49 protein-coding genes and 2 tRNA genes (2 of these 51 running past the window's edge) are annotated in these 57671 nt (G+C 71.7%); 25 read left to right on the forward strand and 26 right to left on the reverse strand.

Annotated elements, in window-relative coordinates; all coding sequences use genetic code 11:
* Window positions 1–3261, forward strand: partial view of a PAS domain-containing protein gene (locus tag ACIRF9_RS30785; protein WP_403828614.1) — the 3' portion only. The gene continues 1131 nt to the left of window position 1, outside the view; 3261 of the gene's 4392 nt are visible here — the last part of the coding sequence; its start codon lies beyond the left edge, outside the window; it ends in the stop codon at window positions 3259–3261.
* A 185-nt stretch (window positions 3262–3446) separates the two neighbouring features.
* On the opposite strand, the gene ACIRF9_RS30790 is transcribed toward ACIRF9_RS30785, so the two are convergent.
* From ACIRF9_RS30790 to ACIRF9_RS30815, 6 genes are all read right to left on the reverse strand, one after another.
* Window positions 3447–5126, reverse strand: a complete 1680-nt coding sequence (locus ACIRF9_RS30790) for a long-chain fatty acid--CoA ligase (RefSeq protein WP_403828616.1) — start codon at window positions 5124–5126, stop codon at window positions 3447–3449.
* Window positions 5127–5244: 118 nt separating this feature from the next.
* Entirely contained in the window at window positions 5245–5793 is a 549-nt protein-coding gene (locus tag ACIRF9_RS30795) for a SigE family RNA polymerase sigma factor (protein WP_403828618.1), read from the reverse strand.
* A 248-nt stretch (window positions 5794–6041) separates the two neighbouring features.
* A complete protein-coding gene (locus ACIRF9_RS30800) occupies window positions 6042–7211 on the reverse strand; it encodes a lipid-transfer protein (RefSeq protein ID WP_403828620.1) in 1170 nt (389 codons plus the stop codon).
* Window positions 7208–7609: a MaoC family dehydratase gene (locus ACIRF9_RS30805; protein WP_403828622.1), complete on the reverse strand. Its 402-nt coding sequence runs from the start codon at window positions 7607–7609 to the stop codon at window positions 7208–7210. The genes ACIRF9_RS30800 and ACIRF9_RS30805 overlap by 4 nt, the downstream gene beginning before the upstream one ends.
* A complete protein-coding gene (locus ACIRF9_RS30810) occupies window positions 7606–8505 on the reverse strand; it encodes a bifunctional MaoC family dehydratase N-terminal/OB-fold nucleic acid binding domain-containing protein (RefSeq protein ID WP_403828624.1) in 900 nt (299 codons plus the stop codon). The genes ACIRF9_RS30805 and ACIRF9_RS30810 overlap by 4 nt, the downstream gene beginning before the upstream one ends.
* Window positions 8506–8728: 223 nt before the next feature.
* Window positions 8729–9043: a hypothetical protein gene (locus ACIRF9_RS30815; RefSeq protein WP_403828626.1), complete on the reverse strand. Its 315-nt coding sequence runs from the start codon at window positions 9041–9043 to the stop codon at window positions 8729–8731.
* Window positions 9044–9414: 371 nt separating this feature from the next.
* Here ACIRF9_RS30815 and ACIRF9_RS30820 point away from each other — a divergent pair, with 371 nt between their 5' ends.
* The gene (locus ACIRF9_RS30820; protein WP_403828628.1) at window positions 9415–10320 is read left to right on the forward strand and encodes a bifunctional DNA primase/polymerase; all 906 of its coding nucleotides are present in this window, start codon (window positions 9415–9417) and stop codon (window positions 10318–10320) included.
* A 103-nt stretch (window positions 10321–10423) separates the two neighbouring features.
* On the opposite strand, the gene ACIRF9_RS30825 is transcribed toward ACIRF9_RS30820, so the two are convergent.
* From ACIRF9_RS30825 to ACIRF9_RS30840, 4 genes are all read right to left on the reverse strand, one after another.
* Window positions 10424–11065, reverse strand: a complete 642-nt coding sequence (locus tag ACIRF9_RS30825) for a hypothetical protein (protein WP_403828630.1) — start codon at window positions 11063–11065, stop codon at window positions 10424–10426.
* Between the two features lie 152 nt (window positions 11066–11217).
* Window positions 11218–11694, reverse strand: a complete 477-nt coding sequence (locus ACIRF9_RS30830; protein ID WP_403828632.1) for a 4-oxalocrotonate tautomerase family protein — start codon at window positions 11692–11694, stop codon at window positions 11218–11220.
* Window positions 11695–11853: 159 nt separating this feature from the next.
* Window positions 11854–11940: transfer RNA gene (locus ACIRF9_RS30835), tRNA-Ser, on the reverse strand.
* Window positions 11941–12007: 67 nt separating this feature from the next.
* Window positions 12008–13633: a S1C family serine protease gene (locus ACIRF9_RS30840; protein ID WP_403828634.1), complete on the reverse strand. Its 1626-nt coding sequence runs from the start codon at window positions 13631–13633 to the stop codon at window positions 12008–12010.
* A gap of 257 nt (window positions 13634–13890) precedes the next feature.
* Here ACIRF9_RS30840 and ACIRF9_RS30845 point away from each other — a divergent pair, with 257 nt between their 5' ends.
* From ACIRF9_RS30845 to ACIRF9_RS30855, 3 genes are all read left to right on the forward strand, one after another.
* Window positions 13891–14727: a glycerophosphodiester phosphodiesterase gene (locus tag ACIRF9_RS30845; protein ID WP_403828636.1), complete on the forward strand. Its 837-nt coding sequence runs from the start codon at window positions 13891–13893 to the stop codon at window positions 14725–14727.
* Window positions 14728–14942: 215 nt separating this feature from the next.
* Window positions 14943–15581: an ATP-binding protein gene (locus ACIRF9_RS30850; protein ID WP_403828638.1), complete on the forward strand. Its 639-nt coding sequence runs from the start codon at window positions 14943–14945 to the stop codon at window positions 15579–15581.
* 494 nt (window positions 15582–16075) lie between these two features.
* Window positions 16076–17041: a DUF5926 family protein gene (locus ACIRF9_RS30855; protein ID WP_403828639.1), complete on the forward strand. Its 966-nt coding sequence runs from the start codon at window positions 16076–16078 to the stop codon at window positions 17039–17041.
* Window positions 17042–17320: 279 nt separating this feature from the next.
* Here ACIRF9_RS30855 and ACIRF9_RS30860 read toward each other — a convergent pair whose 3' ends face one another.
* Both ACIRF9_RS30860 and ACIRF9_RS30865 read right to left on the reverse strand, forming a co-directional pair.
* Window positions 17321–17902 carry a hypothetical protein gene (locus ACIRF9_RS30860; RefSeq protein ID WP_403828640.1) on the reverse strand — a complete coding sequence of 194 codons (582 nt, stop codon included), beginning with the start codon at window positions 17900–17902 and terminating at the stop codon, window positions 17321–17323.
* A 56-nt stretch (window positions 17903–17958) separates the two neighbouring features.
* Complete coding sequence (locus ACIRF9_RS30865) at window positions 17959–18624, reverse strand: bifunctional DNA primase/polymerase (protein ID WP_403828642.1); 666 nt, start codon at window positions 18622–18624, stop codon at window positions 17959–17961.
* 515 nt (window positions 18625–19139) lie between these two features.
* Here ACIRF9_RS30865 and ACIRF9_RS30870 point away from each other — a divergent pair.
* The 4 genes from ACIRF9_RS30870 to ACIRF9_RS30885 all read left to right on the forward strand — a co-directional run bounded on the left by ACIRF9_RS30870 (window position 19140) and on the right by ACIRF9_RS30885 (window position 24963).
* Complete coding sequence (locus ACIRF9_RS30870; protein WP_403828795.1) at window positions 19140–20657, forward strand: PP2C family protein-serine/threonine phosphatase; 1518 nt, start codon at window positions 19140–19142, stop codon at window positions 20655–20657.
* A gap of 82 nt (window positions 20658–20739) precedes the next feature.
* Window positions 20740–22233, forward strand: a complete 1494-nt coding sequence (locus tag ACIRF9_RS30875; RefSeq protein ID WP_403828644.1) for an aminopeptidase P family protein — start codon at window positions 20740–20742, stop codon at window positions 22231–22233.
* Between the two features lie 104 nt (window positions 22234–22337).
* Window positions 22338–23678, forward strand: a complete 1341-nt coding sequence (locus ACIRF9_RS30880; RefSeq protein WP_403828646.1) for a PLP-dependent aminotransferase family protein — start codon at window positions 22338–22340, stop codon at window positions 23676–23678.
* A gap of 67 nt (window positions 23679–23745) precedes the next feature.
* The gene (locus ACIRF9_RS30885) at window positions 23746–24963 is read left to right on the forward strand and encodes an MFS transporter (protein ID WP_403828648.1); all 1218 of its coding nucleotides are present in this window, start codon (window positions 23746–23748) and stop codon (window positions 24961–24963) included.
* On the opposite strand, the gene ACIRF9_RS30890 is transcribed toward ACIRF9_RS30885, so the two are convergent.
* From ACIRF9_RS30890 to ACIRF9_RS30900, 3 genes are all read right to left on the reverse strand, one after another.
* Window positions 24938–25771 (reverse strand): triphosphoribosyl-dephospho-CoA synthase, encoded by an 834-nt coding sequence (locus ACIRF9_RS30890; protein ID WP_403828650.1) that lies wholly within the window; start codon window positions 25769–25771, stop codon window positions 24938–24940. The genes ACIRF9_RS30885 and ACIRF9_RS30890 overlap by 26 nt on opposite strands.
* Window positions 25772–25780: 9 nt before the next feature.
* Window positions 25781–26716 carry an intradiol ring-cleavage dioxygenase gene (locus ACIRF9_RS30895; protein ID WP_403828652.1) on the reverse strand — a complete coding sequence of 312 codons (936 nt, stop codon included), beginning with the start codon at window positions 26714–26716 and terminating at the stop codon, window positions 25781–25783.
* Window positions 26717–26850: 134 nt separating this feature from the next.
* The gene (locus ACIRF9_RS30900; RefSeq protein WP_403828654.1) at window positions 26851–27306 is read right to left on the reverse strand and encodes an ATP-binding protein; all 456 of its coding nucleotides are present in this window, start codon (window positions 27304–27306) and stop codon (window positions 26851–26853) included.
* Between the two features lie 253 nt (window positions 27307–27559).
* Here ACIRF9_RS30900 and ACIRF9_RS30905 point away from each other — a divergent pair, with 253 nt between their 5' ends.
* The 9 genes from ACIRF9_RS30905 to ACIRF9_RS30945 all read left to right on the forward strand — a co-directional run bounded on the left by ACIRF9_RS30905 (window position 27560) and on the right by ACIRF9_RS30945 (window position 37511).
* Window positions 27560–28432 carry a hypothetical protein gene (locus ACIRF9_RS30905; protein WP_403828656.1) on the forward strand — a complete coding sequence of 291 codons (873 nt, stop codon included), beginning with the start codon at window positions 27560–27562 and terminating at the stop codon, window positions 28430–28432.
* Window positions 28433–28572: 140 nt separating this feature from the next.
* Window positions 28573–29328 (forward strand): YcnI family protein, encoded by a 756-nt coding sequence (locus tag ACIRF9_RS30910; RefSeq protein WP_403828658.1) that lies wholly within the window; start codon window positions 28573–28575, stop codon window positions 29326–29328.
* Window positions 29329–29427: 99 nt separating this feature from the next.
* On the forward strand, window positions 29428–30081 hold the full coding sequence (locus ACIRF9_RS30915; RefSeq protein ID WP_403828660.1) for an SCO family protein: 654 nt from the start codon (window positions 29428–29430) through the stop codon (window positions 30079–30081).
* A complete protein-coding gene (locus ACIRF9_RS30920) occupies window positions 30078–30536 on the forward strand; it encodes a copper chaperone PCu(A)C (RefSeq protein WP_403828661.1) in 459 nt (152 codons plus the stop codon). The genes ACIRF9_RS30915 and ACIRF9_RS30920 overlap by 4 nt, the downstream gene beginning before the upstream one ends.
* A gap of 13 nt (window positions 30537–30549) precedes the next feature.
* Window positions 30550–32454: a copper resistance CopC/CopD family protein gene (locus tag ACIRF9_RS30925; protein WP_403828662.1), complete on the forward strand. Its 1905-nt coding sequence runs from the start codon at window positions 30550–30552 to the stop codon at window positions 32452–32454.
* 8 nt (window positions 32455–32462) lie between these two features.
* A complete protein-coding gene (efeB, locus tag ACIRF9_RS30930; protein WP_403828663.1) occupies window positions 32463–33782 on the forward strand; it encodes an iron uptake transporter deferrochelatase/peroxidase subunit in 1320 nt (439 codons plus the stop codon).
* A gap of 133 nt (window positions 33783–33915) precedes the next feature.
* On the forward strand, window positions 33916–34848 hold the full coding sequence (gene pheA / locus ACIRF9_RS30935; RefSeq protein WP_403828665.1) for a prephenate dehydratase: 933 nt from the start codon (window positions 33916–33918) through the stop codon (window positions 34846–34848).
* Between the two features lie 564 nt (window positions 34849–35412).
* On the forward strand, window positions 35413–36690 hold the full coding sequence (serS, locus tag ACIRF9_RS30940) for a serine--tRNA ligase (protein ID WP_403828667.1): 1278 nt from the start codon (window positions 35413–35415) through the stop codon (window positions 36688–36690).
* Window positions 36687–37511 carry an HAD family hydrolase gene (locus ACIRF9_RS30945; protein WP_403828669.1) on the forward strand — a complete coding sequence of 275 codons (825 nt, stop codon included), beginning with the start codon at window positions 36687–36689 and terminating at the stop codon, window positions 37509–37511. The genes serS and ACIRF9_RS30945 overlap by 4 nt, the downstream gene beginning before the upstream one ends.
* 99 nt (window positions 37512–37610) lie before the next feature.
* Here ACIRF9_RS30945 and ACIRF9_RS30950 read toward each other — a convergent pair.
* The 6 genes from ACIRF9_RS30950 to ACIRF9_RS30975 all read right to left on the reverse strand — a co-directional run bounded on the left by ACIRF9_RS30950 (window position 37611) and on the right by ACIRF9_RS30975 (window position 41821).
* A tRNA-Ser gene (locus ACIRF9_RS30950) sits at window positions 37611–37698 on the reverse strand.
* 250 nt (window positions 37699–37948) lie between these two features.
* Window positions 37949–38191 carry a hypothetical protein gene (locus ACIRF9_RS30955; protein WP_403828671.1) on the reverse strand — a complete coding sequence of 81 codons (243 nt, stop codon included), beginning with the start codon at window positions 38189–38191 and terminating at the stop codon, window positions 37949–37951.
* A gap of 113 nt (window positions 38192–38304) precedes the next feature.
* Window positions 38305–39024 carry an ABC transporter permease subunit gene (locus tag ACIRF9_RS30960; protein WP_403828673.1) on the reverse strand — a complete coding sequence of 240 codons (720 nt, stop codon included), beginning with the start codon at window positions 39022–39024 and terminating at the stop codon, window positions 38305–38307.
* 10 nt (window positions 39025–39034) lie between these two features.
* Window positions 39035–39946 carry an ABC transporter ATP-binding protein gene (locus ACIRF9_RS30965; protein ID WP_403828675.1) on the reverse strand — a complete coding sequence of 304 codons (912 nt, stop codon included), beginning with the start codon at window positions 39944–39946 and terminating at the stop codon, window positions 39035–39037.
* A complete protein-coding gene (locus ACIRF9_RS30970; protein WP_403828677.1) occupies window positions 39943–40851 on the reverse strand; it encodes an ABC transporter permease in 909 nt (302 codons plus the stop codon). Before ACIRF9_RS30970 ends, ACIRF9_RS30965 begins: the two co-directional genes overlap by 4 nt.
* Window positions 40841–41821, reverse strand: coding sequence for an ABC transporter ATP-binding protein (locus tag ACIRF9_RS30975; RefSeq protein ID WP_403828798.1), 981 nt, complete (start codon window positions 41819–41821; stop codon window positions 40841–40843). Before ACIRF9_RS30975 ends, ACIRF9_RS30970 begins: the two co-directional genes overlap by 11 nt.
* A 215-nt stretch (window positions 41822–42036) precedes the next feature.
* On the opposite strand from ACIRF9_RS30975, the gene ACIRF9_RS30980 reads away from it, so the two are divergent.
* From ACIRF9_RS30980 to ACIRF9_RS31005, 6 genes are all read left to right on the forward strand, one after another.
* Entirely contained in the window at window positions 42037–42903 is an 867-nt protein-coding gene (locus ACIRF9_RS30980) for a M24 family metallopeptidase (protein ID WP_403828678.1), read from the forward strand.
* Entirely contained in the window at window positions 42900–44660 is a 1761-nt protein-coding gene (locus ACIRF9_RS30985) for an SDR family oxidoreductase (protein ID WP_403828680.1), read from the forward strand. Before ACIRF9_RS30980 ends, ACIRF9_RS30985 begins: the two co-directional genes overlap by 4 nt.
* 185 nt (window positions 44661–44845) lie before the next feature.
* Entirely contained in the window at window positions 44846–45394 is a 549-nt protein-coding gene (locus tag ACIRF9_RS30990; RefSeq protein ID WP_403828682.1) for an RNA 2'-phosphotransferase, read from the forward strand.
* 18 nt (window positions 45395–45412) lie between these two features.
* Window positions 45413–45856, forward strand: coding sequence for a hypothetical protein (locus ACIRF9_RS30995; protein WP_403828684.1), 444 nt, complete (start codon window positions 45413–45415; stop codon window positions 45854–45856).
* A gap of 42 nt (window positions 45857–45898) precedes the next feature.
* The gene (locus ACIRF9_RS31000) at window positions 45899–46801 is read left to right on the forward strand and encodes an LLM class flavin-dependent oxidoreductase (RefSeq protein ID WP_403828686.1); all 903 of its coding nucleotides are present in this window, start codon (window positions 45899–45901) and stop codon (window positions 46799–46801) included.
* Window positions 46802–46895: 94 nt separating this feature from the next.
* Window positions 46896–47783 (forward strand): Cof-type HAD-IIB family hydrolase, encoded by an 888-nt coding sequence (locus tag ACIRF9_RS31005; protein ID WP_403828688.1) that lies wholly within the window; start codon window positions 46896–46898, stop codon window positions 47781–47783.
* Window positions 47784–47813: 30 nt separating this feature from the next.
* Here the strand turns inward: ACIRF9_RS31005 and ACIRF9_RS31010 are convergent, their stop codons facing one another.
* From ACIRF9_RS31010 to hisC, 5 genes are all read right to left on the reverse strand, one after another.
* Entirely contained in the window at window positions 47814–48869 is a 1056-nt protein-coding gene (locus ACIRF9_RS31010; protein WP_403828690.1) for a murein hydrolase activator EnvC family protein, read from the reverse strand.
* A 108-nt stretch (window positions 48870–48977) separates the two neighbouring features.
* Window positions 48978–52487, reverse strand: coding sequence for a thiol reductant ABC exporter subunit CydD (gene cydD, locus ACIRF9_RS31015; protein WP_403828692.1), 3510 nt, complete (start codon window positions 52485–52487; stop codon window positions 48978–48980).
* Window positions 52488–52499: 12 nt separating this feature from the next.
* The gene (cydB, locus tag ACIRF9_RS31020; RefSeq protein ID WP_403828694.1) at window positions 52500–53504 is read right to left on the reverse strand and encodes a cytochrome d ubiquinol oxidase subunit II; all 1005 of its coding nucleotides are present in this window, start codon (window positions 53502–53504) and stop codon (window positions 52500–52502) included.
* A gap of 20 nt (window positions 53505–53524) precedes the next feature.
* Window positions 53525–55033 (reverse strand): cytochrome ubiquinol oxidase subunit I, encoded by a 1509-nt coding sequence (locus tag ACIRF9_RS31025; RefSeq protein ID WP_403828696.1) that lies wholly within the window; start codon window positions 55031–55033, stop codon window positions 53525–53527.
* Between the two features lie 179 nt (window positions 55034–55212).
* Window positions 55213–56292: a histidinol-phosphate transaminase gene (hisC, locus tag ACIRF9_RS31030; protein WP_403828698.1), complete on the reverse strand. Its 1080-nt coding sequence runs from the start codon at window positions 56290–56292 to the stop codon at window positions 55213–55215.
* A gap of 430 nt (window positions 56293–56722) precedes the next feature.
* On the opposite strand from hisC, the gene ACIRF9_RS31035 reads away from it, so the two are divergent.
* Window positions 56723–57671: the 5' portion of a LacI family DNA-binding transcriptional regulator gene (locus ACIRF9_RS31035; protein ID WP_403828700.1), read on the forward strand. The gene runs 164 nt beyond the window's last position; the window shows 949 of its 1113 coding nt (coding positions 1–949); its start codon is at window positions 56723–56725; its stop codon lies off the right edge, out of view.

Here is a 57671-nt window from a genome sequence, read left to right on the forward strand (position 1 = left end):
GAGGCCAACCAGGTGCTGCATCACCTGTCCGCCGGGTACTCGCGCATCACGACGCTGATCGACAACGTTCTCGGCTACCAGCGGCTCGACGCCGGCAGCGAGGAGATCGCCCGTACGAAGGTGATGCTCGACGCCGTCGTCGCCGCCGGTGTCGACGGGGCCGTCGAGCTGATCGGGCCGGGACGGGTGCAGTTCGCGGTGCACGCGCCGCCCATCGAGGCCGAGGTCGACGCCCGGCTGCTCGCGACCGCGCTCGCGCATCTCGTCGCCGACGTCGCGGGCGTCGACGCCACCGGCAACGCGCCCGTCTCGGCGGGCGGTTACATGGACAACACCGTGGTCGTGGCGGCCGCCCAGCGGGGAGAGGTCGTCCGGATCGAGGTGCGCGGGCCGTACGCCGGCGGCGATCCGGTGCACGAGCCGATCGTGCGCGGGATCGTGCGCGCGCACGGTGGTGTGCTGCAGACGCACGAAGTGCCGGGCATGAGCGGCAGTGCCTACGTCCTCGAAGTCCCCCTCGGGGGCGGGGCGGGCGCCGTCGCCCCTCCGGCGCCCGCGGCGCTGCCCGCCGCGTTGCCCGCCGCGCAGAGCGTTCCGGACGACGGCGAGCACGCCGAGCAGAGTGGTTCCGGGCGCCGGCGCGCCCGCCGGTCCTCCGTGGACGCCTTCCTGGAGGGTGAGGTTCCGGGTTCGGCCGAGGGGGCCGACGCGGAGGGTGCCACGCCGCCCACCGGGCGACGGCGCCGGCGCGGTCCGGCCGCCGACGAGACTCCGGGCGAGGCGACGGAGGGCGCCGAAGAGGTCACCGGAGGTTCCGGGCGACGGCGTGGACGTCCCGCCGAGGACGCGGGAGCCGGTGCGGGTGTGGCCGAGGGTGCGGTCGTGACCGCCGCCGAGCACGCGGCGGGGACCGCCGCCGCGGGGACGGGACTGGGCGGCACCGTTCCGCCCCAGGGCGTGCCCGCGCCGCCCGGCGGAAGGCGTGTCGACGACGGACAGCAGAACGCCCTCCCGCCCGCTCTGCCGGCGGTCGCGGGGGCTCCCGCGCCCGCCGAGGACGGGCAGCCGACCGGGCGCCGCCGGCGAGCGCTGGCCGCCGCGTCCGAGCGCGCCGCCGCGCAGGAGGCGGGGCCGCGCACGGTGTTCGCCCTGCCGCCGGCGGAGGCGGACCGGGCGGTGGACGGTTCGGGCGTGCCCGGGCAGGCGCAGGAGGTCGGAACGCTTCCGGCTCCGGCTCCGGTTCCCGTCCCCGTGCCGGGCCAGGCTCCGGTGGCCCAGATTCCCGCCCAGGGCTCGTCCGAGGACGCCCTGATCGACCACGGCCGGCACGACGCCGTACCGCACGACCAGGCCGACGACCACACCCCGCCCCAGCCGCATCCCACGAACGCGCCCACCGGCCGCCGCCGACGGGCCGTGGGCCAGCCCGCGGAGGCCACGGGCGTGGTGGCGCCCGGGGGTGTGCCGGCGCAGGCACAGGCCCCGGTGCCGACTCAGGCTCCGGCTCCGGCTCCGATCCCGGCTCAGGCTCAGGCTCAGGCCGCTCAGGGACCTGCTCAGGTTCAGGCCGCCCAGGCGCAGGCCGTTCCGGGACAGGCCGGAGCGGCTCAGGGGATGCAGCCCGTCGGCGCTCAGCCCCTGCCCGGGCAGCCCGTTCCCCCTGCCGGGCAGCCGCTCCCCGGGCAGCCCGTCCCACCCCAGGTCGCCGCCCAGGCACTCCCCGCCGAAGCCGTCCCCGGCGCCGCCCCGGCCGACCCGGCCGCCGCCGCCGTACCGAACCCCGGCGCGCCGCCCGTGCCCGCCCCCGTACCGACCACGTCGACCCCCAGCACGGGCACCCCCCTCCCGCCCGAGGCTCCCGTGCCCGCGGCCGCTCCCGTGGCGCAGCCGCTGCCCGCCGAGGCCGCGGCGCTGCCCATGGACCCGAACTCGACGCAGGGCCGGGCGATCAGCGTGCGGACGCTGGGGCAGGGTGTCCCCTTCACCCGGCAGGCCGCGCAGGTGCAGCAGGCGCAGCCCGCCGCGCAGGCCATGGCCACCCCCGCCCCGCACAGTCCGGGCGGTTCCGGGCGGCGCCGCAAGCTGGGCACACCGCCGGACCCGGCCGCCCGCCCGGAGCAGACGGCGCGTCCACATCCGCCGGCCGAGCAGCCCGTCGCGGGCCAGGCGCCGATGCCTCAGCAGCCGTCACTCACGGGTCAGGCATCGATGCCCGCGCAGCCCTCGCTCGCGGGCCAGGCACCGATGCCCCAGCAGCCCTCGCTCGCCGGCCAGGTACCGCTCGCCCCGCAGCACTCCCTCGCGGGGCAGCCGCCGGCGCCGCAGGCGTCCCTGGCCGGTCAGGCGCTGTCCCCTCAGCCGTCCCTCGCCGGTCAGCCGCGGCTCGCGGGGACCACGGAGGGTGCCGGGAGGTCGTACGCCATAGGGGCGCCGGACGAGAACGCCGCCGAGGGGCCCGAGCCGCTGGACGGTCCCGGTGGGGCCATCGAGGTGGCGGACCCGCCGCGCCCGGTGCCGATGGACGACGAACTGCCGCCGGAGCCGCTGGACAACCCGCGCCGGCTGCTGGTGTGGCCGGCGCCGGACGTCTCCACCCAGCAGGCGCTGAGCGACTGCGGCTACCGGCCCGTCATCGTGCACTCGCGCGAGGAGGTCGACGCGCAGATCGCCGCCTTCCCGGCCGCGCTGTTCGTGGACCCGCTGACCGGGCCGATCACCCGTACCGCGCTGCAGTCGCTGCGGCAGGCGGCGGTGGCCGCCGAGGTCCCGGTGCTCGTCACGGCCGGGCTCGGACAGGCGACGCGCGAGGCGGCGTACGGCGCCGACCCCGCCGTACTGCTGAAGGCGCTCGCGCCCCGGGACAGTGAGCAGCACCCGCCGCGCGTGCTGCTCATCGAGGAGCACGCGGAGATCGCGCTGGCCCTGACCGCGACGCTGGAGCGGCGCGGGATGCAGGTCGCGCGGGCGGCGAGCGACGCGGACGCGGTCACGCTCGCCGGGCAGCTGCGGCCGAACCTGGTGGTGATGGACCTGATGCAGGTGCACCGGCGGCAGCCCGGGTACGCCGGCATCATCGACTGGCTGCGCGCGAACGGGCAGCTCAACCGCACTCCGCTGGTCGTCTACACGGCGGCCGTCGACCAGGCGGACCTGCCGCGGCTGGCGTCGGGGGAGACTGTGCTGTTCCTCGCCGAGCGGTCCACCAGCGCCGAGGTGCAGAGCAGGATCGTGGACCTGCTGGCACGGATCGGCACCAACTGATCCCCGCTGATCCCTACTGATCCCTACTTAGCGATCATGCTGCGCGCCGCCTCCTTGATGGAGTCGCGCAAGCGGGCGCGGTCGGTGTCCTCGCGGTCGGCCAGAATGCGGCGTACGCCGGGCAGGTGCCGCGAGGTGACCTGCCCGGCGTACTGAAGTGAACCGTACTCAGTGAAGGACAGCTCTCAGAGCCGGGTGACGTCCAGCGTGCCCTCCGCGTACTGCCTGCGGAGCACCTTCTTGTCGAACTTGCCCACGCTGGTCTTCGGGACCGCCTCGACGATGGTCCAGCGTTCGGGGAGCTGCCACTTGGCGATCCTGGCCTCCTCGGCGAGGAAGGTGCGCAGGGTCTCGAAGTCGGCGGAGGAGCCCGCCTTGAGGACGACCGTGGCCAGCGGGCGCTCACCCCAGCGGTCGTCGGGGACGGCGACGACGGCCGCCTCGGCGACATCCGGGTGGGACATCAGGGCGTTCTCCAGCTCCACCGAGGAGATCCACTCGCCGCCGGACTTGATGACGTCCTTGGCGCGGTCGGTGAGGGTGAGGAAGCCGTCGGGGGAGATGGTGCCGACGTCGCCCGTCTTCAGCCAGCCGTCCTCGCTGAACTTGTCGGCGGGGCGGAGGGGTTCGGCGTCGGGGCCGTTGTAGTAGGCGCCGGCGATCCACGGGCCGCGCACCTCCAGCTCGCCCGCGGACTCGCCGTCCCAGGGGAGGCGTTCGCCGCCGGGGCCGGTCAGACGGGCCTCGACGCCGGCCGGGAAGCGGCCCTGCGTGAGGCGGTAGGCGAACTCCTGGTCGGTCCCGACGACATGGGCCGGCGGGCGGGCGATGGTGCCGAGCGGGGAGGTCTCCGTCATGCCCCAGGCGTGGCAGACCCGCATGCCGAGGTCGTCGAAGGCCGACATCAGGGCGGGCGGACAGGCCGAGCCGCCGATGGTGACCTGGGTGAGCGAGGTGACGTCCCGCGGCTTGGTGAGCAGCTCGGCGAGCAGGCCCTGCCAGATGGTGGGGACGGCGGCCGCGTGCGTCGGCTTCTCGCTCTCGATCATCTCGGCGAGCGGGGCGGGCTGCAGGAAGCGGTCCGGCATCAGCATGTTGACACCGGTCATGAAGGTGGCGTGCGGCAGGCCCCAGGCGTTGACGTGGAACTGCGGGACCACGATGAGCGAGGTGTCCTGGTCGGTCAGACCCATCGACTGGGCCATGTTGACCTGCATGGAGTGCAGATAGATCGAACGGTGGCTGTAGACCACGCCCTTGGGGTCGCCCGTGGTGCCGGAGGTGTAGCACATGGCGGCGGCGGAGCGTTCGTCCAGCTCGGGCCAGTCGTAAGCGGTGGGCTTGCCGGCGATCAGGTCTTCGTACTCGTGGACCTGGGGGCGGACGTCCGCGAGGAGGGAGCGGTCTCCGGGGCCGGAGACGACCACGTGCTCGACCGTCTTCAGGTGCGGGAGCAGCGGGGCCAGCAGGGGGAGCAGCGAGCCGTTCGCTATGACGACCCGGTCGGCCGCGTGGTTGACGATCCAGGCCAGCTGCTCGGCGGGCAGGCGCAGGTTCAGGGTGTGCAGGACCGCGCCCATGGAGGGGATCGCGAAGTAGGCCTCGACGTGCTCGGCGTTGTTCCACATGAGCGTGGCGACGCGTTCGTCGCCCTCGACTCCGAGGTCCTCGCGCAGGGCGTGGGCCAGCTGGGCGGCGCGGGCGCCGATCTCGCCGAAGGAGCGGCGCTGCGGCTCGCCCTCGCCCGTCCAGGTGGTCACCTGTGACGAGCCGTGGATCGCCGACCCGTGGGTCAGGATCCTCGAGATCAGCAGCGGTACGTCCTGCATGGTGCTCAGCACGGCGTCCTCCCAGGGCGGCGACATTGCCTACGCGGTGGTAACGGTTGCGCTGATTCTGCTCACATACCGCGCGGTATGTCACTAGGTGACGACGATCGATCAGGTCACTTTAAAGCCCGGGTCGAAACACCATGTCGGCACGCTAGCGGACAAGTCCCAGCTCAGGGTCCTCGCGCAGCTTGCCGAGGGCCCGGGACACCGCCGATTTCACCGTGCCCACGGAGACGCCGAGGACTTCGGCCGTCTGGGCCTCGCTGAGGTCCTCGTAGTACCTGAGGACGACCATCGCCCGCTGCCGGTCGGGCAGCTTCATGATCGCCCGCCACATCGCGTCGTGCAGCGCCTGCCGCTCGGCCTGGTCGTCCTCGACGGGCGCGGGCTCCGGTTCCGGCAGCTCGTCGCAGACGTACTCGTCGACCTTGCGCTTGCGCCACTGCGAGGTGCGCGTGTTCACCAGGGCCCGGCGGACGTAGCCGTCGACCGCCCGGTGGTCCTCGATCCGCTCCCACGCGACGTACGTCTTGGTGAGCGCGGTCTGCAGCAGGTCCTCCGCGTCGCTCGGGTTCGCCGTCAGCGACCTGGCGGTGCGCAGCAGCACCGGCTGACGGGCTCTGACGTACGACGCGAAGGACGGGTACGGAGAAGGCCGCCTCTTGCCGTTCGAGGCGCTGGTGCAGACGGGTGTGGTCATGGCTCCACGCTAGGAGCGCACCCCTCTCGGGCGGATCGGCCGCAGGTGCCGAAGGCTAGTCCCCCTCAGGTTGTAGGGGTGGTGCCCGCTCCACCTCCTGAAGGTGGACGGGAAGAGGGCGAGTACTACGGGATGACCCCTGAGGGACGCCGGAGGGGATGAGGGGGTGGACACCGGGGCCCAGGGGGTGGATGCCGGGGCTCACGGGGTGGATGCCGAGAGCTCAAAGGGTGGACGCCCGGCCGGGCTCAGCCGTCGGCGGTCAGGACCAGGCCGGAGGTCGGCACTCCCGTCCCCGCCGTCACCAGGATCCGTTCCGCGTCCGGCACCTGGTTGACGGAGGTGCCCCGCACCTGTCGTACCGCTTCCGCGACGCCGTTCATCCCGTGGAGGTACGCCTCCCCGAGCTGGCCGCCGTGGGTGTTGAGCGGCAGCCGGTCCTCCGCGACGAAGCCGGCCGCCTCGCCCGGCGCGCAGAAGCCGAACTCCTCCAGCTGCATCAGCACGAACGGCGTGAAGTGGTCGTACACGATGCCCACGTCGATGTCGGCGGGCGCCAGCCCGGAGGTGCGCCAGAGCTGGCGGGCGACCACCGCCATCTCCGGCAGGCCGGTCAGGTCGTCGCGGTGGAAGCTCGTCATCTGCTCCTGGGCCCGGCCCGCGCCCTGCGCGGCCGCCGCGACCACGGCGGGCGGGTTCGGCAGGTCACGGGCTCGCTCCAGCGAGGTGACGACGAGCGCCTGGCCGCCGTCCGTCTCCTGGCAGCAGTCCAGCAGCCTGAGCGGCTCGGCGATCCAGCGGGAGGACGCGTGGTCGGCGAGGGTGATCGGACGGCCATGGAAGTACGCCGCCGGATTCGCCGCCGCGTGCCTGCGGGCCGTGACGGCGACGGGCCCGAAGGCCTCCTCCGGGGTCAGCCCGTACGTGTACAGGTACCGCTGGGCCGCCATCGCCACCCAGGAGGCGGGCGTGAGCAGCCCGAACGGCATCACCCAGCCGAGCGCGACCCCTTCGGCGGTGGGTTCGCGGTGTCTGACTCCCGAGCCGAAGCGGCGGCCCGAGCGCTCGTTGAAGGCGCGGTAGCAGACCACCACCTCGGCCACACCCGTGGCGATCGCCAGCGCCGCCTGCTGCACGGTCGCACAGGCCGCCCCGCCGCCGTAGTGGACCCGGGAGAAGAAGGACAGCTCGCCCATCCCGCAGGCCTGCGCCACGGTGATCTCCGGGCTGGTGTCCATGGTGAACGTCACCAGTCCGTCCACGTCGGCGGGGGTCAGTCCGGCGTCGTCGAGCGCGGCCCGCACCGCCTCCGCCGCCAGCCTCAGCTCACTGCGCCCCGAGTCCTTGGAGAACTCCGTCGCCCCGATCCCGGCGATCGCCGCCCGCCCTCCGAGGGCGTCCCGCGTCCGTACGCTCACCGCGCACCCCCGGCCGGGGCGGGGACCGTGAGCGTCACCGTGCCGGTGACATGCCGGCCGATGCCGTTGTCCCCGGTCACCCTGACCACGGCGGTGTCCCCGTCGATCTCCTCGACCGTGCCCCTGAGCACCATGGTGTCCCCCGGGTAGTTGGGCGCCCCGAGCCGGATGGCGACCCTGCGGAGCACCGCCGTGGGCCCGAAGTGGTCGGTGAGATAGCGGCCGACCAGGCCGTTGGTGGTGAGGATGTTCATGAAGACGTCCGGGGAGCCCTTCGCACGGGCCGCCTCGGGATCGTGGTGCACGTCCTGGTAGTCGCGCGAGGCCAGCGCACCGGCGACGATCAGGGTCCGGGTGATCTCGATCTCGAGCGGGGGCAGCGCGTCACCGGCCCTCACACTGTCACCCCCCGGAACACGGGCAGCGTCAGCTCGTCGTCGTACCGCCGGAACTCGAGCCGCACCGGCATCCCGATCCGCACCTTGTCGTACGGCACCCCGACCACGTTGCTCACGATCCGCACCCCCTCGGCGAGTTCGACGAGCGCGACCGCGTAGGGAGGGGCGAAGGCGGGGAACGGCGGATGGTGCATGACGACGTACGAGAAGACGGTCCCCTCGCCGGCCGTCTCGACGGTGTCCCACTCCGGGCCGCCGCAGGCGTGGCAGCCCGGCAGCCACGGGAAGCGGAGGCCGGCGCAGGCGGTGCAGCGCTGCAGCAGGAGACGGTGATCACGGACGCCCTCCCAGAAGCCGGCGTTGTCGCGGTTGACGACGGGCCGGGGCCGGCGCTCCTTCGGCTCGGCCGTGCGGCGGGCGGGCGCGTACTTGAGGATGCGGAAGCGGTGGGTGCCCGCGAGATCGGGGCCGGCCCTGACGTCGGTGCGGGTGGTGACGAAGTAACCGGTGCCCAGCTTGGTGGTCTTCCGCTCCGACACCGACTCGATCACCGTGTCGAAGGTGACCTCGTCGCCTGGGCGCAGGGGGCGGACGTACTCCTGCTCGCAGTCGGTGGCGACGACCGCCGTGCAACCCTCCTCGTCAAGAAGGGCGAGCAGTTCCTCGTAGGGCCGGGCGCGGCCCGAGGGTCCGGCGAGGCCGCCCATGGTCCACGCCTGGAGCATGGTGGGCGGGGCGATCGCGTCGGGCCCGGTGTACGCGGGGTTGTGGTCGCCCAGGGCCTCGCACCAGTGCCGGATCATGGGCGCGTTCACGGGGTCGCGGCCGGTGCCGGAGACGGCCGCGGACCGGCCCTCGTAGGCCTTGAGGCGTGGGTAGAGCCCGTCGTCGTCCACGGTCGCCGCTCCCTCCGGTGCGCCGGTGCGTCTATGCCCATTCCCGGGGCGGTTTCTGACTGTCCGTCAGATAAAGGGAGCTGTCAAGGTCACCGCAAAGAGTGTCGGGGCCACCCGGACACGTCCGCGCGGCGGCACCGAAGTACCGCCGCGCGGACGCCGCACACCACCCCACGGAACACACCGGACGGAGGCCGGGGGCCGACACCCCGGCCTCCTCAGCTCACCACCACAGCGGCGAGAAGGAGACCGCCGTGTTGCTGTTGCCCTGGTTGAGGGCCGTGCCCAGGGAGCCGTTGACCTGCCCGGTGTTGCTCTGGTTCGAGGCGCCCGAGCCGACGGCGTTCTGCTGGGTGGTCGAAGAGTTGCCGTTGTTGTCGCGCCCGACACCGCTGCCCACGATGCTCGCGACACCCGCGTTCGATCCGTCGTCCGCGGCACCGCCGTTGTCCGCCACCGCGACGCCGGTGAAGAGGGCGGCTGCCAGCGGAAGGGCGGAGACGGCGGCGATGACGCGGGCGGTACGGATGCTTGCCATGTTGGTCCTCCAGAACCATCGGTATACGCAGTACGAAGCCTTGAACCACGGCTTCCACCAGGGCGGTTGGCCGACCGACCCGGTGCGGTGACGACGTCGCGAGACCAGAGTTGCCCACCGGATCCCCGGCGAACCACCCCGCAAGCCGTGATTAGCACGCAAGCGTGATGACAAGTCGATAAACCCCTAGCCGGACCTTTCTCGAACGGGACGCCATAACCCCTGGCAAGTCGGACACCTGTCACGCAGGCCCCACAAGAGGTGAAGCGTTCCTCCGCCGTTCCGGCCGGTCGCCGGCCCGTCGGCGCGTCGCCCGCACGGCATCGAGGCCTCCCCTTCCCTTTTTCGAACACCAGTACGACACTGAATGCATGGCCACCACCGACCGGAACGGCACCCGGCACCCGGACCGGCACCCCCGACAGGCCAGCACCCTGGCCCTCGCCCACGCCCTGTCGGCCGCCGAACGCGGCCTGGCAGTCATCCCCCTGTCCCGGACGAAACTCCCGGCCCTGCGCTCCCCCCACCGCCCCGAGGACCCTCCTTGCCACGGCGAGTGCGGCCGCTTCGGCCACGGCGTGTACGACGCCTCGACCGACCCGGCCCGCATCCGCGAACTCTTCTCGGCCGCCCCCTGGGCCACCGGCTACGGCATCGCCTGCGGCCTGCCGCCGCACCATCTGATCGGCGTCGACCTGGACACCAAGTCCGGTACGAACTCCACGGCCGCCCTGCGGCAACTGGCCCTGCGGCACCTGTTCACCATCCCGCCCACCGTCGTGGTCGTCACCCCCTCCGGCGGACGTCACCTCTGGCTCACCGGCCCGGCGGACGTCGTGGTCCCCAACTCGGCCGGCCGCCTCGCCCCCGGCATCGACATCCGGGGCGCCGGCGGCTACCTGGTCGGCCCCGGCTCCCGCACGGCCCACGGCGCCTACTCCACGGCCCCCGGCACGGCCCACCTCGCCCCGGCCCCCTGCCCCCGCGCCCTCCTGCGCCTCCTGCTGCCGCCACCCCGCACACCGGGTCCGGGAGCGGGCGCGGGGTCCGGGGCGGGTGGCGCACACGGCCGGGGCCTGGTCCAGTTCGTCCTCGCGGCCCACGAGGGCCAGCGCAACACCCGGTTGTTCTGGGCGGCCTGCCGGGCCTACGAGGACGGCATCGGCGAGACACTCGCCGACGCGCTCGTCGCCGCCGCGGTCCGCACCGGCCTGACGGAACGCGAGGCGCGCTCGACGATCGCCTCGGCGGCACGGATGGCTCGTCCCGCGGAGTGACGCTCCCGATCCTAGGACTGGTCGGTCCTGCGGCCGGTCGGTTTACGGCCGGTCGGTCCTGCGGCCGGTCGGTTTACGGCCGGTCGGTTTACGGCCGGTCGGTTTACGGCGTGAAGACCTGCTCCAGTCGGTGGATGGCGCCGTCGTCACCGGTCTCGTACCGGAACACCAGCCCGGAGTCCGGGTGGGCGTCGACCCAGTCGATCAGCTCCTGGACGCCGATGCGCTGGTTCTCGGTGCTGTCCGTGATCGGGGTGACGGCGGTGACGTACGCGGCCTGGTCCAGCGCCCAGCGGCTGTCCTCGCCGGTGACGACGAAGGGCGCGCCGTCGGTGTCCTTGCCCGGGCAGCCCCAGGCGCCGTGCTGGATGACGAGGTTCACCTTGTCGGTGATGCCGTCGATCTCCTCGACGCGGTAGAGGGCGATCTCGTCGGGGTCGACCTCGTCCGGGGTGGGGGGCTTGTCGGCGCACCCTGCGGCGGGGGTGGAGGCGGGGGCGGCCGTGGCGGGAGGAGCGGAGGAGGGCTTGGAGGTGGAGGTGGCCGACGGGGCGGTGGAAGGCGTGGCGTCGGCGACGGATCCGGCGGGCTTGGCGGAGGCGGTGGCACTGGCACCGGAGGTGGCGCCGCCCCCAGCCGCAGACCCGGCGGCGGCTTCGCCCTTCTCGCAGCCGGTGAGCACGGCGGTCAGCGTGACAGCGGCCGCGATCGCGACGACGACGGGTCTGAGTCGGTTGGCCTTCATCTGGGACATCCCCCCTGGTCACGGGGCGGCCCAGTCGGCCGCACCCCGGAGCGGGACGGTAACAACGGCCCTCTCCTCGGCACAGCACAGCAAGCCCTTGCGTCACACAGCCGGGACAAAGCCGTCACGGACCAGGGACGGGTGTGACGAGGTCAGGCCCCGAGCGCCGCGCGGACGGCCTCGGCCTTCTCCTCGGTGAACACGCCGCTGTCCAGCAGGGAGAGAACGGACAGCACGCCACCACTGGATCCCCAACTGCCCTCGTCGATCACACGGAAGGTGACCCACCAGGTCGGCAACGGCGCCTCGAGACCACAGGCTTCGGCCATCGCGGCCAGAACGCGCTCGATGACCTCGGCGCGGACCTCCGGGCGCCAGTCTCCGTCCATGACCGTCACGTCGATCACCATGACGTCGAGATCCCGCTCGGCATCGACCAGCAGCCGCCCGCCGATGGCCATCATGTCGCGCTCACGCTCGACGAAGTGCACCTGGAATCCGACCCGCGCGGGCGGCGCGAACTGCCCGACCTCCGGCACCAGCACCGCATCCGTCAGCGTCCCGGCCAACGCACGGCGCTGCTCCAGGCCCAGCCGGCCCTTGGCGGTGTTCACGGTGATGACGGTCACGCCAACCTCCTATGACGATCGTTATATCGGCAGCGTACACGCCGCTATAACAAGCGTCATAACGGGACCCCGAACCGGACATGAGAATGGCCCCTGCCCGGAAACCCGGGTCAGGGGCCATATGCCTACGCATTGCGCACTACGGCACTACGCATCACGCGGAGACGGTGGGATTTGAACCCACGGTGACATCGCTGCCACGACGGTTTTCAAGACCGTTCCCTTAGGCCGCTCGGGCACGTCTCCCCGCGCCGCCCGTCGGTGATCGGCGGCGCGGGGACAAGAGTAACGGGTGGGCACGCGCGCGTGGGGGTCAGTTGTCGCCCGTGCGGGAGCCGAGGGTGAGTTCGACGGTGTGGGACTTGCCGTCGCGCTCGTAGGTGATGGTGACCTTGTCGCCGGGCTGGTGGGTCCAGATCTCGCCGATGAGGGTGGGGCCGGAGTCGATCACGGTGTCGTCGAGCTTGGTGATGACGTCGCCAGGCTTGAGGCCGGCCTTGTCGGCGGGGCCGCCCGACTCGACCGCGGAGGCGCCGCCCGAGCCCTGGTCGGTGATCTTCGCGCCGCCCGACGCGTCCTCCAGGGAGACGGACGCGCCGATCTTCGCGTACACCGGCTCACCGGTCTTGATCAGCTGCTGGGCGACGTACTTGGCCTGGTTGATCGGGATGGCGAAGCCGAGGCCGATCGAGCCGGACTGGGAGGTGCCGCCCAGGCCGCCGCTGCCGGTGGACTGGATCGCGGAGTTGATGCCGATCACGTTGCCCTGGGCGTCGAGGAGCGGGCCGCCGGAGTTGCCGGGGTTGATCGAGGCGTCGGTCTGCAGGGCGCTCATGTAGGAGGAGGAGCTGCCGCTGCCGTCCGAGGACGCCACGGGGCGGTTCTTCGCGCTGATGATGCCCGTCGTGACCGTGTTGGAGAGGCCGAAGGGGGCGCCGATCGCGATCGTCGAGTCGCCGACCGCCACCTTGTCCGAGTCGCCCAGGGTGAGCGGCTTGAGGTCCGACGGGGCGTTCTTCAGCTTGATGACCGCCACGTCGTAGCCCTGGGCGTGGCCGACGACCTCGGCGTCGTACTTCTTGCCGTTCGGGAAGGTGGCCGTCACCTTGCCGCCGTCGACCGCGTCCGCGACGACGTGGTTGTTGGTGACGATGTGGCCCTGGGTGTCGAAGACGAAGCCGGTGCCGGTGCCGCCCTCGCCGCTGCTGGACTCGGCCTCGATGGTGACCGTGCTGGGCAGGGCCGAGGCGGCGACACCCGCGACGGTGTCCGCGTCCCGCTTGACGTCGCCGCCGCTGGTGGAGGCGGAGACGGTCGTCGAGCCGGTGTTGTCGTCGTTCTTGGCGAGGGTGTAGCCGAGGCCGCCGCCCAGGCCGCCCGCGACCAGCGCGGCGACGAGGACCGCGGCGAAGAGCCCGCCCCGGCCGCGGCCGGACTTGGGCGCGGGCTGCTGGTAGGAGGCGCCCCAGGCGGGACCGCCGGGACCGCCTGGGCCACCGGCGCCGCCCGCCGCGGCGGCACCGCCGTCGCCGTACGCGTGCGTGCCCGCGCCGGCTTCGGCGTAGAGAGGGGTGGTCGGGGGGTTCTGCCAGCCGTCGGTCGCGGTGGCGGCCGCGGCGGGCTGTGCGGCGGCCGGTGCGGGCCAGTCGCCGTCGGCCGCGGCGGGCGTGCCGGGGGCGGCCTGGGGTGCGGTCGGCGGGGGCCAGTCGCCCTCGGCGGCGGCCGGGGCCTGCGGCGGCGAGGTCGGCGGCGGCCAGTCGCCCACCGGGGCGGCGGGGGCCGCGGGCGGGGTCTGCGGGAGGGGGGTGGTGGGGGCGCCGGCGTCCGGCGCGGGCGTCTGCGGGGCCGCGGCCGAGGAAGACTCCACCGGCACGGGGGGTGCGGACGGCGCCGGGGGAACCGGGGTGCCCTCGTTCGTGCCCTCGTTCTCGGTGCTCACAGCTCTTCTCCTCGATCCACGGCTGTTGTCGTCGGTCGCACTAGGTCTCGCCCGTTCACGCTTGTCGTCGACCCGGCGCGGCGGTAGCTGTGCGTGTGCTTTTGTACTGCTCAGCTTTTCCCACGGGCCGTCAGAGCACCATAAGCGGTGCCTGTGGGTCCGCGGGCATTCTTTATAAGGGACTTTTAGTGCACTAAGTGCGCATCCTCGAAACATCTCAGACTGTTCTCAGATGGTTCCGGTGGCACGATGACGCGGTGACCCACGTACGGCAGCACCACATTCAAGTCGTCGCTCACCGCGGAGCCTCCGAGGAGGCCCCCGAGCACACCCTGGCCGCGTACAAGAAGGCGATCGAGGACGGTGCCGACGCCCTCGAGTGCGATGTACGGCTGACCGCGGACGGACATCTCGTCTGCGTGCACGACCGACGTGTCAACCGTACGTCCAACGGCCGCGGTGCCGTCTCCGCCCTGGAGCTCGCCGATCTCGCGGCGCTGGACTTCGGCTCCTGGAAGACGAAGGAGGCGCGCGAGGCCTGGCACGCGCGCGTGGAGGACCCGGACTGGGAGGTCCGGCCGGAGGACCGCGAGGAGACGTCCGTCCTGACCCTGGAGCGACTGCTGGAGCTGGTCTCCGACGCGGGGCGCCGGGTGGAGATGGCCATCGAGACCAAGCATCCGACGCGCTGGGCCGGGCAGGTGGAGGAGCGGTTGATGCTGCTCCTGAAGCGGTTCGGGCTGGACGCGCCGGTCTCGGCGGCCGAGTCGCCGGTGCGGATCATGAGCTTCTCGGCGCGCTCGCTGCATCGCGTGCGTGCGGCGTCGCCGACCCTGCCGACGGTCTATCTGACGCAGTTCGTCTCACCCCGGCTGCGCGACGGGCGGTTGCCGGTGGGGGTGGGGATCGCGGGCCCCTCGATCCGGATCGTGCGCAACCATCCCGTCTACGTCGAGCGCCTGAAGCAGGCCGGCCACCAGGTGCACGTGTGGACGGTGAACGAGCCGGACGACGTGGACCTCTGTGTCGAGCTGGGGGTCGACGCGATCATCACCAACCGCCCGCGCGCGGTGCTGCGCCGACTGGGCCGTTGACATCCCGCACCGCACTTGTGGATCACTTCGCCGGATCACCCCATAATTCACCGCAAATTCCGCCCCACAGATCACACACACCTCACACATACCTCACGTCCCCTTGACCCCACGCCAACCCTCCCGCATCCTCCAAATCGGCCACTCCGACGAAATTCAGCCATGTGCTCACGGGGAGTGCTCCGGCGCGTTCGCTCCGTATTCGATCGTTGCGAATGCGTCTGAGGACATGGATTGGCCGGTTTCCGGTACAGGCCAATGGGGCATCCACACCGTGGCGTGGGGCGAAGGAGGTCTCGGGGGTGGCGTTGGTGGTGGCACAGGAGGTGCCCACGTCGTCGAGCATGGCCGTACCCCATGGCCCTGCGGGCGTGGGGGAGGCGAGACACCGCATGCGCGAGCAACTGCGCAGGGGCGGGGTGTCGGAAACGGTCATTGACGATGCCGTACTGATCCTTTCCGAACTTTTGAGCAACGCGTGCAAACACGGCAGGCCCCTGGGTGACGCCTTCGCCGGGGACGGCGACGTCCGTGCCGCGTGGCGGGTCGATCCGGGCGGCCGGCTGGTCGTCGAGGTGACCGACGGCGGCGGTCCGACCCGCCCGTCACCGGCCACCCCTTCGGTCACCGCGCACGGCGGCCGCGGGCTGAACATCATCACGGCCCTCTCCGACGACTGGGGCGTCCGGGACGACGCCCGCGGTGAGGTCACGGTGTGGGTCCTGGTCCACGCGGACGTGTACGACCCCGACGCCGGCTGTCGGCGCGACGACTTCGCCTCGCGGGTCGCCGCCCCCTCGGTGGCGTCGATGCCGGGGCTGGACTTCACCGACGCGTTCGACGACTTGGACTAGCCGAGTCGCTCGACGGTTCGGACTCGCCGCCACGGCCGACGGTTCGGACTCGCCGCCACGGCCGACGGTTCGGACTCGCCGCCACGGCCGACGGTTCGGACTCGCCGACACGGCCGACGGTTCGGACTCGCCGCCACGGCCGACGGTTCGGACTCGCCGACACGTCCGACGGTTCGGACTCGCCGCCACGGCCGACGGTTCGGACTCGCCGCCACGGCCGACGGTTCGGACTCGCCGGCACGTCCGACGGTTCGGACTCGCCGGCACGTCCGACGAGACGACTCGCACGCACCGACACGGACCCGTTCGACGACACGGCCTGGACGCCGCCGACACGTACCAGGACGCACGTTGCGAACAGGACCGCCGGAACGTGCCACCGTCCGCCGGACGTTGTCCACAACCGCCGCGTTGTCCACAGGTTCCCGTGGTCGCGGGTACGAACGGCTAGGCTCCCGCCCGTACCAGACGAGCCGTAACCGGGAGACACCCAGATGGCCAAGAAGCGACCCCAGACGAAGGCCGGCCGGCCGCAGCTCACCGACGGCGAGGTCCCGGTCGTAGGCGCCCGTGAGCCCTGCCCCTGCGGCAGCGGCCGCCGCTACAAGGCCTGCCACGGCCGGGCCGCCGCGCATGCCTCGACCGAGCTGGTGCAGCGTCCCTTCGAGGGCCTGCCGGGTGAGTGCGACTGGGTGGCGCTGCGCGAGCTGGTGCCGGCCGCGACCGTCGCGCTGACGCTGAAGGACGGTCTGCCGGAGGGCGTCCCCTCGGTCACGCTCGCCACGGTCCTGCCGATGGCCTGGCCCGCCCTGCGCCGCGACGACGGCTCGGTGCTGCTCGGCCTGCAGAACGACACGCCGTCCGGCGACATCAGCCGTGACCTGGCGGACACGCTCCAGCGGGCCCTGGAGGCGGAGCCGGGTACTCCGGTGCAGGCCCGGCGTGCCCCCGCGGACGGTCCGCGGATGCAGGATCTGCTCGACGCCGAAGGCGTGTTCGAGCCAGTTGTGCACGACGGTTTCGAGTTCTGGGTTCCGGACCCGGAGAACGCCACGCCGGAGGTGGCCGCCTCCCTGGAGCGCGCCAACGCGGCGGCGATCCCGACCGTGAAGCTGACCGGTGTGGACGCCGCGTACTGGTGCGAGACGCCGGACAAGAACCATCTGCGGTGGGTCATGCCGCACCCGGAGGAGCGGCTTCTGGACGCTCTCGCGCGGCTGCACGCGGCGGGCCGCTCCAGCCTCGGTGAGGGCACGCGTCTGGTGGGCTCGTTCCGGGCGCACGGCCTGACAGTGCCGGTCTGGGACCTGCCGAGCGGGGTCTCGGCGGACGACGTGGAGAAGCCGGCCGCCGAGTTCGCGGAGCGTCTCGCGGCCGCCCTGACGTCGGACGCCCCGCTCACCCCGGAAGAGCGTCGCGCCCGCGGCGGGCTCACCAACCGCCAGGTGACGCTCAGCTGAGGCACGGCCGCCGCACAGGGATCCGGCTGGCCGGTCGGTCAGCCGGACCGAGCGGGCGGAAGGCGTGACTCCGCTCACAACTCCCGCGCCCGCAAGGCGAGTCGGCGCCAGAAAACGCCGATCAGCGGGTGTCCGAAAGCCCGATGAAAACAAGAGATCGAATTTGCCTGGAGCCGATCTCTTGTTACCGTTCCAATAGCCCGGTTGCTGGTGCATCCCCCGTCGCCAGCAACCGGGTCTTTCCATGCCCGGCCGACCTGGGCAGACCCGGGCCGTGCGTCAACTGCCTTCGCCTGTAGTGGAGTTGCTGCCGGAGCGCAGCAGCAGCGGCCCCTCGCCGACCGCCCCCGAGAACTCGGCGATCGCGGTGTACGCGTCCAGTGCCTCCCGCGTCCGTTCACGGGGCGTCTCACAGGTGTCCGGCTCGTCCTCGGCGCCCACGGCGCAACGCATCTGCACCGTGCGCCCCCCGGGCCCCATGAGGCTCAGGACGGCGTCCAGGGCGCGTCCTGTGGCGTTGCGGTAGTAGCTGCGCGCCCAGGTGTCCTCGCCCTGGGCCAGTACGCAGGTCTGTGCCTCGACGCCCTCGGGGGAGCTCAGCTCGGGGCCGCAGCGGGCGGCGGTGGCCAGGCCGAGGCCGAGCAGCAGGGACGTGGGGGACGGCACGGCGGAGGGCGCCTTCGGATCCGTACCGTCGTCGGAGGACGTGAGGGAGCGCACGACCGATCGTCCTTCGTCCCCGACCGGCCCCGCGGACGCCATGGCCAGGGGCAGGACGAGCGCGCCGGCCACGGCTCCGCCGAGGGCGAGGAGACGGATCCATCGGGAGTCTGGGGGTCGCTCCCCAGAAGGAAGCTGCATACTGCGGAAGATAAGGGGCGAACGCGGGCGTCCCGGTCTGCGCGCGCCCGACACCCCTACAACTCGGGCGCGCTCACACCCGTACGAGTGAGGGCCTCGACGACGGCGTCCACCACGGCCTCGACATCGGGCACCCAGGGGGAGGCCGAGCCGGGCAGCGGGGCGCGTTCCCACCAGATGTCGCCGCGGCCGGTCTCGGACGGGGGCAGGGCGAGGTAGCCACCCTCGCCGTGGAAGCGCAGGGAGCCGGGGACGAAGTCCTTGGCGTACAGCAGCTCGCCCAGCTGCTCCATGGAGTACGGCCGTACGAGGATCGCCCAGCGGGTGGGCGAGGCGACGACCGGGCCGAGCCGCATGCCCTGCCGGTCCAGCGCCACGAGCGCGCGGGACGCCGCGAGGGCGGGGAGGCTGACGGCACAGGGGGCCGTACCCCCGGTGGCCAGGACGATCGGCGCGGCCGGCCGGTTGGTCCACCACCAGCGCACCATGCGGGCATCGGTGGTGGCCGCGAGGAGGCCGGGGTCGAAGGGATGAGCGCCGGGCATCGCGCACTCCGGGTCGGGGCAGCCGCAGCGGGACGTGCTCCGCTGGTCCGCCGTCACACCCGGGAGAACGGGCCACTGCCATTCCGTCGCGAAGGTCAGGGCCGAGTCGATCAACTCAGACCCCTTGTCGCTGCGCTGGGACAGGAGCCTGCGTCGCCTTGCGAGGATCTCGCGCATGAGCGCTCGTTCCTTTCCGTTGCACCGCTGGCAACACCGTGGGGGCCACATCACACCATGTGTCGATCACTTCACTGTGCGTACCTGTTGGCGCATCACACCCCTGTCAGCGACAAGGGGAACCCCTGGGGCGGAGCGCCGACCGCTTCCGCGGCCACTCCGCCGACTTGCGTCCATCAAAAGGCCGGGCGTGGCGTGGGGTGGCGAAGTCTGGCGTTTTGCCGCCTGCGGTATTTCTCTCCGCCTCCGCCACGGGAGGATGGGGCACGGTCGTCGGTGGCTATGACGCCCGGATCGGTCACCAGGTTCCGGGTGGCTCCCGACGACCCCTGGTCCTTACCGAGTACGTACCCATCACGACCGCTGTGACGCTCCGTCGAGCAAGCCCAGTCGACCGCAAACAACCGTAACCCGAGTCAGTTTTAAGCCAATTTTGCTATTCCACAAGAGGGCCGGAAGAGGCATGCCTGATTCCCCCCAAAGGCCCCATGGACACCAGTAATCCCAGCAGGACAATGCTGGACATCCCCTTACGAGTGCGTGTAGATGTGGAGACACTGCTAGCGGCGCAGATTGACATGGGGGTTTGCGATGCTTTTGAGCAATACGCTCCGGTCCGAGAGCCGGGCGCCATGAACGCCCCTCACGCTCCGAAAGTGGCTGGAATCGATTCAACGGTTCCCTCGCCCGCACACACTGTCGCGCCCGTGCCCGCATCCCCGGGCGCCCCACCGGCCGCCGCGGCCCCCTCCGGCCCGGGAGCCCTGCTGACGGACCGGCTCGCAGGCTGGGTCTCGGACCTCACGACCCTGCACGAACTGACCGAACGCCTGGCCCGCACGGACACCCTTCCCGACGCCCTGACCGAACTGCTGCGCGCCGGAGCCGCCCTCGTGGGCGCCCGGCGCGGTCTCGTCGTCCTGGAGCCGGCCAACGGCCTCGGTCCCGACAGCACGATCGGCCTGGGCCTCGGCCGCGCGGATCTCGGGCACATCGAGACCGTGCCGCGCAGCGCCATCTCCTACGGCCGGATCCTCGACGGGCTGCCCGGCGGCGAGGGCGAGATCGCCGAACCGGACCTGTTCGCCGAGGACGGTCTCGACCCCCGTCACCGCGAGGTCGCCGCCCGCCTGGGCTACGCCGCCAGCTACGCCCTGCCCCTGGTCGCCGAGGGCGCCGAGGGCCGCGTCGGAGCGGCCGTCTGGCTCTACGACGAGCCCGCCGAACCCGGCGAGCGCCAGCGGCACCTGGTCGGCCTGTACGTCCGCACCGCCGCCGAGCACCTGGCCCGGCTCCTCGAGGTCGAGCGCACCCGCGCGTCCATGGCGACGATGGCCGAGGAACTGCTGCCCTCCCGGCTGCCCAGGGTGCCCGGCGTCCAGCTCGCGGCCCGGCACCGTACCGGCCCGCGCGGGGGCGGCGACTGGTACGACGCGCTGCCGCTGCCGGACGCGGCCCTGGGCCTCGCGGTCGGGTCGGTCACCGGGTCGGGGCCGAGCGCGATCGCCGCGATGGGAAGGCTGCGCGCCTCCCTGCGGGCGTACGCCGTGATGGAGGGCGAGGACCCGGTCGCCGTGCTGTCCGACCTGGAGCTGCTGCTGCGGCTGACCGAGCCCGCGCGGTCCGCGACCGCCCTGTTCGCCTACTGCGAGCCCGCGCTGCGCAAGATCACCCTGGCCGGCGCCGGGCACTGCCCGCCGCTGCTGCTGGGAGAGCGGCGCACGGAGTTCGTGGAGACCTCCGTCTCGGCGCCGCTGGGCATGCTGGCCTGCTGGGAGGCGCCGAGCGTGGAACTGGAGCCGGAGCCCGGCGAGACGGTTCTGCTCTACACCGACGGGCTGCTGCACCGCACCGGCGATCCCGTCGACCGCGCCTTCGCCCGGCTGCACGCGGCCGCCTCCGGGGTGCCGAAAGCGGTGCGCCACGACCCCGGCGCGGTCGCCGATCACATGCTGCGCACGGTCCTGCCGGACGGGGCGGCCGAACGGGACAGCGAGGAGGACGTGGTGCTGCTCGCGGCACGCTTCGAGTGAATCGCGGTGACAGGACCTTCCCTCCTGGGCCCCCTTACGTACGACCGTACGATGGAGGGGGTCCAGTGCCGTATCGAGGAGGATGACCGTGGCCGACGAGCTCACCCCGGCCGTGCCCGATTCTGCTGCTGACGCAGCGGGCCCGGAGACTGAGTCCGAGGAGCCGATCAAGCAGCGCAAGAACGGCCTGTACCCGGGCGTGTCCGACGAGCTGGCCGAGAACATGAAGTCCGGCTGGGCCGACACGGAGCTGCGTGACCTGGAGCCGATCGCCCAGGCCGCCGAGACCGCCGCCCGCCGCGCCGCGCTCTCCGCGCGCTTCCCGGGCGAGCGCCTGGTGATCCCCGCGGGCCATCTGAAGACCCGCTCGAACGACACGGACTACCCCTTCCGCGCGTCCGTCGAGTACGCCTACCTCACCGGCAACCAGACCGAGGACGGCGTCCTGGTCCTGGAGCCCCAGGGCGAGGGCCACGAGGCGACGATCTACCTCCTGCCGCGCTCCGACCGCGAGAACGGCGAGTTCTGGCTCTCCGGCCAGGGCGAGCTGTGGGTCGGCCGCCGGCACTCCCTCACCGAGGCGCAGAAGCTGTACGGCATCCCGGCCTCCGACGTGCGCGAGCTCGCCGACCGGCTGCGCGAGGCCACGGGCCCGGTGCGGGTCGTGCGCGGGTACGACGCCGGCATCGAGGAGGCGCTGACCGACAAGGTCACCGGCGAGCGCGACGAGGAGCTGCGGGTGTTCCTCTCCGAGGCCCGGCTGGTCAAGGACGCCTTCGAGATCGGCGAGCTGCAGAAGGCCGTCGACTCGACCGTGCGCGGCTTCGAGGACGTGGTGAAGGTCCTCGACAGGGCCGAGGCGACGAGCGAGCGCTACATCGAGGGCACGTTCTTCCTCCGCGCGCGGGTGGAGGGCAACGACATCGGGTACGGCACGATCGCCGCCGCCGGTCCGCACGCCTGCACGCTGCACTGGGTGCGCAACGACGGCCCGGTCCGCTCCGGCGACCTGCTCCTGCTGGACGCGGGCGTCGAGACGCACACGTACTACACCGCGGACGTCACGCGCACGCTGCCGATCGGCGGCCGGTACACCGAGATCCAGAAGAAGATCTACGACGCCGTGTACGAGGCCCAGGAGGCCGGTATCGCGGCCGTCAAGCCGGGCGGCAAGTACCGCGACTTCCACGACGCGGCGCAGCGCGTGCTCGCCGAGAAGCTCGTCGAGTGGGGGCTGGTCGAGGGTCCGGTGGAGCGGGTGCTGGAGCTGGGTCTGCAGCGCCGCTGGACGCTGCACGGCACCGGGCACATGCTCGGCATGGACGTGCACGACTGCGCCGCCGCGCGCGTGGAGTCGTACGTCGACGGCACGCTGGAGCCGGGCATGGTGCTGACCGTCGAGCCCGGGCTGTACTTCCAGGCCGACGACCTGACCGTGCCCGAGGAGTACCGGGGCATCGGCGTGCGGATCGAGGACGACATCCTGGTGACGGAGGACGGCAACCGGAATCTGTCCGCCGGGCTGCCCAGGCGGTCGGACGAGGTCGAGAGCTGGATGGCTTCGCTGAAGGGCTGACGTCGGAACCGACGGCCGGGTACCAGTCAGGTGCCCGGCCGCGCTGCGGTCTGCGGGCTGTGGGGGCTGATCGCACAGTTCCCCGCGCCCAGGGGGGAACTGCTGTGGACCTGCATTTGGACGCCGACCCTGTGGAAGGGCGTCGGGCCGGGCTGGAACGGGCTCTGCGGGACGCCGTACGGGACGGGCGGCTGGCGCCCGGGGACCGGCTGCCCGCGACGCGACGGCTCGCGGACGAGATCGGCATCTCGCGGAACACCGTCAAGGCGGCCTACGACCAGCTCGTCGCCGAGGGGTATCTCACCGCCCGGCAGGGGTCCGGGACCCGGGTCGCCTCGCTGCCCGCGGCCGGCGCCGAACCGCCGGAGGCCGTCGCACACGCGCGTGAGCCCCGTTTCGATCTGCGGCCGGGCAGCCCGGACGTCGGCGCGTTCCCGGCGGCGGCCTGGCTGCGGGCGCTGCGCCGCGCCATCGCGACGGCGCCCTCCCTGGCGTACGACTACGGCGATCCGCGCGGCCGTATCGAGCTGCGCACGGCGCTGTCGGGGTATCTGGCGCGGGCGCGGGGTGTGGTCGCGCCGCCGGAGCGGATCGTGATCACCTCCGGGTATGTGCAGGGGCTGGCGCTGCTCACGCGCGTCCTGGACGGTGCCGAGATCGCGATGGAGGACCCGGGGCTGCCGTTCCACCGGGAGGTGGTGCGGCACAACGGCGGGAGCGTCGTGCCCGTCGGCGTCGACGAGCAGGGGGTGCGCGTCGCGGAGCTGGGGGGCGCGCGGGCCGTGGTGGTCACGCCCGCGCACCAGTACCCGACCGGCGTCACCCTGCACCCGGAGCGGCGGCGGGCGCTGACGGACTGGGCACGCGCGCGCGAGGGGCTGATCGTCGAGGACGACTACGACGGGGAGTTCCGCTACGACCGGCAGCCCGTCGGCGCGCTCCAGGGGATGGCCCCGGGGCAGGTGGTGTATCTGGGCACCGCCTCCAAGACCCTCGGCCCCGCGCTGCGGCTCGGCTGGATGGTGCTGCCGCCGCAGCTGGTCGACGCCGTCGCCGACGCCAAGCTGCACAGCGACCACCACACCGAGTCCATCGGCCAGCTGGCCCTCACCGAGCTGATCGACAGCCACGCCTACGACCGTCACGTGCGCGCGTGCCGGCTGCGCTACCGGCGCCGCCGCGACCTGCTGCTGGACCGGCTGGGCAGCCGCCGGGGCGTACGCGGGATCGCGGCCGGGCTGCACGCTCTGGTGGAGGTCGGCGACGAGGCGGAGGTGCTGGCGCGCGCGGAGGCTGAGGGGCTGGCGGTCGGACGGCTCGGGGAGCACTGGCACGGGCCCGCGACCGGGCGTCCGCAGGGGCTGGTCGTCGGCTACGGGACACCGCGCGAGCGGGCGTACCCGGAAGCGCTGGAGGCGTTGGCGAAGGTGCTGGACGAAAGCTGATTGGACCAGTCTTACGGCGTTCGATTGGTGCTGCCCGGCGGTCCAATGCCCCTCTAGCGTCGAGGGTATGACCAAGACTCCCCCGGGACGCCTGCTCGCGCTCGCCCAGTTGAGCAACTCGGTCGGGGACGGCGCCTACTACACGACGTCGGCCCTGTACTTCACCCAGGTCGTCGGCCTCGCGCCGGCGCGCGTGGGGCTCGGGCTGACCGTGGGGTGGGCGGTCGGCTCGCTGGCCGGGGTGCCGCTGGGGCGGCTCGCGGACCGGCGCGGGGCGCGCGGGACGGCGGTGCTGCTGGCGCTGGCGACCGGGCTCGCGGTGGCGGCCTTCACGGTCGTCCGCGGGTTCGTGCCGTTCGTGCTGGTGGCGTGCGGGTACGCGGCCGCGCAGTCGGGGCTCGCGGCGGCGCGGCAGGCGCTGCTGGCGGGACTCGTGCCCGCCGGGGAGCGCACGGGGCTGCTCGCGCGTCTGCAGTCGACGCTGAACGCCGGGCTCGCGGTGGGCGCGGGGCTCGGAGGGCTCGCCCTGCACGCCGGGACGCGGGAGGCGTACGCCGCGGTGTTCGTGGTGGACGCGGTGAGTTTCCTGGTGTGCGCGCTGCTGCTTGCGGGGTTGCCCCGGGTGGCACCGGTCGTGGTCCGTCCGCGCGGGAGCGGCCTCGGGGTGCTGCGCGACCGGCCGTACGCGGTCGTGGCGCTGCTCAACACCGTGCTGTTGCTGCGCATGCCGCTGCTGAGTCTCGTACTGCCGCTGTGGATCACCGAGCGGACCGGGGCGCCGGCCTGGCTGGTGTCCGCGCTGTTCGTGCTGAACACGGCCGTGGTGACGGTGTTCCAGGTACGGGCGGCGCGTGGGGTGACCGGGCTCGACAGTGCCACGCGGGCGGTGCGGCGTGCGGGGTGGGTGATGTGCGCCGCGTGCGCCGTGTTCGCGTTGTCCGCGGGGGCGTCGGCGTGGGTGGCGGCGGGTGTGCTGGTGGTGGGGGCCGTGCTGCAGGTGATCGCGGAGATGGGGCAGTCGGCGGGTTCCTGGCAGCTCTCCTTCGACCTGGCCCCGGCCGACCGCGTCGGCGAGTACCAGGGCCTGTTCGGCACGGGCGTCACGGTGGCCCGCACCCTGGGCCCGCTCGTGCTGACCTGGTTGCTGGTGGAGTGGGGCACGCCCGGCTGGCTGCTGCTGGGCGCGGTGATGGTGGCGGCGTCGTACGCGATGGGGCCGGCGGCGCGCGGGGCGGCCGCCGGCCGTGCGCCCGAGGGGGTCAGGCGGCCCGTACCAGTGAACTGACCGGCAGGGAGTCCACGAACAGCGCGCCCGCCAGCAGGCCCGCGCTGCCGCGTGGGCTCCACGCGCGCGTATGCAGGTCGGCGTCGAGGGCGGAGAGCGCCTCGCGGCCCGCCTCCGTCGCCGCGCCGCCCGCCTCCAGGACGCCGCGGGCGCCCGCCTGGACGTGCCGCAGGCCCAAGGGCCCCGCGGTGTACAGGAGTTCGGAGTCCTGGAGGGTGGACATCACGGTGAGCAGGGCGTCCAGCTGTGCCTCGGCCTCGCCCGCGCCGGCGGAGCGTGCCTTGGCCAGGGCGTCCAGCGCCCGCCGTACATGAGGGAACCCGGCGCGTGCCTCGCCCCTGGCGCCTGCCGCGCCGTACTTCGCCGAGACCGTCGAACCGCGTGACGGCCGCCGAGGGGCGCCCCGGTCGGGGTGCGCGGCGATCCGCTTGGCGGTCTGGGCGACCTCGGCGCCCCGTGCCCGCGGGTTGAGCGCGGCCGCCGCGACCAGCAGGCCCAGCGTCCACAGGGCACCCCGGTGTCCACCACCGGCCAGGCCCACCGAGTGTTCGGTGCACCGTCCGATCGCGCCGAGCTCGGCACGGAGCCGGGGCGTGGGTTCGCCGGTGCGGCGAGCGGCGGCGGCCATCGCCGCAAGGCCTGGTGCGAGCGCCTTGGCCGACCAGCGCAGCCCGCAGTGGTCCCTGCGGGTGACACGGGCGTCCAGGTCACGGGGGTCGGGCAGGCCCGGCTTGGGGGCCAGGGCCAGCTGACCGGTCAGCGCGGCCACGGCGGCCTGCGCGAGCACGTCGTCCTCACGGCTGGTCATGACCCCGCCTTACGAGGACGTGGTGGCGGAGTCGGTGGGGGCGTCGCTCGGCGGGGTACCCGTCGGGGCGTCGCCCGGCGGAGTGCCGCCGTCGCCGCCACCGCTGCCGCTGCCCGCGCCGGTGCTCTCGGCGTCCGGGTCGATGCCGAGGGTGAGGAAGCCCTTGTAGCCCTTGGAGGGGTCCTTCTTGTGGACGGCCTCGAGGGTCAGCAGGCCGCTGGAGGCGCCGCCGCCGTCGTAGACCATGTCGTTGTCGAGGGTGGTGTAGCTGCCGGAGTGCTGGGAGTAGGGCTCCAGGGTGAAGATCTCCTCGGCGATCGCGTCGTCGAAGAAGAACTGACCGGTGTAGTTGACCTTGCCGCCCTCGTAGGTGCCGTCCTCCTTCTCGCCGCCGGTGTGCACCTTGACGTGGATGTGGCAGGTGCGCGGGGTGTACCAGCCGGGGAAGATCGTCTCGAACTTGACGACCCCGTTGGCGTTGGCGATCTGGTAACCGCGCAGGTAGGTGTTGTCGTTGGCGGTGGAGCCGTCCTCGCTCTCGGCGGGGGCCGAGCCGCCGGGGTTGGCGGTGGTGTAGCCGGAGTAGTAGCCCCAGGCGTCGCAGTGCCAGATCTCGACGGCGGCGCCCTTGACCGGGGTGCAGCCGTCGGTGGCGTCGACGACGGTCAGACGCAGGGTCAGCGGTACGCCGCTCTTGCCTTCGGTGATGTCCTTGCGCACCAAGGCACCGTCGAGGTAGTAGGGCCCTTCCGTGACGCTGGTCATCAGCGTCATGCACTCGCTGCTGGTCGCGGTGGCGTCCGCGGTCGCCTCGGTGTCCGTGGTGGTGTCGGCGAAGGCCGACTGGTAGCCCGCGACGGCGAGTCCGCCGGCCGCGACCGTGCCGCCCGTCACCGCGAGGGCGCGGCGCCGGGTGATGGTGGTGTCTTTGTGGTTTCCCGTCATGACCAGGAAATTAGGAACGCAGACCATCAACGGGCTGGAAGAACGCTGAGAGGAACCTGTGAGTGCTGAGGAACCTGAAGTGGCTTACGGCTCAGCCGATCTGAACGGCCGTCACGCATCCGCCCGAAGGACGGTCACACGGCCATCAGCGGGGCGTCCTTGCGCCACTTCAGGATCTTGTCGAAGCTGACCACCGCCCCGCCGCGGCCCGGCGTGTTGCCGATGTGGACGTGGTCGGCGAGCTCCTGGATGAGGAAGAGGCCCCGGCCCTGCTCCGCGTCGGTGCTCGTGCGCACCGGTGTGGGGGCGGGGCGTTCGGCGGTGAATCCGGGGCCCGAGTCGGCGACCTCGATACGACACTTCTCGCCGTCGAGGTAGGCGGTGACCCGGTACGCCTCCGAGGAGCCTCCGCGCGCGGTGTCCCCGCCGTGCTCGACGGCGTTGGCACATGCCTCGCTCAGGGCGACGGACAGGTCGTAACTGACGTCGGGATCGACCCCGGCCGTCTCCATGGTGCCGAGCAGCAGACGGCGGGCGAGCGGAACGCTCGCGGCTTCGCGCCGCAGATGGAGTGACCACCAGATGCTCATGCTCCAGCCTCCTGGCCGCGGCTCGACATACCGATACGTATTGCCGCCCGCGCGCGTATGTAAGCGCGAATTCCGCGTGATGCCGCCCATATGGGGGATGCGCGGACGACCGGAATCGGTGTATGTGCGGCTCAGGCGGTATCAGTCGTACCAGTCGTCACAGAAGGTGATCTTCCGCATCGTAGGTCGCCGTACCGCATCTTGTGGACCTGCCGTATGGCGGCGGTAAGGCCAGTGCGATGATGAGCCCGCCATGACTGCCCCCCACCAGCGCGCGGCGCGCCCCCGAAGCGAGCGCTCCGGCGCGCGCTTCGGACGCGAGGTCCGACTGCTGCGGGCCGCGGTGTTCACCGCGGTCTGCGTCGTGCTGGCCGCGGCGGGGCACTCGATGGCCTCCTGTGCCACGGTTCCGCTGTGGACCCTGGGCGCCGGGTTCCTGGGCGCCCTCGCGGTCGTGCTGCCGCTCGCCGGGCGTGAGCGTTCGCTGCCGGGCGTCGTGGCGCTGCTCGCCGTCGGACAGACCGTGCTGCACACGCTGTTCGGGCTCGGGCAGCACACCGCTTCCGCGTCCGGCGCGGCCACCGCGATGTCCGCGTCCGACGCGGCGCTCGTCGCCCGGGCGGCCCGGCTGGTCTGCGGGGCGACGGCGGCGGCGATCAGTCCCGCCCAGGCCCGCAAGCTCCTCGTCGACGCGCGGCTCTACAGCGCGACCGACGCCACGGACATGAGCGGCATGAGCGGCATGGGTTCCATGCACCACCCGGCGGACGCCCTGAGCACCGCCGACGCGTCGATGTCCCTGCTGCCGTCCCTGCCGATGCTGCTCGGTCACCTCCTCGCGGCCCTCGCCGCGGGCTGGCTGCTGCGGCGCGGTGACTCGGCTCTGCGGCGGCTGATCCACCTGTCGGCGCACGGCGTCGCCGAGGGGGCGCTCGTACGGTCCCTGCGCGGGGCGCTCGCTCTGGTGCGTGCCCTCCTCGCGGGGCTGCCGGCCACGCCGGAAGCGGGCCCGCGCGCCGCGCTCACCGCCTTCCGCGCGCCTCCGGGACCCCGTACCACCGCACTCCAGCACACGGTGATCAGACGCGGCCCGCCGGCCGCGTCCGCACTCGTCCTCGCTGCCTGACGCGACACGACCAGCACTCCGTGGGAGGGGTGGCCGCTGTCGTGCGGCACGCGCGCGTGCGTATGTCCCGCCGGTCCCTTCCGGCACCGGGGCGCACGCCTCCCCGCGTCAGACCTCACTCGGAGTGGAGTGCTCGTTTCATGAAGGCTTCCCGTCTCGCCGCCGCCACCGCCGTCGCCGGCATCACCGTCCTCGCCCTGTCCTCGCCCGCCCTCGCGCACGTCTCCGTCCAGGCGGAGGGCACTGCCGCCAAGGGCGGTTACGCGGTCGTCGACTTCAAGGTCCCCAACGAGCGCGACAACGCCTCGACCACCAAGCTCGAGGTCAACTTCCCCACCGACCACCCGCTGTCCTCCGCGATGCCGGAGCCGATCAACGGCTGGAAGATCCAGGTCACCAAGGCCAAGCTCGACAAGCCCCTCGAGGTGCACGGCCAGCAGATCACCGAGGCCGTCTCCAAGATCACGTGGACCGCGACCGGCAAGGGCATCGAGCCCGGCTACTTCCAGAAGTTCCCGGTGTCCGTCGGCGCGCTGCCCGACGACGCCGAGGAACTCGTCTTCAAGGCGGTCCAGACGTACTCCAACAAGGAGGTCGTGCGCTGGATCGAGGTGCAGGAGGACGGCGCGGAGGAGCCGGAGAACCCGGCGCCCGTGCTCGCCCTGACCGAAGCCTCCGAGGGCGACCACCACGGCGGCACGACCGCCGAGGAGGCCTCCGACGAGTCCTCCGACGAGGCAGAGGCCGCCGCCGCGACGACCGAGGCGGCCTCCGACTCCTCCGACGGCAGTGACACCACCGCCCGCGTCCTCGGCCTGGTCGGCATTGTCGTCGGTGCCGCCGGAGTGGCGTACGGCGTGCTCGCCGGCCGCCGCCGGACGACGTCCGACGCCTGACCCACCCCGCTCCATCGCCGCGCGCACCGGGGCCCGTGCACCCGCACGGAGGCACGACCCCGGTGCACGCCGGAGTTCACACATCTGGGACATTTCTCTATGCGCAAGAAGACGTTCGCCGCGGCCGCGCTACTCGCCGCCGCCACCCTCACCCTCTCCGCGTGCGGCAGCGAGGACAGCGCCGGCAGCTCCGTCGCCGCCGTCTCCGAGGAGAACGGCAAGCAGCAGGCCGCGACCGTGCTCGACCAGCCCTTCACCAAGCCGGACCTGGTCCTCACCGACACCCAGGGCAAGTCGTACGACCTCCGCAAGGAGACCGAGGGCCACCCCACGCTGCTCTACTTCGGCTACACCAACTGCCCGGACGTCTGCCCGCTGACGATGAACAACATCGCCGTCGCCAAGAAGCAGTTGTCCAAGGCCGACCAGGACGAGCTGCGCGTGGTGTTCGTCACCACCGACCCGGACCGGGACACCCCGGCCGCGCTCGGCAAGTGGCTCAAGGGGATCGACCCCCAGGTCGTCGGCCTCACCGGCAAGTTCGCCACGATCCAGGCCGCCGCCCGCACCGTCGGCATCTCCGTCGAGGCACCGCACAAGGACAAGAACGGCAAGATCGTCTCCACCCACGGCACCCAGGTCATCGCCTTCTCCCCGAAGACCGACGGCGGCTACCTGCTGTACGGCGAGGACGCCACGGTCGACGACTACATCAAGGACCTGCCCAAGATCGTCAAGGGGCAGAACCCGTGAGGCACCTCGCCGCGAGCGCCGCCGTAATCACCGGTGCGCTCCTCCTGACGGGCTGCGGCGGGGGCTCCGGCTCCGACGACAAGGCTGAGCTGTCCGTCGAGTCCGCCTACATACCGCAGCCGGTCTCGGACACCATGGCCGCGGGCTTCCTCACCGTCGTCAACAAGGGCGGCGCGAAGGACGAGCTCACCTCCGTCACCAGTGCCACCGCCGGCAGCGTCACGCTGCACGAGACCGTCGGGTCCTCGATGGAGGAGGTCACCTCCCTCGATGTGCCCGCGCACGGTCAACTCGTGTTCAAGAGCGGCGGGAACCACCTGATGTTCGAGAAGCTGAAGAGCAAGCCGGTGCAGGGCGAGACGGTGACCGTCGAACTGCGCTTCGCCGAGTCCGGCCCGGTCGAGGTCGAGATCCCGGTGAAGTCCGCCACGTACAACCCGAAGACCGGCCACTGAGGGAGGGACCACCTTGACGCAGACCATCGCCCCCCGCGTCCGGATGCTCGTGCTGCTGTTCCTGGCGGTCACCGGCGCACTGCTCGCCGGTGCCGGACCGGCCTCCGCGCACGCCGCGCTGACCGGCAGCGACCCCGCGCAGGGGGTGGTGGTCGACAAGGCGCCCACCCAGGTGACGCTGACCTTCTCCGAGACCGTCTCGCTGAACGACGACTCGCTGCGCGTCCTCGACCCCAAGGGCACCCGCGTCGACAGCGGCAAGCCGTCCCACACCAGCGGCACCTCGTACGCGGTGAAGGTGCACTCGGGGCTGCCCGACGGCACGTACACCGTGACCTACCAGGTGGTGTCCGCCGACAGCCATCCGGTCGCCGGCGCCTACACCTTCTCCATCGGCTCCCCCTCCAAGACCAGCGTCTCGGTGTCCGACCAGGCGGCCGGCGGCGGGATCGTCGGCGGGCTCTACGGCTTCGGCCGCTATGTGTCGTACGCCGGGTTCATCGTGATGGCGGGCGGGGCGGCCTTCGTGCTGGCCTGCTGGCAGCGCGGCACCGGGGTTCGGGCGCTGCAGCGGCTGGTGGTCTCCGGCTGGCTCGCGATGACCGCCGCCACCCTGTTCCTGCTGCTCCTGCGCGGCTCCTACACCAGCTCCGGGAAGCTCGGCGACATCTTCGACCTGGAGCTGCTCGGAGAGGTCCTGCAGACCAAGACGGGCGCGGCGCTCGTCTCCCGGCTGCTCCTGCTCGCCGCGGCCGCGCTGTTCATCGCCGTGCTCTTCGGGGCCTATGACAAGCGGGAGGACGAGGAGAAGCGGGACCTGAGGTTCGGGCTCGCCGTCGGCGGGACCGTCGTGGCCGCCGGGCTCGCCGCGAGCTGGGCGATGGCCGAGCACGCCTCGACCGGGCTGCAGCCGGGCATCGCGATGCCCGTCGACGTCCTCCATCTGCTGGCGGTCGCCGCCTGGCTGGGCGGGCTCGCCGCGCTCCTCGTCGCCCTCTACCGGGCGCCCGCGGACCGGCCCGTCGAGGCCACCGCGGTCCACCGCTTCTCGCAGGTCGCCTTCGGCAGCGTCATCGCCCTGATCGCGACCGGCGTCTACCAGTCCTGGCGCCAGCTCGGCTCCTGGTCCGCCTTCACCGAGACCCGCTACGGCCAACTGCTCCTCGTCAAGATCGGTCTGGTGGCCCTGCTCGTCGGCATCGCCTGGATCTCCCGGCGATGGACCGCGCGGCTGGCCGACACCACCGTCACCGAAGAACAGGCCGAGCAGAAGCAGCCGGCCAAGGAGCATGTGACCGCCGCCGCGGGCGCCGCTGACTCCCAGCGTGCCGCCCAGCTCGCCCGGCAGCGGGCCGCCGTGGACGCCACCCGCGAGAAGCGGCTGCGGGACGGCGACCCGAACCGCTTCGGCCTGCGTCGCTCGGTGCTCGCCGAGGCCGGCGTCGCCGTCGTGCTCCTCGCCGTCACGACCTCGCTCACCTCGACCGAGCCCGGCCGTACGGAGCTGGAGGCCGCCAAGGCCGCCTCGTCCTCTTCGTCCTCGTCGTCCTCGGACTCCTCATCGGACTCCACCTCGGGTGCCCTGACCCTGGACATGTCCTTCGACACCGGCGGGACCGACGGCAAGGGCGTCGTCAGCGTCGACCTCGACCCGGCCCGCGCCGGCGCCAACGAGATGCACGTCTATGTGACCAGGCCCAACGGCCGTGGCTTCGACGTCCCCGAGGTCAAGGTCGCCTTCACCCTCGAAGCCAAGGACATCGGGCCGCTGCCCGTCGTCCCCGACCACATCACCACCGGCCACTGGGCGGCCTCCGGAGTGCAGATCCCCATGGCCGGCGAATGGAAGATCGCCGTGACCGTGCGGACCTCCGACATCGACCAGGTGACCGTCTCCAAGAACGCGCAGATCGGCTGAACCGCACCATGCCCGACCAGTCCCTTCCCGAGGCCCCCACCCCCTCCCCCGAGGCTGCCGCCACCGCGGAGTCCCGGTCCGCCGAGGACCCGGCGCGTCCGGCGCGTCTGACGCGTCTGACGCGGCGCAAGCTGCTCGGCACCGCCGGTGCCACCGGGCTCGTGCTCGGCGCGGCGGGAGCGGCCGCCGGCTATGCGGCGGCGCCCGCCCAGGCGACCCCGCTGTCCTCGATCGGCGCGGGTCAGGCGCAGTTTCACGTGAAACATCAGCCCGGCATCACCCAGGGCCTCCAGGCGCGGGGGCATCTGGTGGCCTTCGACCTCGCGGCCGGCGCGGGCCGCAAGGAGGCCGCCGCGCTGCTGCGCCGCTGGTCGGAGACGGCCCGTCGGCTGATGGCGGGCGAGGCGGCCCCGAACGACGACACGGACGTCGCGCGGGACGCCGGCCCGTCCTCGCTGACGATCACCTTCGGCTTCGGCAACAGCTTCTTCGCCCGTACCGGCCTGGACAAGCAGCGCCCGGTCGCCCTGGACCCGCTGCCGGACTTCTCCTCGGACCACCTGGACAAGGCTCGCAGCAACGGCGATCTGTGGGTGCAGATCGGTGCCGACGACGCACTGGTCGCCTTCCACGCCCTGCGCGCGATCCAGAAGGACGCGGGCAGCGCGGCGAAGGTCCGCTGGCAGATGAACGGCTTCAACCGCACGCCGGGCGCCACCGCCCACCCCATGACGGCCCGCAACCTGATGGGCCAGATGGACGGCACCCGCAACCCCAAGCCGACCGACTCCGACTTCGACGAGCGCATCTTCGTCCCGGTGAAGAGCACCAAGGACCCGGCCTGGATGGCGAACGGTTCCTACGCCGTCGTACGCCGGATCCGCATGCTCCTCGACGACTGGGAGAAGCTGTCGCAGGCCGCGCAGGAGCAGGTCATCGGGCGGCGCAAGTCCAATGGGGCGCCGCTGTCCGGGGGCAGCGAGACGACCGCGATGGACCTGGAGAAGACGGACGCGAACGGCGATCTGGTCGTCCCGATCAACGCGCACGCCCGCATCACCCGGCCCGACCAGAACGGCGGGGCGGCCATGCTGCGGCGGCCCTTCTCCTACCACGACGGCATCGACGTGGACGGCACGCCGGACGCGGGTCTGCTGTTCGTCTGCTGGCAGGCGGACCCACTGCGCGGCTTCGTCACCGTGCAGCGCAAGCTGGACCGTGGGGACGCCCTGTCGAAGTACATCCGCCACGAGTCCAGCGGCCTCTTCGCGGTGCCGGGCGGGGCGGCGGACGGGGACTACGTGGGGCAGGCGTTGCTGGAGGGGTGACGCGAGAGCCGTGAGGCAGGTCGGTTCCTCGGTCTGGTCCAACTCCTGCGCCCGGGGTTACGCGGATTCATTCGTGGGAGGGGTCTCGTGAGACAGCGGCCCATGGTTTCGCAAGGGCCATTAGGGTGAGGTCATGCCAGCGAGCTATGCGTACCTCGGCCCCGAGGGCACCTTCACGGAGGTCGCCCTGCGCACGCTTCCGGAGACCGCCACCCGGCAGCTGATTCCTTATGTGTCCGTGCAGTCCGCGCTCGACGCGGTGCGCGGCGGTGAGGCCGAGGCCGCGTTCGTCCCGATCGAGAACTCCGTCGAGGGCGGCATCACCACCACTCTGGACGAGCTGGTCGCGGGCGAGCCGCTGATGATCTACCGCGAGGTGCTGCTGTCGATCACCTTCGCGCTGCTCGTCCGGCCCGGCACCGCGCTGTCGGACATCAAGACGGTGTCCGCGCATCCGGCCGCCCAGCCGCAGGTGCGCAACTGGCTGAAGGCCAACCTCCCGGACGCCGTCTGGGAGTCGGCCGCCTCGAACGCGGACGCCGCCCGGCTGGTCCAGGAGGGCCGCTACGACGCCGCCTTCGCGGGCGAGTTCGCGGCCGCCCGGTACGGCCTGGAGGCCCTGGAGACCGGGATCCACGACGCCGAGAACGCCCAGACCCGGTTCGTGCTGGTGGGCCGGCCCGCCCGGCCCGCGGCGCCGACCGGTGCGGACAAGACGTCGGTCGTGCTGTGGCAGCGCGACGACCACCCCGGTGGGCTGCGCGATCTGCTGGGCGAGTTCGCCACCCGGGGCATCAACCTCATGGTGCTGCAGTCCCGGCCGACCGGCGCCGGCATCGGCAACTACTGCTTCTGCATCGACGCCGAGGGGCATATCTCCGACCGCCGGGTGACGGACGCGCTGATGGGGCTGAAGCGGATCTGCCGCGATGTGCGCTTCCTCGGCTCGTACCCGCGCGCGGACGTGACCAGGGCGGACGTACCGGCTCCGCTGACCGGGACCTCGGACGGGGAGTTCGTGGCGGCGGCGGACTGGGTGGCGCGCTGCCAGGACGGCCGGTTCTAGACCCGCCGCCGGGCCGGGTTCAGGCCGGTCCTACCTGCATATCTTCGTTATCCACAGGAGTTATCCACAGGTGGGCTTCTCGACCTGGGGACAAGTCGACACGGAAGCGCCACCCAGTCGACAAATCGCCCTGGAGAGGTCAAGCGCGCCCACAGCCGTGCACATCACTCTTCGTCCACCCGTTTCCTTCGATCAATCCTTTGGGGCGACCCATTTCCACTCGAAAGTGGAGCTGGAGACCGTTTGGAACGGGAATTCTTCACCGCGCGACCCCCTCTCGGAATGATCCATTCCGATGTCCACAGAGGTTTCGCACACCCTGTGGATAACTCACTCGGGGTGTGGATTCCTGTGGACAACCCCGCCCCCAAGTCCCGGCCCCCGCAAGGAAATCGAGTCAATGCGACGCCCGTCACATGCCTCGTCCCAGGGAGTGAGACACTTTTCCTTGACACGTTCCGCAAATCCCTCATAACGGAACGTAAGCCATGATTCGTAGTGTTCGGCGCGCGGTTCGGAATACGGAGTCGTGAGCCGCAACCGCGCACCGGTAGCCTTGACCGCGTGATTGACCTTCGCCTGCTCCGTGAGGACCCCGACCGTGTGCGCGCGTCCCAGCGCGCCCGTGGAGAGGACGTCGCGCTCGTCGACTCCCTCCTCTCTGCCGACGAGCGGCGCAGGTCGTCCGGCGTCCGCTTCGACGAGCTGCGCGCCGAACAGAAGTCGCTCGGCAAGCTGATCCCCAAGGCCTCCCCCGACGAGAAGGCCGAGCTGCTCAAGCGCGCCGAACAGCTCAAGGCCGACGTCAAGAGCGCCGACGCCGAGCGCGACGCGGCCGACGCCGAGACCCAGGAGCTGCTCCTGAAGCTCGGCAACCTCGTCCACCCCGACGTGCCCGTGGGCGGCGAGGAGGACTTCGCCACCCTCGAGACACACGGCACCATCCGCGACTTCGGCGCCGAGGGCTTCGAGCCCAAGGACCACCTGGAGCTCGGCCAGATCCTCGGCGCGATCGACGTCGAGCGCGGCGCCAAGGTCTCCGGCTCCCGCTTCTACTTCCTGACCGGCGTCGGCGCCCTGCTGGAGCTGGCCCTGGTCAACGCGGCGATCGCCCAGGCCACGGCGGCCGGCTTCACCCCGATGCTGACCCCGGCGCTGGTCCGCCCGCAGTCGATGGCGGGCACCGGCTTCCTCGGCCAGGCGGCCCAGGACGTCTACCACCTCGACAAGGACGACCTGTACCTGGTCGGCACCTCCGAGGTGCCCCTCGCCGCGTACCACATGGACGAGATCATCGAGGCCGACCGGCTGCCGCTGCGCTACGCCGGCTTCTCCCCGTGCTTCCGCCGCGAGGCCGGCTCGCACGGCAAGGACACCAAGGGCATCTTCCGCGTCCACCAGTTCGACAAGGTGGAGATGTTCTCCTACGTCACCCCCGAGGACTCCCAGGCGGAGCACCAGCGCCTGCTGGAGTGGGAGAAGCAGTGGCTGACCTCGCTGGAGCTGCCGTTCCGCGTGATCGACGTCGCCACCGGTGACCTCGGCTCCTCGGCCGCCCGCAAGTTCGACTGCGAGGCGTGGATCCCGACCCAGGGCAAGTACCGCGAGCTGACCTCGACCTCGGACTGCACCGAGTTCCAGTCCCGCCGGCTGTCGATCCGCGTCCGCGAGGGCAAGCAGGTCCGCCCGCTGGCCACGCTCAACGGCACGCTCTGCGCCGTCCCGCGCACGATCGTGGCGATCCTGGAGAACCACCAGCAGGCCGACGGCTCCGTGCGCGTGCCCGAGGTGCTGCGCCCGTACCTCGGCGGCCGGGAGGTCCTGGAGCCGGTCGCCAAGTGAGCACCGCGTCTCCCTCCGGGGGGTTCCCCTACAAGCTGATCGCGACCGACCTCGACGGAACGCTCCTGCGCTCCGACGAGTCGGTCTCGCAGCGCACCCGTGACGCGCTCGCCGCCACCGCGGCGGCAGGCGCGGCGCACATCGTCGTCACCGGCCGCGCGGTCCCCTGGACCCGGCACATCCTCGACGACCTCGGCTACGACGGCCTCGCCGTCTGCGGCCAGGGCGCCCAGGTCTACGACGCCGGCACGCACCGTCTGCTGACGTCGGTCACCCTGGACCGGCAGCTCGCCGGGGTGGCCCTCGCGAAGATCGAGGCGGAGGTCGGCCCGCTGTACCTGGCGGCGAGCCGGGACGGCCTGGAGGGCGAGGTGCTGGTCGGCCCCGGTTACGCGGTCACCGGCAGGCTGCCGTCGACCCCGTTCACGGACGCGTCCGACCTGTGGACCGCCCCGCTGAACAAGATCTACATCCAGCATCCGACGCTGTCCGACGACGAGCTGGCGGAGGCCTCCCGCCGGGCCGCGGGCGGTTTCGTCACCGTCGCGATGGCCGGCGAGGGCATCGTGGAGCTGCTCCCCCTGGGCCTCTCCAAGGCCACCGGGCTCTCCCTGGCGGCCCGCCGCCTCGGTCTGAAGGCCGCCGACACGATCGCCTTCGGCGACATGCCCAACGACATCCCGATGTTCGCCTGGGCGTCCCGGGGTGTGGCCATGGCCAACGCCCACGAGGAACTGAAGGCGGTGGCCGACGAGGTGACGTCCTCCAACGAGGAGGACGGCATCGCGGTGGTGGTGGAGCGACTGCTGGGCCAGGGCTAGCGGGAGCGAGGGGCTTGCGCGGGCACGACCAGCCACCACGCTCCCGCACCCGTGCGACCGCCTGTCGGTTCTCGGCCAAGTTCCAGTGACAACGTCTCGCGGAGGATGCACGGATCGAACGTGCGCGGGCCCTTCAGACCCGACCACGGTTTAGCAAACCGGTGCCTTACCACTCGGCCAATCCTCCGGGTGGGCGGCCCACGCGAGAGCGACATCGCGTGCTCGAAGCGGCCGCCCCGGGCAACTCCCCGTGCGACACGGGCTTCACGGAGGGGTAACTACTCCGAAGCCCGGCGCCGGCTGCCCTGTCGGGAGCTGGGCGTACTGCCGTGCATGGACATCGCCCCGCTCCTCTCCCGGTATGTGGTGTACACGTGCTGTACGGCAACCACTCTGCCCGGGGGACGAGTTGGGCGCCAGCGAATAAAACGCCTGTGCTAGCGGCGGCGCCACCTGCGGCGGCGGGCCTTGCTGAAGAACCATCCGGCGGGCGGCTCGTCGGAGCGCCACGGCTGCGGCTCGGGCTCCTCCGCCCGCCAGCGTGCGGCGAGCATCCGGGCTCGGGCGGACGGCTCGGACGTCTCGGCGGCCCGGATGAAGTCCTCGTCCAGGACGAGGTCGTCCCAGATCTCCTCCCCGGCCTGTCCGCGACCGTCGCTGACCGGTATGTCGTCCGCCATCCCCGTCCTCCTAGCCGTATCCGCTTTGCCCAGTGTGCCCGGAGGGAGGTGAAGGCCCCGTCAAGACCGGCCCGCCCTCCGGGAAGACGGGCCGATCGTCCGGGAAGCGCGGCCTACTCCTCGCCGGCCAGCGTCAGCGCCCGCAGCTTCTGCCCGGCGTACCAGGTGGCCAGGACGGTCACCACGACCAGGAACACCGTCGCCGTCGTCAGCCCGACGTCCGAGGTGACCAGATCCCCGCCGGCCACCTTGTGGGCGACGGCCAGCGACCACTGCTGGACGCTGAGCGTGCGCGCACCCGGCACCAGGGAGCCGAACAGGGCCTCCCAGACCAGGGCGTAGACGAGCCCGAAGACCACCGCGTGCCGCGACACCGTGCCCAGCAGCAGGAAGAGCGCCGCATAGGCGATGGAGGAGACCAGCGCGGCCACGGTGTAGGCGACGGCGATCTGCTGGCCGTTGTTGTTGAGGATGAACCCGGCGATCAGCGTCGGCAGGGCCGAGAACACCATCGTCACCGCTATCGCCACGATCAGCTTGGTGAAGATGATCGTGGGCCGCTTGATCGGCTTGGACAGCAGATACACCACGGAGCCGTCGTCGATCTCGGGGCCGATCGCGCCGGTGCCGGCGATGACGCCGATGATCGGCACCATCGTGGCCAGCGCGAGTCCGCCCAGCAGGTCGGCGGCCGTCTGGTCGTCGGCGTGCGCGAGGGCCCGCACGACCGCGGAGATCGCGATCAGCAGCAGGGGCAGGGCACCCAGGATGAGGGCCCGGCGACGGCCGAGCAGGGCTCGATAGGTGAGCCGGGCGACTGTGGGGTCGTACATCTTCGGCCTCCTACGCCGCGACCAGGTACGAGAAGACGGACTCGAGGGACTCGTCGGACGGCGAGACCGTCAGCAGCCGGATGCCGTGGTCCCTGGCGACCTTCGGCAGCAGCGTCGTGAAGCGGCCGAAGTCGACGGCCTGGATGCGCAACGCGCCTTCGGCCAGGTCGACTTCGATGCCGGAGGTCGACGGGTCGGCGATCAGCGCGGCCGCGAGGGCCCGGTCGTCGCTGGAGCGCACCAGATAGCGGTGCGGTCGGTCGGTCATCAGCCGGCGGATCTTGCGGAAGTCGCCACTGGCCGCGTGCCGTCCGGCGACGACGACCTCGATGTGCCAGGCGAGCTGCTCCACCTCTTCGAGGATGTGGGAGGAGAACAGCACGGTGCGGCCCTCGTCGCCCATGCGCCGCAGCAGGTCCATGAGCTGCATGCGCTGGCGCGGGTCCATGCCGTTGAAGGGCTCGTCGAGCAGGAGCAGCGACGGCTCGTGGACGAGGGCGCTCGCCATCTTCACGCGCTGGCGCATGCCCTTGGAGTAGGTGGAGATCTTGCGGTCCTGCGCGTACTCCATCTCGACCGTGGCCAGTGCCTTCTGGGCTGCCTTGGCGCCCAGGCCGTGCAACTCGGCGTTGGCTACGACGAATTCGCGGCCGGTGAGGAAGTCGTACATCGCCTCGCGTTCCGGGACGATGCCGATGTGCTTGTAGATCGCCTCGTTGCGCCAGACCTGTTGGCCGTCGAGGGTGACCGTGCCGGTGGAGGGGGCCAGGAAGCCGCCCATCATGTTGATGAGGGTGGACTTTCCGGCGCCGTTGGGGCCGAGCAGGCCGGTGACGCCGGGGCCGATGGTCATGGTGATGTCGTTGACCGCCACCACGTTGCCGAACCAGCGGGAGACGTGGTCGATGGAGAGCGTGGTCACAGGCCCACCTTCCGGTAGCGGCGCATCAGCAGGCCGTAGCTGGCGGCGATCAGGCCGAGGACGACGAGGACGTACACCACGCCCTCGCCCTTGGACGGACCTATCCCGCCCGGGTAGGCCGAGCCGGCGCCCAGGAACGCGGACTGCACGCCGTCGATCAGCGTGATCGGCGAGAACAGGCCGATCCACGAAATCGAGCCGGAGCTGTCCTGGACGTCGGCGATGCCCTGGAGGGTGGAGACCGCGCCGTAGGAGATGGTCAGGACGGCGATGACGGCCGCGATACCGAAGCCGCGGCGGGGGGTCACCGAGGCGATGACCAGGCCGATGCCGGCGAAGAGCAGCGAGAGCAGTGCCACGGAGACGAGTCCCTGAGCGAATCCCTCGGTCTGGTCGGCGAAGTCGAGCTTGGCCAGCAGCGCGCCGACGTAGAGCACGAGGAGAGGGGCGGCGGTGAGGACGAACAGGGCCGAGGCCAGTGCCGCGTACTTGGCGCGTACGTAGTCCGCGGTCTCGATGGGCCGCGAGAAGTACAGCGGGACGGTCTTGAAGCGCAGGTCGCGGGAGACGGACTGGGGCGCCTGCGAGGCGACGTACAGGCTGATGACGGCCTGCATGACGATCGCGTAGCGCGTGTAGTCCAGGGGGAGTTCCTTGGCCTTCGTGGCGACCGCGACGGCGACCATGATGGCCGCGGGCACGCACATCACCACGAACAGCAGCATCGGCAGCACCTTGGACTTCACCGAGCGGCCGAGGCCGTAGGCGCCGCGCAGGGACTGCGAGTAGAGCGAGCGGGTGGCGTAGGAGCGGCCGAGGCGGGCGCCGTCATAGCTGCGGTAGCCGATGTTGTGGATGCGGGTCTGGTCGCCCGAGGGGGCGGAGACCGGGTGTTCAACCGCCATGGCCGACGGCCTCCTTCCGCTGCTCGTCGCGGTCCTTCTCGTCGCTGTCCTTGAAGACCTCGGAGATGTGGTGCCTGCGCTGTTCCATGCGGACCAGGCCGAGGCCGAGGTCGGCGACCGCGTCCCGGACGACGTCGTACGTCTCCTCGCCCTGGGCGGACAGCAGCAGGATGTGGCCGGCGCCGGGCAGACCGTCGGCGGAGTCGAGGACGTCCACCCCGCGCGCGTGGAGCGCCTCGCGGATCGCGCGGGTGCCGTCCGGGTGGGCGTCGGAGTCGGTGACCTCGATCGCCAGGGTGGTGGTGGTCTGCGTGAAGTCGGTGGTGGAGCTGGAGCGCAGGAGCTTGCCGCCGTCGATGACGACGACGTGGTCGCAGGTGCGCTCCAGCTCTCCCAGGAGGTGGGAGGTGACCAGGACCGAGATGCCGAAGTCGGTGTGGATGCGGCGGATCAGGCCGAGCATCTCGTCGCGGCCGACCGGGTCGAGGCCGTTGGTGGGCTCGTCGAGGAAGACCAGCTGCGGGTCGTGCACCAGCGCCTGGGCGAGCTTGACGCGCTGCTTCATGCCGGTGGAGTAGCCCCCTATGGGGCGGTAGCGCTCCTCGTACAGCCCGACGTGGCGCAGGGTGTCCGCGGTGCGCTCGCGCGCGGCGGTGGGCGGCAGGCCGGACATGCGGGCCATGTGCACGACGAACTCGGTGGCCGAGACGTCGGGCGGCAGGCAGTCGTGTTCCGGCATGTAGCCGACCCGCTCGCGGATGGTGGCGCCCTTGGAGGCCACGTCGAGGCCGAGCACCTCGGCGCGGCCCTCGGAGGCGGGCGAGAGACCCAGCAGGATCTTGATGAGCGTGGACTTGCCGGCGCCGTTGGCACCGACGAGTCCGGTCACACCGGGTCCGATGTCCACGGACAGCCGGTCGAGAGCGGTCACCCTGGGGAACCGCTTGCTCAGGCTTTCGGTCGCGATCACAGTCACAGCCTCGAATTTAGTGACGCACGCCACGGATTTCGTCAGACCTCAGAGCCGTCTTCGCGTCAGACCTCAGATGTACGGGCCCGTAGGGGATGCCCTGCTTCAGAGTTACGGGGCAACCTATTGACGATTTATCTAACAACTGCCAGATTCGGCGTGGTCAAGTTACGGACACGTACCGCAGTCGGCGCGGACCGGTGGGACGAGGTGGCATGACGACGGCAGTGACGGGCGAACTCTCCGCCGAGCTGCGGGGATTCAGGCGGGTGCAGCGGCTCGCCTACGAGTGCGCGGAGGCGGTGGCGGCCCGGCTGGAGCCGGGGGTCACCGAGCGCGAGGCGGCTCGCATGCAGCGGGAGTGGCTGGGCGAGCGCGGTGTGCGCGACTGGTTCCATCTGCCGTTCGCCTGGTTCGGGGACCGCACGGCCTTCGCGGGCTTCCGGATTCCGCTGCAGTTCTTCCCCACCAACCGCCCGCTGGAGCCCGGGATGCCGTTCATCCTGGACATGGCACCCGTACTTCAGGGCTACACGGCGGACATCGGCTACTCGGGCGCGCTCGGCGCCCACCCGGTGCAGGAGCGGCTGATGGCCGACCTGGAGGCGCACCGGGAGCTGATCCTGCGCGAGGTCCGCGAGCGGCGGTCGCTGCGTGAGATCTATGCCGACGTCGATCGCCTCATGGTCCGCCAGGGGTACGCCAACCGGCACCGCGCGTATCCGTTCGGCGTGATCGCGCACAAGGTGGACCGGGTGAGGGAACGCCGTTTCGCGCCCCGCCTGTTCGGCTTCGGCACACAGTCCCTGAAGGGTCTGGCGGCCGACGCTCTGCACGGCCACCGCGAGGGCTGGTCGCCCCTGTGGTCGCCGTACCGTTTCTCCGACCATCCGCCGCGGCCGGGCCTGTGGGCGGTCGAACCTCATCTCGGATTCCGTGGCACGGGCGCCAAGTTCGAGGAGATCCTGGTGGTCACCGACTCCGCGGATCCCGAGGAGAGTGCCTTCTGGCTGGACGACGATCTGCCGCATATGCGGCGCTGGGCGGAAGAGAAGGCGGAGCGGAAGGTGGCGGCGGAGTGACGGTGCTGGAGGGCGCGCGCGAGCGGCGGGTGCGGACCGGTGGGATAGAGCTGTGCGTGGCCGAGCTGGGTGACCCCGGGCGGCCGACGGTCGTGCTGGTGCACGGCTACCCGGACAGCAAGGAGGTGTGGTCCGAGGTGGCGGGCCGGCTGGCCGACCGGTTCCACGTGGTGCTGTACGACGTCCGGGGCCACGGCCGTTCCACCGCGCCGAAGCCGCTGCGGGGCGGGTTCACCCTGGAGAAGCTGACGGACGACTTCCTGGCGGTCGCGGACGCGGTCAGCCCGGACCGGCCGGTGCACCTGGTGGGGCACGACTGGGGTTCGGTGCAGTCCTGGGAGTTCGTGACCGTCGAGCGGACCAGGGGCCGCATCGCGTCCTTCACGTCGATGTCCGGGCCGTCCCTCGACCACTTCGGCCACTGGATCAACAGCCGCCTCACCAAGCCCACTCCACGCCGGATCGGTCAACTCCTCGGCCAGGGCGCCAAGTCCTGGTACGTGTACCTGCTCCACACGCCCGCCCTGCCCGAACTCGCCTGGCGCGGCCCGCTCGGCAAGCACTGGCCCCGGATTCTGCGCCAGGTCGAGAAGGTGCCGGGGCGCGACTACCCGACGCCGTCCCTGCCGTCGGACGCGGCCAACGGCGCCTGGCTGTACCGGGACAACGTACGGACCCGGCTGCGCCGCCCGCGCCCCGACGCGCACGCGCACGTGCCCGTGCAGCTCATCACGCCGCTGGGCGACATGTTCCTGTCGGAGCGGCTCTACGACGAACTGGAGCGGTGGGCTCCCGAGTTGACCCGGCACACGCTCCCCGCGAAGCACTGGATCCCGCGGACGCGCCCCGACCGGCTCGCGTCCTGGATCACGGAGTTCGTCACGTCGATCGAGGACAGCGGGGCGCCGCGGCCGCGGGCCACCGGCCGCTACGCCGACCCTTTCGGCGGGCAGTTGGTGCTGGTCACGGGCGCCGGCAGCGGCATAGGGCGGGCCACGGCGTTCGCGTTCGCCGAGGCGGGAGCGCGGGTGATCGCCGTCGACCGGGACGCTCAGAGCGCGGCCCGCACCGCCGAGCTGTCCCGGCTCATCGGCGCGCCCGAGGCCTGGGCGGAGACCGTGGACGTCTCCGACGAACAGGAGATGGAGAAGCTCGCGGCCAAGGTGCACGCCGAGTACGGGGTGTTGGACGTGTTGGTGAACAACGCCGGTGTGGGGTTGTCGGGTTCGTTCTTCGACACGACGTCCGACGACTGGCGGCGGGTTCTGGACGTCAACCTCTGGGGGGTCATCCACGGGTGCAGGCTCTTCGGCCGACGGATGGCCGAGCGCGGACAGGGCGGCCACATCGTCAACACCGCGTCGGCGGCGGCCTTTCAGCCGTCCCGGGCACTGCCCGCCTACAGCACGTCCAAGGCGGCCGTGCTGATGCTGAGCGAGTGCCTGCGCGCCGAACTGGCCGGGCGGGGCATCGGCGTTACGGCGATCTGCCCCGGGCTGGTGAACACCAACATCACGGCCACGGCCACCTTCGTCGGCGTCGACGCGGCGGAGGAGAAACGCCGCCAGGATCGCTCCACGCGCGCGTACGGGCTGCGCAACTACCCGCCGGAGAAGGTCGCCGACGCGATTCTGCGTGCCGTGGCCCGTAACGAGGCGGTGGTCCCGGTGACGCCGGAAGCGCGGGGAGCGCATGTCCTGTCGCGGTTCGTGCCCAGGGTGTTGAGGGCGCTGGCCCGACTGCAGCCGCCGCTGTGAGGGGACTTCGGCCGTCCTGCCTCAACTCATGGTCCGTCAGATGACGTTGGCGAAAGGCCTCAACAGGGCGGCCGGTTGTCCACAGAATCTCCAACTTGCCTGTGGATAACTCCTGTTGGTTGTGGACCAAACCTCGGGCATAAAAGAAAATGCGTGATCCACGTCTCTCCCGTCATCCTGGATGGATGGACGAAAGACGCACCGTGAAGGTGTCGAAGTACCTCTCGAAGCACCTGCGCCATCAGCCCGAGCGGATCAGCCTCACCCTCGACGAGTCCGGCTGGGTCGAGATCGACGAGCTGATGGCGGCGTGTGCCGCGCACGGCTTCCACTTCACCCGGGACGAGCTGGACCACGTCGTCGCCCACAACGACAAGAAGCGCTTCGCGATCGAGGGCACCCGGATCCGCGCCAGCCAGGGCCACAGCATCGAGGTCGACCTCGGACTGCCCCCGGCGCCCCCGCCGCCGTACCTCTACCACGGGACCGTGGCGCGCTCCCTGGACGCGATCCGCGCCGAGGGGCTGCGGCCCATGAACCGGCACGACGTGCACCTCTCGCCCGACCGCGAGACCGCGACCCGGGTCGGCGCCCGCCGGGGCCGCCCCGTCGTCCTGTCGGTGGACGCCGGCGCCATGCACCGGGACGGACATGTCTTCCACGTCAGCGCCAACGGGGTGTGGCTGACGCAGGCCGTACCGCCGCAGTACCTGAGGTTCCCCGAGAAGCACTGACCGTGCATGATCGGTGGTATGGACCACCTCCCCACCACCGAGGCCGCCGTCACCGCCCTCCGCGCGATCGCGGAGGCGTACGCCCTCGACATCGAGGTCACCCACGACATCGGCGCCGACCAGACCTCCCGCCGCACCACCGCGGGCCTCGGCGTCACCACCGACCCGGACGGCACGCTGCCCCATGAGGCCTACGTCGAGCTGGGCGGCCGACCCGGCGTGAGCGTACGGCTCTACCCGGACGGCGACGCCGTGATCACCGTCGAGGGCCTGCCGTGCCCCGACGTGGACCGCGACGACGTGCCCGCCTTCCTCCGCGCCATCTACGACGGCCACGCCTGGGTGAAGACCCGCCGCTTCCCGCCGAGCGCCTATCTGGTGGTGCCCCTGCCGGGCGACCGGGTGCACAAGGAGTTCATCTCCTTCGCCCTCAGTCCGTGGCTGGCCGGCCGCGTACGGTGACCGTTTCACGTGAAACACGGTCGGCCGCATACGCTCGATGACATGAGTCTGCGCCTGAGCACCGTGATCCTCCCGTACCGACGCTGGAACGAGGGGGGTCGTTCGGCGTGGACACGGGCCGAGCAGCTCGGTTTCCACACCGCCTACACCTACGACCACCTGTCCTGGCGCACCTTCCGTGACGGCCCCTGGTTCGGCGCGATCCCCACGCTCACCGCCGCCGCGGCCGTGACCGATCGTCTGCGTCTGGGCACGCTGGTGACCTCGCCGAACTTCCGGCACCCGGTGACCCTCGCCAAGGACCTGATCTCCCTGGACGACATCTCCGGCGGCCGGGTCACCCTCGGCGTCGGCGCCGGCGGCACCGGCTTCGACGCCACCGCGCTCGGCCAGGAGCCGTGGACCCCGCGTGAGCGGGCCGACCGGTTCGCCGAGTTCGTGCCGCTGCTCGACCGGCTGCTCACGGAGGACTCCGTGTCGTACGAGGGCGACTACTACTCGGCGCACGAGGCGCGCAACATCCCCGGCTGCGTCCAGCGTCCCCGGCTGCCCTTCGCCGTCGCGGCGACGGGACCGCGCGGACTGCGGCTCGCGGCCCGCCACGGGCAGGCGTGGGTGACCACCGGAGACCCCAAGCTGTACGAGACCGGCACCCCGGAGCAGTCCGTTCAGGCCATTCGCGGTCAGGTCGAGAAGCTCGCCGACACCTGCGCGGCTCTGGGGCGGGACGTGAACGAACTGGACAAGATCCTGCTCACCGGGTTCACCCCGGACCGTGGCCGCCCGCTGGAGTCCCTGGGCGCCTTCGTCGACTTCGCGGGCCGGCACCAGGAGCTCGGCTTCACCGAGCTGGTGGTCCACTGGCCCATCCCGGACTCCGACTTCGCGGCAGACGAGAAGGTCTTCGAGCAGATCGCCATGGAGGCACCCGGCCAACTGGGCTGACAACGACGACCGGTCACCCGAGCCGTGGAAGTCCGGCCACCTGAGCCGTTCCTGTGACTCATGTGTGCGGACTCTCGCACGGTCGTGCGGGCATATGCGCGAGAATGGCCGGGTGACCTCAGCGACTCGACAGCCCGAGACCCCGGCCCCCGCCCTTCCGCCGCGGCTGATCGCCACCGATCTCGACGGCACTCTGCTGCGCGACGACAAGTCGGTGTCCCCGCGCACGGTCGCCGCCCTCGCGGCCGCCGAGGAGGCGGGCATCGAGGTCTTCTTCGTCACCGGCCGCCCGGCCCGCTGGATGGACGTCGTCAGCGCCCATGTCCACGGCCACGGCCTGGCGATCTGCGGCAACGGCGCCGCCGTGGTCGACCTGCACGGCGGCCCCGGCACCCACCGGTTCGTGAAGGTGCGCGAGCTGGAGCGGGACAACGCGCTGGACGCCGTACGGCTGCTGCGCGACGCGGCGCCCGGCACGATGTACGCGATCGAGCAGACGTACGGCTTCTACCAGGAGCCGGAGTACCCGAAGATGCACATGGAGGTCCCCGACAACCTCGCGCCCGCCGAGGAGCTGCTGGCGCCCGACGGCCCCGGTTCCGCCGAACCGGTGCTGAAGATCCTCGCGTTCCACCCCACGATCGACCCCGACGCCTTCCTCACCCTGGCGCGCCTCGCCATCGGCGACCGGGCCAATGTCACCCGGTCCAGCCCCAGCGCCCTGCTGGAGATCAGCGGCCCGGACGTCTCCAAGGCCAGCACGCTCGCCCTGTGCTGTGCGGAGCGCGGCATCTCGCACGAGGAGGTCGTCGCGTTCGGGGACATGCCCAACGACGTCGAGATGCTGACCTGGGCGGGCCGCTCGTACGCGATGGGCAACGCGCACCCGGACGTGATCGCCGCCGCCTCGGGACAGACGGTCGCCAACAACGAGGACGGCGTCGCCGTCGTCATCGAGCAACTGATCACCGAGCGCCGGTAGTCCCTGGGGCCGGCCCGGTCCACCGGCCCGCTAGGCGACGGGCACCCCGCGTGCCGCCAGCCACGGCACCGGGTCGATCCCCGAGCCCAGCTGGGGAGTCACCCGCACCTCGAAGTGCAGGTGCGGGCCCGTCGAGTTGCCGGACGTGCCCGACTGACCGATCCACTGCCCGGCCGTCACACTGTCGCCCTGGTCGACCGTGACGGCGGCCAGATGGGCGTACTGCGTGTAGTAGCCGTCGGCGTGCTGGAGCACGATCTCGATGCCGAACGCGCCGCCGCACGACACCCGCACCACGCGCCCCGCGCCGACCGCCCGCACGGGCGTTCCGATCGGCACCGCGAAGTCCTGCCCGGTGTGCCGGTTCACCCAGCGCTCACCACCGCTGCCGAACCCCGCGGACAGGGTGTACGTCTCGACGGGCGTGACCCACTCGCCCACGACCTGCGTGGACGGCTGGTCGAGCCGCACGGCACCGCGGCACGCGCCCGCGGCGACCGAGGCGTCCGCCTGGCCCTGCAACTGCCACCGCGCCTGGTCCAGCTTGTCCTCGATGTCCTTCTTCAGGGCGGCGAGTTCGACGTTGCGCCGCTCGACCACCTGCCAGGCCTCCACGGCCTTCGCCTCGTCGGCGGCCAGCCGTGCCTCGGCCCGGCGGCTCTTGTCCATCGCGTTGTCCAGGGCCAGATTCGCCTGGGAGAAAAGATGCTGACCGCGCATCAGCCGGTCCGGATCGCCCGCCAGCAGCATCTGCGCGACGACCGGCAGCCCGCCCCCGCCCCGGTACTGGGCGCGGGCGATTCGGCCCAGGTCCTCGCGCAGCACGGCGATCTCCCCCCGTTCCCGGCCCAGGAGCGCCTCCAGCCGCCGGACCTCGCCCTGCTTCGCCTCCGCCTCGCGCCGCCCCGTCTCGTACCGCTGGGTGGCCACGGCCGCGTCCTCGTACAGCCGCGCCACCTGCGTGCTGAGCCCGGAGTCCGCGCCGTCGCCGGGCTCCCCGTCGGCGGCCGTGGGCCCGGCCGCCAGCACGACGGCCCCGCACAGCGAGGCCACGACGAGCCGGGTACGACGGTGAAGTGAGCGCATGTCAGCGATCGTGACCCGGCGGTCCGCACCCGGTCCTGTTGTGGTCGTACGGCCGGGGGACGCACCACCCCTGATGGCGCAACCCGCGCCCCGAGCCGGCGGTCCGGCCTACCGCGCCCCCACCAGCAGCTCCGCCGCCGCCTCCCGCTCGACCATCCTCCGCAACGGACCCTCCACGGCCGCCAGTTCCCCATATGTCCCGCGCTGCACGATCCGGCCCGCGTCCAGGACGACCACCTCGTCCACCGACTCCAGCCCGGCCAGCCGGTGCGTGATGAGGAGGGTGGTACGGCCCTCGGTGGCGGCCAGCAGGTCCGCGGTGAGCGCGTCGGCGGTCGGCAGGTCGAGGTGCTCGGCGGGCTCGTCGAGCACCAGCACGGGGAAGTCGGCCAGGAGCGCGCGGGCCAGCGCGAGGCGCTGCCGCTGCCCACCGGAGAGCCGGGCGCCGTGTTCGCCGACGAGTGTGTCGAGCCCGTCGGGCAGCCCGTCCGCCCACTCCAGCAGGCGGGCCCGCGCCAGCGCGTCCCGCAGCTCGTCCTCGCTCGCACCCTTCCTGGCCAGCAGCAGGTTCTCGCGCACCGAGCTGTCGAAGAGGTGCGCGTCCTGGGCGCACAGCCCGACGAGCCGCCGCACGTCGTCCCCGTCCAGGGCGCCGGCGTCCACGCCGCCGAGCGTGTACGAGCCCGCGTCCGCGTCCAGGAAGCGCAGCAGCACCTGCGCGAGGGTCGTCTTGCCGGAGCCGGAGGCCCCCACGACGGCGATCCTGCGCCCCTGTGCCAGCGTCAGGTCGACCCCGGCGAGGGCGTCCCGGTCCTGCCCGGCGTGCCGGGCGGCCAGCCCCTCGAGGACGAGCGGGAACGGCGACGCGGGCGCCTGACGGGGCCGCTCCGGCTCGCGTACGGGATCGGGGGAGTCCAGGACCTCGTACACCCGTTCCGCGCTCCTGCGCACCCGCTGGCGGTACTGCACGGCCAGGGGGAGCCCCAGGACGGCCTCGAAGGCGGCCAGCGGGGTGAGGACCACCACCGCCATGGTGACGCCGTCCAGTCGTCCCGCGGCAACCGCCCGGGCGCCCACGAGCGCGGCGGCGGCGACGGTCAGCCCGGAGACGAACGCGGTCAGCCCGTCGCCGAGCGCGGTGGCCGTGGCGGCCCGGGAGGCGATGCGGGTGAGCACGCCGTCGGCGGCGCGTACCTCAGCGGTACGGGCGGGCAGGGCGCCCGCGACGGTCAGTTCGGCGGTGCCGGTGAGCAGGTCGGCCGTACGGGTGGCGAGCACCCCCCGGGCGGGGGCGAGCCGGCGCTCGGCCCGCCGCGCCACCGCTCCGGTGACCAGCGGGACACCCACTCCGGCCGCCAGCAGCCCGGCTGCCAGCACTGCTCCCGCCTCGGGCAGCAGCCATGCCGTGAACGCCACCGACCCGGCCGACACGACGACGGCGGCACCGGCGGGCAGCAGCCAGCGCAGCCAGTAGTCCTGCAGGGCGTCCACATCGGCGACCAGCCGCGTCAGCAGGTCGCCCCGGCGCGTCGTCCGCAGTCCCGCGGGGGCCAGCCGCTCCAGGCGCCGGAACACCGCGACCCGGGTGTCGGCGAGCATCCGCAGCACGGCGTCGTGCGACACGAGCCGCTCCGCGTACCGGAACACCGCCCGCCCGATGCCGAAGGCGCGGGTCGCCGTCACCGCCACCATCAGGTACAGCACCGGCGGCTGCTGCGAGGCCCGCGAGATGAGCCATCCGGAGGTGGCCATGAGCCCGACGGCACTGCCGAGGGCGAGGCTGCCGAGCAGCAGAGCGAGGGTGAGCCGGCCGCGGCGGGCGCCCGCCATGCCACGGACCCGGGCGAGGACGCCGCCGGTCACGGGCTCGACCGCGACGGACACGGCCGCCTCCTCCAGCGGCTCGGAAGCGGCGTTCAGAGGCTCGGGAGCGGCCTTCGGTTCCGCCGCCCGGTCCACCCCGGCACCGACGGGCCTCGCGGCTCCCTCCGCCGTGTCCAGCCGTACCACCCGGTCCGCCACACCCAGCAGTGCCGGGCGGTGCACCACCAGCAGCACGGTCCGCCCGGCCGACAGCCGCCGTGCGGCCGCGACGACCTCCGCCTCGGTCTCCCCGTCGAGCGCGGCCGTCGGCTCGTCCAGCAGCAGCACGGGACGGTCCGCGAGGAACGCCCGGGCCAGCGCGAGCCGCTGCCGCTGCCCCGCCGACAGCCCGGCCCCGTCCTCGCCGAGCACCGTGGCCGCTCCCTCGGGCAGCGCGTCCACGAAGTCCAGCGCCCCCGCGTCCGCCAACGCCCGCCGCACGGCGGCCTCGTCGGCCTCGGGACGCGCCAGCCGTACGTTCTCGGCGACCGTCCCGGCGTACAGATGCGGGCGCTGCGGCACCCAGGCGATCCGTGACCGCCACTGCTCCAGGTCGGCGTCCGCGAGGTCGACTCCCCCGACCCGTACCCGGCCCTCGGCGGGTCGCACAAAGCCCAGCAGGGCGTGCAGCAGGGTCGACTTGCCCGCGCCGCTCGGGCCCACCAGCGCGACGGTCTCCCCTGGTGCGACGGTGAAGGACACGCCGGAGACGGCGTCGGCCGAGCGTCCGGGGTAGCGGACCGTCACGTCCTCGAAGGCCAGACCGCCCGCCGTAACCGCCGTCGTGCCCGAGGCCGGGACCGGCGTCTCCAGCACGGCGAAGATCTCCTCGGCGGCCGCGAGCCCCTCGGCGGCCGCGTGGTACTGCGCCCCGACCTGCCGCAGCGGCAGATACGCCTCGGGCGCGAGCACGAGGATGACGAGGCCGATGTACAGGTCCATCTCGCCGTGCACGAGCCGCATGCCGATCGTCACGGCGACCAGGGCCACCGAGAGCGTCGACAGCAGTTCCAGCGCGAACGACGAGATGAAGGCGATCCGCAGCGTCCGCATGGTCGCCCGGCGGTACTCACCGGTGATGCGCCGGATCGACTCGGCCTGGGCCTTGGCCCGCCCGAACACCTTCAGCGTCGGCAGCCCGGCGACCACGTCGAGGAAGTGCCCGGAGAGCCGGGACAGCAGCTGCCACTGACGGTCCATCCGCGTCTGTGTGGCCCAGCCGATCAGCACCATGAAGACCGGGATGAGGGGGAGGGTGCCGACGATGATGGCCGCCGAGACCCAGTCCTCGGTGACGATCCGCGCCAGCACCGCGACCGGCACGACCACCGCGAGCCCCAGCTGCGGGAGGTAGCGGGAGAAGTAGTCGTCCAGGGCGTCCACACCGCGCGTGGCGAGAGCGACCAGCGAGCCGGTGCGCTGGCCGCCGAGCCAGCCGGGCCCCAGCGCGGTGGCACGCTCCAGGAGCCGGCCCCGCAGCTCCGACTTCACCGCCGCGCTCGCCCGGTGGGCGGCGAGTTCGGTGAGCCAGGCGACCAGCGCGCGGCCGATCGCCACGGCCGCCAACAGCAGCAGGGGAGTGCGGAGTCCGGCGACCGACAGACCGTGCTGGAACGCGCCGACCACCACTTCGGCGATGAGCATCGCCTGGGCGATGACCAGCGCCGCCCCGACGGCACCCAGGCCGACGACCGCCACCAGGAAGAGGCGGGTGGCGCGGGCGTACCGGAGCAGACGCGGATCGATTGGTTTCACGTGAAACACACCTCAGTGCGCGGTTTCAGCGATGTGCTGCGTTCCGATGCGCTTGCGGAACACCCAGTAGGTCCACCCCTGGTAGAGCATCACGAGCGGTGTGGCGATCGCCGCGCACCAGGTCATGATCTTGAGGGTGTACGGGCTCGACGAGGCGTTGGTCACCGTGAGGCTCCAGTCCGCGTCGAGCGTGGACGGCATGACGTTCGGGAAGAGCGTCAGGAAGAGCATCGCCACGGCGGCCACGATGGTGACGCCGGAGAAGGCGAACGACCAGCCCTCGCGCCCCGCCTGGTTGGCCACGAGCGCGGCGACCAGGGCGGCGACGGCCACGACCAGCGCGACGAGGCTCTTGGCGTCACCGCTGTCGACCTGCGTCCACAGTAGGAAGACCAGGGCGAGGACCGCGGTGACCAGTCCGACCTTCAGGGCCAGCTTCCGCGCCCGCTCCCGGATCTCGCCGACGGTCTTGAGCGCCGTGAACACCGCACCGTGGAAGGTGAACAGCGTCAGGGTCACCAGACCGCCGAGCAGCGCGTACGGGTTGAGCAGGTCCCAGAGGTTGCCGACGTACTCGAAGTTCCGGTCGATCTTCACGCCCCGCGCGATGTTGCCGAAGGCCACGCCCCACAGGAACGCCGGCAGGAGCGAGGTCCAGAAGATCGCGGTCTCCCAGTTGCGCTGCCAGTTCTCCTCGGGCCGCTTCGCCCGGTACTCGAAGGCGACGCCCCGCACGATGAGGCAGACCAGGATGAGCAGCAGGGGCAGGTAGAAGCCCGAGAAGAGCGTGGCGTACCACTCGGGGAAGGCGGCGAAGGTCGCGCCGCCCGCCGTGAGCAGCCACACCTCGTTGCCGTCCCAGACGGGGCCGATGGTGTTGATCAGCACCCGCCGCTCGGGCCGGTCGCGGGCGAGCAGCTTGGTGAGGATGCCGACCCCGAAGTCGAACCCTTCGAGGAAGAAGTAGCCGGTCCACAGGACGGCGATCAGGACGAACCAGACGTCGTGCAGTTCCATGACTGTGCAGCTCCCTCGGCCTAGTAGGAGAAGGCCATCGGCTTGTCGGCGTCACGGGAGTCGCCGCCGATCTTCGTGGGCGGGTTGAGGTCGGCCTCGGTGAGTTCGGGCGGGCCGGCCTTCACGTACTTGACCAGCAGCTTGACCTCGACGACGGCGAGGACGGCGTACAGGGCCGTGAAGACGATCATCGAGGTGAGGACCTCGGCCTGGGAGACACCGGGGGAGACCGCGTCACGGGTCTGCAGGACGCCGTAGACGACCCAGGGCTGGCGGCCCATCTCGGTGAAGATCCAGCCCCAGGAGTTGGCGATCAGCGGGAAGCCCAGGGTCCAGATCGCGACCAGCCAGTACAGCTTGGCGAGCTTGGGGCTGAGGGCCTTGTTCCTGAGGAGGACGAGGTGGGGCACCTCGTCGTCACCGACCCGCAGGTGTTGCGGCAGCATGAACTTCTTGCGGGTGAGCCAGAGTCCGGCGAGGCCGATGGTGAACGACGCCATGCCGAAGCCGATCATCCAGCGGAAACCCCAGTAGGCGACGGGGATGTTGGGCCGGTAGTCACCGGGCCCGTACTTCTCCTGCTCGGCCTTGTTGACGTCGTTGATGCCGGGGACACGCGAGGTGAAGTCGTCGTTCGCGAGGAAGGAGAGCAGGCCGGGGATCTCAATGGCGACCTTGTTGTGCCCCTTCTCGACGTCGCCGTAGGCGAAGACCGAGAACGGCGCGGGCGCCTCACCGTCCCACAGCGCCTCGGCGGCGGCCATCTTCATCGGCTGCTGCTTGAACATCACCTTGCCGAGGACGTCACCGCTGATCGCGGTGAGCAGGCCGGCGATGACCACGGTGACCAGGCCCAGCCGCAGCGAGGTCTTCATCACGGCGACGTGCTTCTTGCGGAACAGATGGAAGGCGGCGATACCCACCATGAAGGCGCCACCGGTCAGGAAGGCCGCCGACATGGTGTGGAAGACCTGGCTGAGCGCGGTGTTCTGGGTCAGCACGGCCCAGAAGTCGGTGAGTTCGGCCCGGCCCTTCTCCTTGTTGATCCGGTAGCCGACCGGGTGCTGCATCCACGAGTTGGCCGCGAGGATGAAGTAGGCCGACAGGATCGTGCCGATCGAGACCATCCAGATGCACGCCAGGTGGATCTTCTTCGGCAGCTTGTCCCAGCCGAAGATCCACAGGCCGATGAAGGTGGACTCGAAGAAGAAGGCGATCAGGGCCTCGAAGGCCAGCGGGGCGCCGAAGACATCGCCGACGAAGCGCGAGTAGTCGGACCAGTTCATACCGAACTGGAACTCCTGCACGATGCCCGTGACGACGCCCATCGCGATGTTGATCAGGAAGAGCTTGCCCCAGAACTTGGTCGCCCTGAGGTACTTCTCCTTCTCCGTGCGCACCCAGGCCGTCTGGAGCCCCGCGGTGAGCGCCGCGAGGGAGATGGTCAGGGGCACGAACAGGAAGTGGTAGACGGTCGTGATGCCGAACTGCCAGCGCGCCAGGGTCTCCGGCGCCAAAGCCAGGTCCACGTCGCCGCTCCTTACCTCACAGGCTTGTGGAACATACGCTCAGCGAGCGCTTGTGAAAGCGTTCACATTCACAAGCTAGTATGACAAACACCTTCCAGACAAGGGGAAGGGGGTCCCGATTACCACCGGGAACCCCCTTCAGTACCATCCCTGACCTGCGTAAACGCATGGGCGTCCGACTACAGCTCCTTGCGGAAGTCCTCCGCCACCTTCAGGAGGATGTCGTTCGCCTCGGTCTCGCCGACGGTCACCCGGACCCCCTCGCCCGGGAACGGCCGGACCACGACCCCGTGCTGCTCGCACGCCGCCGCGAACGCCGCCGTCCGCTCCCCCAGCCGCAGCCACACGAAGTTGGCCTGGGTCTCGGGCACCGTCCAGCCCTGGACGCGCAGACCGTCGACCACGCGTGCGCGCTCGCACACCAGGGAGCCGACCCGGCCGAACAGCTCGTCCTCGGCGCGCAGCGAGGCGACCGCCGCCTCCTGCGCGAGCTGGCTCACCCCGAACGGCACCGCCGTCTTGCGCAGCGCCTCCGCCACGGGCTCGTGGGCGATCGCGAAGCCGACCCGCAGGCCCGCGAGACCGTACGCCTTCGAGAACGTGCGCAGGACACAGACGTTCGGCCGGTTCCGGTACAGCTCGATGCCGTCCGGGACCTCGGGGTCACGGATGAACTCCCGGTAGGCCTCGTCGAGCACGACCAGGACGTCGCTCGGCACCCGGTCGAGGAACCGTTCCAGCTCGGCCCGCCGTACGACCGTGCCGGTGGGGTTGTTGGGGTTGCAGACGAAGATCAGTCGCGTCCGGTCGGTGATCGCGTCGGCCATCGCGTCCAGGTCGTGGACGTCCCCCGGCGTCAGCGGCACCTGCACCGACGTGGCACCGCTGATCTGCGTGATGATCGGGTACGCCTCGAAGGACCGCCAGGCGTAGATCACCTCGTCGCCGGGGCCAGCGGTCGACTGGACCAGCTGCTGGGCGACGCCGACCGAACCCGTGCCGGTGGCGATGTGGGAGGCGGGCACGCCGAAGCACCCGGAGAGCTCGTCCACCAGGGCCGAGCACGCCAGGTCCGGGTAGCGGTTGAAGTTGGCGGCGGCGGCCGTCACGGCCTCCATGACCCCGGGAAGCGGCGGGTAGGGGTTCTCGTTGGACGACAGCTTGTAGGCCACGGGACCGCCGGCCGCGGCTGGCTTGCCCGGCTTGTAGGTGGGAATCCCCTTCAGCTCGGCACGCAGCTTGGGGCTCGTCTCGCTCACCGCAGTCCTCCTCGTGACCACCACCGGCTCCCGGCTTCAATACTGCTCACCTTATGAGGATTCGGCGCGGGTGCGTACAGGTGCGGCGGCGCCTGAGTCCGGTGCGGGTGCGTTTCCATGATCACGGAGGACGAAGGTCCACGAAGACCTACGAAGGCGTACACGTCAGGGGGCGCGCCATACATATATCTATGCGCCGGTGGCTCACGCCGTGGCGCGCATCCCTCGTGCAGGTGAGTTGAGACCTCTTCGAAACATCGGTGCCTTGGCAGGCTCATGCGCGCCAACACGTCACGTCCTGGCATGCGAACGCCCAACTTCCTTTGTTTCCAAGGAAATTGTTCCCAACAGACCTTGCAGAAACGTGCCTGTCAACGCGTGCATATGCGTCCGCCCTACCCCACCGGATGAGCCCTACTATCGGCTCGCCATGACAGCAGCAGGGAAGCACCAGGTGAGCCGCGCGGAAACCTCACGCCGAGGCAACCGGCCGGGACGGGCGGGCATCAGGGACGTGGCCGCCGCCGCCGGAGTCTCCATCACGACCGTCTCCGACGCCCTCAACGGCAAGGGCAGGCTCCCCGACGCCACCCGACGCCATGTCCGCGAGGTCGCCGACCGACTGGGCTACCGCCCCTCGGCCGCGGCCCGAACCCTCCGTACCGGCAAGTCGGGCCTCATCGGTCTGACCGTGACGACGTACGGGGATGAACCTTTCACCTTCACCGAGTTCGCGTACTTCGCGGAGATGGCGCGCGCCGCCACCTCGGCCGCGCTCGCCCGCGGCTACGCGCTCGTCATCCTCCCCGCGACCTCGCGCCACGACGTGTGGTCGAACGTCGCCCTGGACGGCACGGTCGTCATCGACCCGTCCGACCAGGATCCGGTGGTCAGCGAGCTCGTGCGGCAGGGTTTACCGGTCGTCTCCGACGGCCGCCCGGCCGGCCCGCTGCCGGTCACCGCGTGGGTGGACAACGACCACGAGGCCGCCGTGCTCGACATCCTCGACCACCTGGCCGACGCCGGCGCCCGCCGCATCGGCCTGCTGACGGGGACCTCGACGGACACGTACACGCATCTGTCGACCACCGCGTATCTGCGCTGGTGCGAGCGGGTCGGTCAGGACCCGGTCTACGAGGCGTACCCCGCCCACGATCCGTGCGCGGGCGCCGTCGCCGCCGACCGGCTGCTGGCCCGCCCCGACCGACCGGACGCCGTCTACGGCCTGTTCGACCCCAACGGCACCGATCTGCTCGCCGCCGCCCGCCGCTACGGGCTGCGGGTGCCGGAGGACCTGCTGCTGGTGTGCTGCAGCGAGTCCACTGTGTACGCCAGCACCGAGCCGCCCATCACCACGCTCTCCCTGAAGCCGCGCCGGA

This window comes from Streptomyces sp. NPDC096132, assembly GCF_044763345.1.
Taxonomy (GTDB): Bacteria; Actinomycetota; Actinomycetes; order Streptomycetales; family Streptomycetaceae; genus Streptomyces.

What these genes read in the sequence shown, in the direction of transcription:
- ACIRF9_RS30790 (WP_403828616.1), bottom strand. Translation starts at nt 5,126, where the DNA reads ATGTCGCCGCCCTGGGAGGACGCCGTGCTGAGCACCATGCAGGACGTA.
- ACIRF9_RS30795 (WP_403828618.1), bottom strand. Translation starts at nt 5,793, where the DNA reads ATGACCACACCCGTCTGCACCAGCGCCTCGAACGGCAAGAGGCGGCCT.
- ACIRF9_RS30815 (WP_403828626.1), bottom strand. Translation starts at nt 9,043, where the DNA reads ATGGCAAGCATCCGTACCGCCCGCGTCATCGCCGCCGTCTCCGCCCTT.
- ACIRF9_RS30820 (WP_403828628.1), top strand. Translation starts at nt 9,415, where the DNA reads ATGGCCACCACCGACCGGAACGGCACCCGGCACCCGGACCGGCACCCC.
- ACIRF9_RS30825 (WP_403828630.1), bottom strand. Translation starts at nt 11,065, where the DNA reads ATGAAGGCCAACCGACTCAGACCCGTCGTCGTCGCGATCGCGGCCGCT.
- ACIRF9_RS30850 (WP_403828638.1), top strand. Translation starts at nt 14,943, where the DNA reads ATGCGTCTGAGGACATGGATTGGCCGGTTTCCGGTACAGGCCAATGGG.
- ACIRF9_RS30855 (WP_403828639.1), top strand. Translation starts at nt 16,076, where the DNA reads ATGGCCAAGAAGCGACCCCAGACGAAGGCCGGCCGGCCGCAGCTCACC.
- ACIRF9_RS30860 (WP_403828640.1), bottom strand. Translation starts at nt 17,902, where the DNA reads ATGCAGCTTCCTTCTGGGGAGCGACCCCCAGACTCCCGATGGATCCGT.
- ACIRF9_RS30865 (WP_403828642.1), bottom strand. Translation starts at nt 18,624, where the DNA reads ATGCGCGAGATCCTCGCAAGGCGACGCAGGCTCCTGTCCCAGCGCAGC.
- ACIRF9_RS30870 (WP_403828795.1), top strand. Translation starts at nt 19,140, where the DNA reads ATGCTGGACATCCCCTTACGAGTGCGTGTAGATGTGGAGACACTGCTA.
- ACIRF9_RS30875 (WP_403828644.1), top strand. Translation starts at nt 20,740, where the DNA reads ATGACCGTGGCCGACGAGCTCACCCCGGCCGTGCCCGATTCTGCTGCT.
- ACIRF9_RS30885 (WP_403828648.1), top strand. Translation starts at nt 23,746, where the DNA reads ATGACCAAGACTCCCCCGGGACGCCTGCTCGCGCTCGCCCAGTTGAGC.
- ACIRF9_RS30890 (WP_403828650.1), bottom strand. Translation starts at nt 25,771, where the DNA reads ATGACCAGCCGTGAGGACGACGTGCTCGCGCAGGCCGCCGTGGCCGCG.
- ACIRF9_RS30895 (WP_403828652.1), bottom strand. Translation starts at nt 26,716, where the DNA reads ATGACGGGAAACCACAAAGACACCACCATCACCCGGCGCCGCGCCCTC.
- ACIRF9_RS30900 (WP_403828654.1), bottom strand. Translation starts at nt 27,306, where the DNA reads ATGAGCATCTGGTGGTCACTCCATCTGCGGCGCGAAGCCGCGAGCGTT.
- ACIRF9_RS30905 (WP_403828656.1), top strand. Translation starts at nt 27,560, where the DNA reads ATGACTGCCCCCCACCAGCGCGCGGCGCGCCCCCGAAGCGAGCGCTCC.
- ACIRF9_RS30910 (WP_403828658.1), top strand. Translation starts at nt 28,573, where the DNA reads ATGAAGGCTTCCCGTCTCGCCGCCGCCACCGCCGTCGCCGGCATCACC.
- ACIRF9_RS30915 (WP_403828660.1), top strand. Translation starts at nt 29,428, where the DNA reads ATGCGCAAGAAGACGTTCGCCGCGGCCGCGCTACTCGCCGCCGCCACC.
- efeB (WP_403828663.1), top strand. Translation starts at nt 32,463, where the DNA reads ATGCCCGACCAGTCCCTTCCCGAGGCCCCCACCCCCTCCCCCGAGGCT.
- pheA (WP_403828665.1), top strand. Translation starts at nt 33,916, where the DNA reads ATGCCAGCGAGCTATGCGTACCTCGGCCCCGAGGGCACCTTCACGGAG.
- ACIRF9_RS30955 (WP_403828671.1), bottom strand. Translation starts at nt 38,191, where the DNA reads ATGGCGGACGACATACCGGTCAGCGACGGTCGCGGACAGGCCGGGGAG.
- ACIRF9_RS30960 (WP_403828673.1), bottom strand. Translation starts at nt 39,024, where the DNA reads ATGTACGACCCCACAGTCGCCCGGCTCACCTATCGAGCCCTGCTCGGC.
- ACIRF9_RS30970 (WP_403828677.1), bottom strand. Translation starts at nt 40,851, where the DNA reads ATGGCGGTTGAACACCCGGTCTCCGCCCCCTCGGGCGACCAGACCCGC.
- ACIRF9_RS30980 (WP_403828678.1), top strand. Translation starts at nt 42,037, where the DNA reads ATGACGACGGCAGTGACGGGCGAACTCTCCGCCGAGCTGCGGGGATTC.
- ACIRF9_RS30990 (WP_403828682.1), top strand. Translation starts at nt 44,846, where the DNA reads ATGGACGAAAGACGCACCGTGAAGGTGTCGAAGTACCTCTCGAAGCAC.
- ACIRF9_RS30995 (WP_403828684.1), top strand. Translation starts at nt 45,413, where the DNA reads ATGGACCACCTCCCCACCACCGAGGCCGCCGTCACCGCCCTCCGCGCG.
- ACIRF9_RS31000 (WP_403828686.1), top strand. Translation starts at nt 45,899, where the DNA reads ATGAGTCTGCGCCTGAGCACCGTGATCCTCCCGTACCGACGCTGGAAC.
- ACIRF9_RS31005 (WP_403828688.1), top strand. Translation starts at nt 46,896, where the DNA reads ATGCGCGAGAATGGCCGGGTGACCTCAGCGACTCGACAGCCCGAGACC.
- ACIRF9_RS31010 (WP_403828690.1), bottom strand. Translation starts at nt 48,869, where the DNA reads ATGCGCTCACTTCACCGTCGTACCCGGCTCGTCGTGGCCTCGCTGTGC.
- cydB (WP_403828694.1), bottom strand. Translation starts at nt 53,504, where the DNA reads ATGGAACTGCACGACGTCTGGTTCGTCCTGATCGCCGTCCTGTGGACC.